70 protein-coding genes (1 of these 70 running past the window's edge) are annotated in these 53,108 nt (G+C 54.9%); 41 read left to right on the top strand and 29 right to left on the bottom strand.

Annotated elements, in window-relative coordinates:
* From JFC11_RS15715 to JFC11_RS15760, 10 genes are all read left to right on the top strand, one after another.
* Positions 1-440, top strand: a 440-nt coding sequence (locus tag JFC11_RS15715) for a defense against restriction DarA-related protein (protein ID WP_479694292.1), incomplete at its 5' end; no start/stop codon positions are given.
* 13 nt (positions 441-453) lie between these two features.
* Positions 454-2,391, top strand: coding sequence for a defense against restriction DarA-related protein (locus JFC11_RS15720; protein ID WP_198349956.1), 1,938 nt, complete (start codon positions 454-456; stop codon positions 2,389-2,391).
* Complete coding sequence (locus JFC11_RS15725; RefSeq protein WP_198349957.1) at positions 2,392-2,955, top strand: hypothetical protein; 564 nt, start codon at positions 2,392-2,394, stop codon at positions 2,953-2,955.
* Complete coding sequence (locus tag JFC11_RS15730) at positions 2,955-5,102, top strand: hypothetical protein (protein WP_198349958.1); 2,148 nt, start codon at positions 2,955-2,957, stop codon at positions 5,100-5,102. Before JFC11_RS15725 ends, JFC11_RS15730 begins: the two co-directional genes overlap by 1 nt.
* 154 nt (positions 5,103-5,256) lie before the next feature.
* Positions 5,257-5,562 (top strand): hypothetical protein, encoded by a 306-nt coding sequence (locus JFC11_RS15735; RefSeq protein WP_198349959.1) that lies wholly within the window; start codon positions 5,257-5,259, stop codon positions 5,560-5,562.
* Complete coding sequence (locus JFC11_RS15740; protein ID WP_198349960.1) at positions 5,559-5,996, top strand: hypothetical protein; 438 nt, start codon at positions 5,559-5,561, stop codon at positions 5,994-5,996. The genes JFC11_RS15735 and JFC11_RS15740 overlap by 4 nt, the downstream gene beginning before the upstream one ends.
* Positions 5,993-6,289 (top strand): DUF6283 family protein, encoded by a 297-nt coding sequence (locus JFC11_RS15745; RefSeq protein ID WP_198349961.1) that lies wholly within the window; start codon positions 5,993-5,995, stop codon positions 6,287-6,289. Before JFC11_RS15740 ends, JFC11_RS15745 begins: the two co-directional genes overlap by 4 nt.
* Before the next feature lie 8 nt (positions 6,290-6,297).
* Positions 6,298-6,759 (top strand): YehS family protein, encoded by a 462-nt coding sequence (locus tag JFC11_RS15750; protein WP_198349962.1) that lies wholly within the window; start codon positions 6,298-6,300, stop codon positions 6,757-6,759.
* A 3-nt stretch (positions 6,760-6,762) separates the two neighbouring features.
* Positions 6,763-6,999, top strand: a complete 237-nt coding sequence (locus JFC11_RS15755) for a hypothetical protein (RefSeq protein WP_198349963.1) — start codon at positions 6,763-6,765, stop codon at positions 6,997-6,999.
* Positions 7,000-7,008: 9 nt separating this feature from the next.
* Entirely contained in the window at positions 7,009-7,428 is a 420-nt protein-coding gene (locus JFC11_RS15760; protein ID WP_198349964.1) for a hypothetical protein, read from the top strand.
* A 25-nt stretch (positions 7,429-7,453) separates the two neighbouring features.
* Here the strand turns inward: JFC11_RS15760 and JFC11_RS15765 are convergent, their stop codons facing one another.
* Entirely contained in the window at positions 7,454-7,813 is a 360-nt protein-coding gene (locus tag JFC11_RS15765) for a hypothetical protein (protein WP_198349965.1), read from the bottom strand.
* A gap of 372 nt (positions 7,814-8,185) precedes the next feature.
* Here JFC11_RS15765 and JFC11_RS15770 point away from each other — a divergent pair, with 372 nt between their 5' ends.
* The 4 genes from JFC11_RS15770 to JFC11_RS15785 are packed head-to-tail and all read left to right on the top strand — an operon-like array spanning position 8,186 to position 17,565.
* Positions 8,186-14,437 (top strand): SNF2-related protein, encoded by a 6,252-nt coding sequence (locus tag JFC11_RS15770; RefSeq protein ID WP_198349966.1) that lies wholly within the window; start codon positions 8,186-8,188, stop codon positions 14,435-14,437.
* Positions 14,434-14,877, top strand: a complete 444-nt coding sequence (locus JFC11_RS15775) for a hypothetical protein (protein ID WP_198349967.1) — start codon at positions 14,434-14,436, stop codon at positions 14,875-14,877. Before JFC11_RS15770 ends, JFC11_RS15775 begins: the two co-directional genes overlap by 4 nt.
* On the top strand, positions 14,861-16,579 hold the full coding sequence (locus JFC11_RS15780; protein ID WP_198349968.1) for a portal protein: 1,719 nt from the start codon (positions 14,861-14,863) through the stop codon (positions 16,577-16,579). Before JFC11_RS15775 ends, JFC11_RS15780 begins: the two co-directional genes overlap by 17 nt.
* On the top strand, positions 16,576-17,565 hold the full coding sequence (locus JFC11_RS15785) for a hypothetical protein (RefSeq protein ID WP_198349969.1): 990 nt from the start codon (positions 16,576-16,578) through the stop codon (positions 17,563-17,565). The genes JFC11_RS15780 and JFC11_RS15785 overlap by 4 nt, the downstream gene beginning before the upstream one ends.
* 23 nt (positions 17,566-17,588) lie before the next feature.
* Here JFC11_RS15785 and JFC11_RS15790 read toward each other — a convergent pair whose 3' ends face one another.
* The 8 genes from JFC11_RS15790 to JFC11_RS15825 all read right to left on the bottom strand — a co-directional run bounded on the left by JFC11_RS15790 (position 17,589) and on the right by JFC11_RS15825 (position 22,606).
* Entirely contained in the window at positions 17,589-17,933 is a 345-nt protein-coding gene (locus JFC11_RS15790; RefSeq protein ID WP_198349970.1) for a hypothetical protein, read from the bottom strand.
* Between the two features lie 154 nt (positions 17,934-18,087).
* A complete protein-coding gene (locus JFC11_RS15795; protein ID WP_198349971.1) occupies positions 18,088-18,936 on the bottom strand; it encodes a P-loop NTPase family protein in 849 nt (282 codons plus the stop codon).
* Positions 18,933-19,415 carry a hypothetical protein gene (locus JFC11_RS15800; protein ID WP_198349972.1) on the bottom strand — a complete coding sequence of 161 codons (483 nt, stop codon included), beginning with the start codon at positions 19,413-19,415 and terminating at the stop codon, positions 18,933-18,935. The genes JFC11_RS15795 and JFC11_RS15800 overlap by 4 nt, the downstream gene beginning before the upstream one ends.
* A 361-nt stretch (positions 19,416-19,776) precedes the next feature.
* Positions 19,777-20,031, bottom strand: a complete 255-nt coding sequence (locus JFC11_RS15805; RefSeq protein WP_198349973.1) for a hypothetical protein — start codon at positions 20,029-20,031, stop codon at positions 19,777-19,779.
* Positions 20,032-20,484: 453 nt separating this feature from the next.
* Positions 20,485-20,727: a hypothetical protein gene (locus tag JFC11_RS15810; RefSeq protein ID WP_198349974.1), complete on the bottom strand. Its 243-nt coding sequence runs from the start codon at positions 20,725-20,727 to the stop codon at positions 20,485-20,487.
* Positions 20,724-21,281 carry a hypothetical protein gene (locus JFC11_RS15815; RefSeq protein ID WP_198349975.1) on the bottom strand — a complete coding sequence of 186 codons (558 nt, stop codon included), beginning with the start codon at positions 21,279-21,281 and terminating at the stop codon, positions 20,724-20,726. The genes JFC11_RS15810 and JFC11_RS15815 overlap by 4 nt, the downstream gene beginning before the upstream one ends.
* Positions 21,282-21,347: 66 nt before the next feature.
* Positions 21,348-21,881 carry a single-stranded DNA-binding protein gene (gene ssb, locus JFC11_RS15820; protein ID WP_232482942.1) on the bottom strand — a complete coding sequence of 178 codons (534 nt, stop codon included), beginning with the start codon at positions 21,879-21,881 and terminating at the stop codon, positions 21,348-21,350.
* Positions 21,881-22,606 carry a nucleoside triphosphate pyrophosphohydrolase family protein gene (locus JFC11_RS15825; RefSeq protein ID WP_198349976.1) on the bottom strand — a complete coding sequence of 242 codons (726 nt, stop codon included), beginning with the start codon at positions 22,604-22,606 and terminating at the stop codon, positions 21,881-21,883. The genes ssb and JFC11_RS15825 overlap by 1 nt, the downstream gene beginning before the upstream one ends.
* Here JFC11_RS15825 and JFC11_RS15830 point away from each other — a divergent pair.
* The gene (locus JFC11_RS15830; protein WP_198349977.1) at positions 22,596-23,006 is read left to right on the top strand and encodes a hypothetical protein; all 411 of its coding nucleotides are present in this window, start codon (positions 22,596-22,598) and stop codon (positions 23,004-23,006) included. The two genes, JFC11_RS15825 and JFC11_RS15830, sit on opposite strands and share 11 nt — an antisense overlap.
* 17 nt (positions 23,007-23,023) lie before the next feature.
* Here the strand turns inward: JFC11_RS15830 and JFC11_RS15835 are convergent, their stop codons facing one another.
* The 3 genes from JFC11_RS15835 to JFC11_RS15845 all read right to left on the bottom strand — a co-directional run bounded on the left by JFC11_RS15835 (position 23,024) and on the right by JFC11_RS15845 (position 26,284).
* On the bottom strand, positions 23,024-24,151 hold the full coding sequence (locus JFC11_RS15835; RefSeq protein WP_198349978.1) for an AAA family ATPase: 1,128 nt from the start codon (positions 24,149-24,151) through the stop codon (positions 23,024-23,026).
* 2 nt (positions 24,152-24,153) lie between these two features.
* Entirely contained in the window at positions 24,154-25,533 is a 1,380-nt protein-coding gene (locus JFC11_RS15840) for a PD-(D/E)XK nuclease-like domain-containing protein (protein ID WP_198349979.1), read from the bottom strand.
* A gap of 139 nt (positions 25,534-25,672) precedes the next feature.
* Complete coding sequence (locus JFC11_RS15845; RefSeq protein WP_198349980.1) at positions 25,673-26,284, bottom strand: XRE family transcriptional regulator; 612 nt, start codon at positions 26,282-26,284, stop codon at positions 25,673-25,675.
* Positions 26,285-26,561: 277 nt separating this feature from the next.
* Here JFC11_RS15845 and JFC11_RS15850 point away from each other — a divergent pair, with 277 nt between their 5' ends.
* The 4 genes from JFC11_RS15850 to JFC11_RS15865 all read left to right on the top strand — a co-directional run bounded on the left by JFC11_RS15850 (position 26,562) and on the right by JFC11_RS15865 (position 31,467).
* Positions 26,562-26,792 carry a helix-turn-helix domain-containing protein gene (locus tag JFC11_RS15850; RefSeq protein ID WP_198349981.1) on the top strand — a complete coding sequence of 77 codons (231 nt, stop codon included), beginning with the start codon at positions 26,562-26,564 and terminating at the stop codon, positions 26,790-26,792.
* A gap of 124 nt (positions 26,793-26,916) precedes the next feature.
* Positions 26,917-28,503, top strand: coding sequence for a DEAD/DEAH box helicase (locus JFC11_RS15855; RefSeq protein WP_198349982.1), 1,587 nt, complete (start codon positions 26,917-26,919; stop codon positions 28,501-28,503).
* Positions 28,500-28,910 (top strand): VRR-NUC domain-containing protein, encoded by a 411-nt coding sequence (locus JFC11_RS15860; protein WP_198349983.1) that lies wholly within the window; start codon positions 28,500-28,502, stop codon positions 28,908-28,910. Before JFC11_RS15855 ends, JFC11_RS15860 begins: the two co-directional genes overlap by 4 nt.
* 7 nt (positions 28,911-28,917) lie before the next feature.
* The gene (locus tag JFC11_RS15865) at positions 28,918-31,467 is read left to right on the top strand and encodes a VapE domain-containing protein (protein ID WP_198349984.1); all 2,550 of its coding nucleotides are present in this window, start codon (positions 28,918-28,920) and stop codon (positions 31,465-31,467) included.
* A gap of 1,299 nt (positions 31,468-32,766) precedes the next feature.
* Here JFC11_RS15865 and JFC11_RS15870 read toward each other — a convergent pair.
* The 17 genes from JFC11_RS15870 to JFC11_RS15950 all read right to left on the bottom strand — a co-directional run bounded on the left by JFC11_RS15870 (position 32,767) and on the right by JFC11_RS15950 (position 41,849).
* The gene (locus JFC11_RS15870; protein ID WP_198349985.1) at positions 32,767-33,462 is read right to left on the bottom strand and encodes a DUF2786 domain-containing protein; all 696 of its coding nucleotides are present in this window, start codon (positions 33,460-33,462) and stop codon (positions 32,767-32,769) included.
* Positions 33,459-34,493 (bottom strand): hypothetical protein, encoded by a 1,035-nt coding sequence (locus tag JFC11_RS15875; protein ID WP_198349986.1) that lies wholly within the window; start codon positions 34,491-34,493, stop codon positions 33,459-33,461. The genes JFC11_RS15870 and JFC11_RS15875 overlap by 4 nt, the downstream gene beginning before the upstream one ends.
* Before the next feature lie 4 nt (positions 34,494-34,497).
* Positions 34,498-34,755 carry a hypothetical protein gene (locus JFC11_RS15880; RefSeq protein ID WP_198349987.1) on the bottom strand — a complete coding sequence of 86 codons (258 nt, stop codon included), beginning with the start codon at positions 34,753-34,755 and terminating at the stop codon, positions 34,498-34,500.
* 13 nt (positions 34,756-34,768) lie between these two features.
* Complete coding sequence (locus JFC11_RS15885) at positions 34,769-35,806, bottom strand: hypothetical protein (protein WP_198349988.1); 1,038 nt, start codon at positions 35,804-35,806, stop codon at positions 34,769-34,771.
* Positions 35,793-36,218, bottom strand: a complete 426-nt coding sequence (locus JFC11_RS15890) for a hypothetical protein (RefSeq protein ID WP_198349989.1) — start codon at positions 36,216-36,218, stop codon at positions 35,793-35,795. The genes JFC11_RS15885 and JFC11_RS15890 overlap by 14 nt, the downstream gene beginning before the upstream one ends.
* Positions 36,208-36,486 carry a hypothetical protein gene (locus JFC11_RS15895; RefSeq protein ID WP_198349990.1) on the bottom strand — a complete coding sequence of 93 codons (279 nt, stop codon included), beginning with the start codon at positions 36,484-36,486 and terminating at the stop codon, positions 36,208-36,210. The genes JFC11_RS15890 and JFC11_RS15895 overlap by 11 nt, the downstream gene beginning before the upstream one ends.
* Positions 36,468-36,713: a hypothetical protein gene (locus JFC11_RS15900; protein ID WP_198349991.1), complete on the bottom strand. Its 246-nt coding sequence runs from the start codon at positions 36,711-36,713 to the stop codon at positions 36,468-36,470. The genes JFC11_RS15895 and JFC11_RS15900 overlap by 19 nt, the downstream gene beginning before the upstream one ends.
* Positions 36,710-37,450, bottom strand: a complete 741-nt coding sequence (locus JFC11_RS15905; protein WP_198349992.1) for a hypothetical protein — start codon at positions 37,448-37,450, stop codon at positions 36,710-36,712. Before JFC11_RS15905 ends, JFC11_RS15900 begins: the two co-directional genes overlap by 4 nt.
* A complete protein-coding gene (locus JFC11_RS15910; protein ID WP_198349993.1) occupies positions 37,447-37,638 on the bottom strand; it encodes a hypothetical protein in 192 nt (63 codons plus the stop codon). The genes JFC11_RS15905 and JFC11_RS15910 overlap by 4 nt, the downstream gene beginning before the upstream one ends.
* Positions 37,638-38,327, bottom strand: coding sequence for a hypothetical protein (locus tag JFC11_RS15915; RefSeq protein ID WP_198349994.1), 690 nt, complete (start codon positions 38,325-38,327; stop codon positions 37,638-37,640). Before JFC11_RS15915 ends, JFC11_RS15910 begins: the two co-directional genes overlap by 1 nt.
* Positions 38,327-38,488 carry a hypothetical protein gene (locus JFC11_RS15920; RefSeq protein WP_198349995.1) on the bottom strand — a complete coding sequence of 54 codons (162 nt, stop codon included), beginning with the start codon at positions 38,486-38,488 and terminating at the stop codon, positions 38,327-38,329. Before JFC11_RS15920 ends, JFC11_RS15915 begins: the two co-directional genes overlap by 1 nt.
* Positions 38,485-39,570 carry a hypothetical protein gene (locus JFC11_RS15925; protein WP_198349996.1) on the bottom strand — a complete coding sequence of 362 codons (1,086 nt, stop codon included), beginning with the start codon at positions 39,568-39,570 and terminating at the stop codon, positions 38,485-38,487. Before JFC11_RS15925 ends, JFC11_RS15920 begins: the two co-directional genes overlap by 4 nt.
* Before the next feature lie 20 nt (positions 39,571-39,590).
* Positions 39,591-39,884, bottom strand: a complete 294-nt coding sequence (locus JFC11_RS15930; protein ID WP_198349997.1) for a hypothetical protein — start codon at positions 39,882-39,884, stop codon at positions 39,591-39,593.
* Positions 39,881-40,174 (bottom strand): hypothetical protein, encoded by a 294-nt coding sequence (locus JFC11_RS15935; protein WP_198349998.1) that lies wholly within the window; start codon positions 40,172-40,174, stop codon positions 39,881-39,883. Before JFC11_RS15935 ends, JFC11_RS15930 begins: the two co-directional genes overlap by 4 nt.
* The gene (locus tag JFC11_RS15940) at positions 40,167-40,346 is read right to left on the bottom strand and encodes a hypothetical protein (RefSeq protein WP_198349999.1); all 180 of its coding nucleotides are present in this window, start codon (positions 40,344-40,346) and stop codon (positions 40,167-40,169) included. Before JFC11_RS15940 ends, JFC11_RS15935 begins: the two co-directional genes overlap by 8 nt.
* Positions 40,347-40,356: 10 nt before the next feature.
* Positions 40,357-41,508 carry a recombination-associated protein RdgC gene (gene rdgC / locus JFC11_RS15945; RefSeq protein WP_198350000.1) on the bottom strand — a complete coding sequence of 384 codons (1,152 nt, stop codon included), beginning with the start codon at positions 41,506-41,508 and terminating at the stop codon, positions 40,357-40,359.
* A 146-nt stretch (positions 41,509-41,654) separates the two neighbouring features.
* Positions 41,655-41,849, bottom strand: a complete 195-nt coding sequence (locus tag JFC11_RS15950) for a helix-turn-helix domain-containing protein (RefSeq protein ID WP_198350001.1) — start codon at positions 41,847-41,849, stop codon at positions 41,655-41,657.
* Positions 41,850-42,608: 759 nt separating this feature from the next.
* Here JFC11_RS15950 and JFC11_RS15955 point away from each other — a divergent pair.
* The 22 genes from JFC11_RS15955 to JFC11_RS16060 all read left to right on the top strand — a co-directional run.
* Positions 42,609-42,782 (top strand): hypothetical protein, encoded by a 174-nt coding sequence (locus JFC11_RS15955; RefSeq protein WP_198350002.1) that lies wholly within the window; start codon positions 42,609-42,611, stop codon positions 42,780-42,782.
* Between the two features lie 33 nt (positions 42,783-42,815).
* Positions 42,816-43,163 carry a phage holin family protein gene (locus JFC11_RS15960; RefSeq protein ID WP_198350003.1) on the top strand — a complete coding sequence of 116 codons (348 nt, stop codon included), beginning with the start codon at positions 42,816-42,818 and terminating at the stop codon, positions 43,161-43,163.
* Positions 43,160-43,414 carry a hypothetical protein gene (locus tag JFC11_RS15965; protein ID WP_198350004.1) on the top strand — a complete coding sequence of 85 codons (255 nt, stop codon included), beginning with the start codon at positions 43,160-43,162 and terminating at the stop codon, positions 43,412-43,414. Before JFC11_RS15960 ends, JFC11_RS15965 begins: the two co-directional genes overlap by 4 nt.
* The gene (locus JFC11_RS15970; RefSeq protein WP_198350005.1) at positions 43,407-44,258 is read left to right on the top strand and encodes an N-acetylmuramidase domain-containing protein; all 852 of its coding nucleotides are present in this window, start codon (positions 43,407-43,409) and stop codon (positions 44,256-44,258) included. The genes JFC11_RS15965 and JFC11_RS15970 overlap by 8 nt, the downstream gene beginning before the upstream one ends.
* Positions 44,255-44,788: a hypothetical protein gene (locus tag JFC11_RS15975; RefSeq protein WP_198350006.1), complete on the top strand. Its 534-nt coding sequence runs from the start codon at positions 44,255-44,257 to the stop codon at positions 44,786-44,788. The genes JFC11_RS15970 and JFC11_RS15975 overlap by 4 nt, the downstream gene beginning before the upstream one ends.
* On the top strand, positions 44,776-45,030 hold the full coding sequence (locus JFC11_RS15980; protein ID WP_198350007.1) for a hypothetical protein: 255 nt from the start codon (positions 44,776-44,778) through the stop codon (positions 45,028-45,030). The genes JFC11_RS15975 and JFC11_RS15980 overlap by 13 nt, the downstream gene beginning before the upstream one ends.
* On the top strand, positions 45,014-45,490 hold the full coding sequence (locus tag JFC11_RS15985; protein ID WP_198350008.1) for a DUF1353 domain-containing protein: 477 nt from the start codon (positions 45,014-45,016) through the stop codon (positions 45,488-45,490). The genes JFC11_RS15980 and JFC11_RS15985 overlap by 17 nt, the downstream gene beginning before the upstream one ends.
* Entirely contained in the window at positions 45,487-46,524 is a 1,038-nt protein-coding gene (locus JFC11_RS15990) for a hypothetical protein (RefSeq protein WP_198350009.1), read from the top strand. The genes JFC11_RS15985 and JFC11_RS15990 overlap by 4 nt, the downstream gene beginning before the upstream one ends.
* Before the next feature lies 1 nt (position 46,525).
* Positions 46,526-46,801, top strand: coding sequence for a hypothetical protein (locus tag JFC11_RS15995; protein WP_198350010.1), 276 nt, complete (start codon positions 46,526-46,528; stop codon positions 46,799-46,801).
* Between the two features lie 139 nt (positions 46,802-46,940).
* Entirely contained in the window at positions 46,941-47,597 is a 657-nt protein-coding gene (locus JFC11_RS16000; protein WP_198350011.1) for a recombinase family protein, read from the top strand.
* Positions 47,598-47,611: 14 nt separating this feature from the next.
* A complete protein-coding gene (locus tag JFC11_RS16005) occupies positions 47,612-47,860 on the top strand; it encodes a hypothetical protein (protein ID WP_198350012.1) in 249 nt (82 codons plus the stop codon).
* Positions 47,861-48,019: 159 nt separating this feature from the next.
* Positions 48,020-48,247 (top strand): hypothetical protein, encoded by a 228-nt coding sequence (locus tag JFC11_RS16010; RefSeq protein WP_198350013.1) that lies wholly within the window; start codon positions 48,020-48,022, stop codon positions 48,245-48,247.
* 77 nt (positions 48,248-48,324) lie between these two features.
* Entirely contained in the window at positions 48,325-48,630 is a 306-nt protein-coding gene (locus JFC11_RS16015; RefSeq protein WP_198350014.1) for a hypothetical protein, read from the top strand.
* The gene (locus JFC11_RS16020; RefSeq protein WP_198350015.1) at positions 48,627-49,166 is read left to right on the top strand and encodes a hypothetical protein; all 540 of its coding nucleotides are present in this window, start codon (positions 48,627-48,629) and stop codon (positions 49,164-49,166) included. The genes JFC11_RS16015 and JFC11_RS16020 overlap by 4 nt, the downstream gene beginning before the upstream one ends.
* Positions 49,163-49,426: a hypothetical protein gene (locus JFC11_RS16025; protein ID WP_198350016.1), complete on the top strand. Its 264-nt coding sequence runs from the start codon at positions 49,163-49,165 to the stop codon at positions 49,424-49,426. Before JFC11_RS16020 ends, JFC11_RS16025 begins: the two co-directional genes overlap by 4 nt.
* On the top strand, positions 49,423-49,839 hold the full coding sequence (locus JFC11_RS16030; RefSeq protein ID WP_198350017.1) for a hypothetical protein: 417 nt from the start codon (positions 49,423-49,425) through the stop codon (positions 49,837-49,839). Before JFC11_RS16025 ends, JFC11_RS16030 begins: the two co-directional genes overlap by 4 nt.
* Positions 49,839-50,117 (top strand): immunoglobulin domain-containing protein, encoded by a 279-nt coding sequence (locus tag JFC11_RS16035; RefSeq protein WP_198350018.1) that lies wholly within the window; start codon positions 49,839-49,841, stop codon positions 50,115-50,117. The genes JFC11_RS16030 and JFC11_RS16035 overlap by 1 nt, the downstream gene beginning before the upstream one ends.
* A 37-nt stretch (positions 50,118-50,154) precedes the next feature.
* Positions 50,155-50,505: a hypothetical protein gene (locus tag JFC11_RS16040; protein ID WP_198350019.1), complete on the top strand. Its 351-nt coding sequence runs from the start codon at positions 50,155-50,157 to the stop codon at positions 50,503-50,505.
* Between the two features lie 374 nt (positions 50,506-50,879).
* On the top strand, positions 50,880-51,314 hold the full coding sequence (locus JFC11_RS16045) for a hypothetical protein (RefSeq protein WP_198350020.1): 435 nt from the start codon (positions 50,880-50,882) through the stop codon (positions 51,312-51,314).
* Positions 51,315-51,409: 95 nt separating this feature from the next.
* A complete protein-coding gene (locus JFC11_RS16050) occupies positions 51,410-51,583 on the top strand; it encodes a hypothetical protein (protein WP_198350021.1) in 174 nt (57 codons plus the stop codon).
* 256 nt (positions 51,584-51,839) lie between these two features.
* Positions 51,840-52,139 carry a hypothetical protein gene (locus JFC11_RS16055; protein ID WP_198350022.1) on the top strand — a complete coding sequence of 100 codons (300 nt, stop codon included), beginning with the start codon at positions 51,840-51,842 and terminating at the stop codon, positions 52,137-52,139.
* Positions 52,139-53,108: the 5' portion of a hypothetical protein gene (locus JFC11_RS16060; protein WP_198350023.1), read on the top strand. It continues 533 nt past the right edge of the window; only the first 970 of its 1,503 coding nucleotides appear in the window; its start codon is at positions 52,139-52,141; its stop codon lies beyond the right edge, outside the window. The genes JFC11_RS16055 and JFC11_RS16060 overlap by 1 nt, the downstream gene beginning before the upstream one ends.

Raw genomic sequence — 53,108 nt, forward strand, 5'->3', positions numbered from 1 at the left:
ACCGCTCCCGCCGTATGTCTGGCTTTGCCACCAAAATGGCGCGCTTCTTCTTCCAAGATGGCCAGAGCATCACGCTGCGCATTAAAGGCGATGGCGATGTTTTTCAGGTGCAGCTCAATAGCCGAATCATCCCCATTCAGCAAGTGGACAACATGAAGGGCGCTATTGAAGAGATGGCCCGCATGGCAACCTCCAACGCCCCCGCCTGGAAAAAGGCTCAGCGTCGCAAACAGCAACGGGCCAAGGTCAACACCGACGACCTAAAGGCGCGCTCTTTGCCCCGTGGAAAGCAAATTGAAGCTTTGGAAAGCGAAGTGAGCGAATTGCGCGCCACGCGCGCTGAACTGGAAAGCGAAAACGCCGCGCTTAACAAAGCCATGGAAGAACGCCGCACCACTCTGCAAACCCTTGAGCAGCAAGTTCAAGCTGCTACCAGCTAAGGAGCACTCCGCCATGACACCTTTTAACCAAGGCGTGCGCATTTGCGACCGTATCATTGCCCCGGATGCTTTCAGCTCAGCTCAGCTTGCCGATGCAATGTATCGGTTAACTGCAGACGCCGACGATGCCGCGCTGATCCTTGAATCTTGCACGCCAGAAGAGGCTGATGCGCTACTAAACCCCGGCGTTGATCTAGTTGTCGAGGCGGTTACTGCCGTCAAAAATCGCCTTGATCGCACTATGAGTGCGCTGGTTCGTGTTTTTGCGCGCCACGGTAAGGGCGTGCAGCCGTATGAATACCCAAGCATTGGCCCTGACCGTAAGAACGCGCTGTTCGCCTACAAAACCGTGACGTTCACGATGGACGATGGCCAAACAGTCAGCATTCTGTTCCATAGCCCAGGCCGCGACCCTATGAAACTGGTGGCCGATGACCTGCTGATTGCTTACCGCTGGATGCTTAACCGCCGCGATATTACCGCCATCGTATCCCCGGAAGGCGGGCGGGATATCAACCTGCAAACCATGGCGCGCCGGATTATGCAGCTGGTGGAAGAGAACAGCGAGAAGTTCCAGGCGAACAATGAGAAGCGCCAGGAGCAGGCAGAAGCGTTGGCCAAACTGGAAAGCGAGCAAGCGGCAGAGAACGAAGCCGTAGACAAACTAACTCAGCAGAACGCCGACCTTAGTGGTCAGATTGACGATGCTGATGCGCGTATCGCTCGCCTGCGTGAGCGCCTAGAAGCCCACGGCGAAGCCGACCGTGAAGGGAGTGGGCCGGAGCCGGAACCAGTTGCGTCAGACAGTGATGCAGGGGACGGTGAAGGCGGTTCGCCAGCTGAGTCAGAATCTGATTCAGAGTCGACCGACAACAGCGGCCGCGTAGCTGACTACTTGAGCCGCATCGAGCAGGCTGAGACAGCTAAGGACGTGGGCGCCATTGGTGTTGAGTTGGAAGGCGACAGCAATCTCAGTGCCGAAGAGTACCAAACGGTTAGTCGCGCCATTCGCGCCGCGCGCGTTCGCTTTTCTCAGGAAGAGGAGGCAAAGCGCCAAGAGTTAAGCAGTCCGGAGCAAATCGACACCGTAGACGGCTGGCAGGTTTCCCATGGCCCGTTCGTTGACTTCACCCTGACCGCGCAAGCCGCTTTGGGCGTCGACTCTACCCGCGTAAACGTTAAGGCCCGTAATGGAAACACTATCGGCACCATTGAACGTGACGATGTGAATGCCTTTGCCGGTGGCGACACCTCTACGTTCACTCCTACCGACAACTGGAAAACCACCTACTCGGATGAGTTAAAGCAGCTGATGGGGCTTGCTAACACTGAGAGTTCGCCAGCGCAGGAGCCTGACAGCTTGGAAGCCCTTGATGGCCGCCTTTATCGCGACATTAGCCGTTCAATTACAGTGATTCGTGGTATTGATCTAGGCACTGAGCAAGGCTACAACCGCTCGCTGTTTAGCAGCTCAATTGCCAACAAACTCAAGACTCAAGCCCGCAACGGTAATGAAGAGGTGGTAGACGCTGCCCTGCTACTGATTGCACAGCAGTCGATTGACCATGGCCGTCCAGTTCTCGCTAAACGGAACGCCATTTGGAGCGCCACCGGCAACGATATGGATTATTACATGGGCATTGCGCAGCGCCAGGCGAGCGCCGACACCGCGACCGCTGCCAGCGAAGACGAGCCACCGGCCCCTGAAGAGCAAGACGATACGCCAACGCCTACCGAGCCGGAGCCTGAAAGCAGCGAGCCAACCGAGGCCGACCGTATTAGCGCCGCACTGCAAGGCTTGCTGAGCGGCACCGACAGCACCGAAGTGATGGACGCCCTAGAAACGTTAATGGATGAAGCTGAGGCGGCGGGCATCGACATTGATAACGACCCGGACATGCTGGCGGTATCCGACCATATCACCGGGCTACTGGAAAAGGAGGCCGCGTAAATGACCCTTTCAATGCGCGAGCGCCTGGCATTACAGAAAAGCGTTAAGCAAAGCCTGGCCACCCTACGGGGTGGTAGGTTAGGTATGCGTGAACGCCTGGCACTGCATAAGCAGGTAAAGGCCGATATGACTAAGCTGGGCGGTCAAGCTGAGGCACGGGCAGTCCCGGATGATTCCGCACAGTACGGCGAGTACCTAGCCTGGATTCAGGATGTCGAGCGTACCCGTGCCGAGTTAGAGGGCGATGGCTTCCGGCGTGAGATTAACGCCGATGAACGCCTGAACGATGGTGAAGCATCCCGCTTGCTGGATGCAGTTCAGTCGCGCATCGCTGCGCTGAGTGAACCAGGCCTTATTGACAGTGCCAGCGAGGAAGAAGCCCCCGCCCAAATCCAGGTCACACTAACCGCCCAAGCCGTGCGCGGTGACTTCAACGGCCTATCCCTGCCTGAGTTTATCGAGCAGCTGAAAAGCGCCTACAGTGCCGATGAAGACCTAGATGGGGCCAAAGAGGCTGCCATTGGCTACCTAGAAGCCAATCAGCAAGAGCTGGAGGCCGCCTAATGCGCACTGACGGCATGATAAGTGCCGTTCGCACCGCCACCAGCCTTGATGAGTTGGTGGTAGCGCTGAATGGCGATGAAGACCCGTTGTTGACGGTCTACAGTGAAATGGAACTGGCCGAAAAAGCCCAGCAACAACAAGCTGACCAGGAGGCAGAGCAACGCGAACGCGAGCAAGCCGAGCGCAAAGCTCAGGCTGACCGCGACCGTGACGACTTCCGGCTAAGCGGTAGCGACAGTGTTAGCGACGTGGCCACCAGTTATGGCCAGGACGATATGCTGGGCGCAAGCATGAGTAGTGCCGTCGACAGCGCCGCCGCCGACACCGAAACAGCCCTCAGCGCTGCCCAGGCCCAAGCGGGCAACTACCGCAAGGGCAAGGTGACGATTCACGGCTTAACGGTGGCAATCGAGAACCCGCGCGGCTCTACCCGCCGTGGCGTGGATGAAGACGGCAACGAGTGGGAAAGCACCCTTGCCCACCACTACGGCGATATTAAGGGCACCATCGGCGCGGACGGCGACAGCGTAGACGTGTTTATCGGCAGCGCCCCGGAAGCCGAAACGGCCTATGTGGTGGATCAGTTGAACGACAACGGCGGTTTTGATGAGCACAAGGTAATGCTGGGCTTTGAGTCAGAATCAGAGGCTAAAGCAGGCTACCTGGCCAACTACGAAGCAGGATGGCGCGGGCTGGGCAGCATTACCCCGGTGCCGGTATCCGGCCTAAAGACCTGGCTTAACCGTGGCAGCATGCAAGCGCCCTTCCGCGACTACCTAATGTCCCCGGTCAGCACCAACGGCGAGGAAGAGCCTGATAACTTCCCCGGCCCCCGTGGGCGCGAAGGCGACGTGCGCACGCCCAAAGGCACGCGCGTGGCCACGCAGTTTACCGTACTGGAGGCGGGTGACTTAATCGCCAGCCACACCCCGGATGGCCGCGAAAACGCAGCGTTCCCCCAAGAGCTGCAACCGCGAGACCGTAGCCGCGACACCAGTCGCGCTTGGATACAGAAAACCGCCAAAGACCTCGACCCCGGCTTGCTGGGGCGCACCAAAAAAGCCGACAGCGGCGCGCCCATCATTGGCAAGGATCGCATTGTCGAGTCCGGCAACGGTCGCACGCTGGCTATTATGGAGGCGTACCGGCTGGGCATGGCTGGCGAGTACAAGGCCTGGCTTGTGGAAGATGCCGCAAGCTACGGCCTCAACCCCTCGCAAATCGCTAAGATGACCGCCCCCGTGCTGGTGCGCGTGCGAACCAGCAGCATCGACCGGGCCACTTTTGCGGTAGAAGCGAACCAAGACGACAAGCTGGCCATGACAGCTACCGAAAAAGCCCGCGCCGATGCCAACCGGCTCACGCCGGAGCTAATGAGCCGGTTTGAGCCGGGGGCAGACGGTGACCTGCTAGTAGCCAGCAATCGCGGCTTCATTCAGGGCTTTTTGCAATCGCTTGGCGATGCCGAGGCAGCGCAGTACCTCACTAGCGCCGGGGAGTATACCGGCCCGCTGATCGCCCGTTTGCAAGCCGCCGTGTTTGCCAAGGCCTACGTAGACGAGCGCCTGCTGGAGCTAATGGCCGATAGCGCCAAGCCCGAAAACCGCAACGTGATTAACGCGCTTTCGGCAGCGGCCCCGGAGTTTATTCAGGCGCGCGCCGCCAGCGAACAAGGCGCGCAGGAGGTAAGCGAAAACCTAGCCGAGTCGGTAGCGCTATCGCTGGAAAACGAAGCGGTGAAGTCGCTGATCGACGCCACCAACATCGTTCGCCAAGCCAAGCGCGAAGGCATGGAAGTGGCTGAGTACGTTAGTCAAATGGGGCTGTTTGGCGATATAGAGCCAGGCGTGTCCGCCATGGCCATCTTTATTGCCCAGAACAACCGCAGTTCGCGCCGTTTGAGCACCGCTTTCAAAGCTATGGCCGAGTTTGTGCGCGGCGAATTGGAGCGTGACAACGCTGCCGGGGGTGATATGTTCGGAGGTGGCGTGGTCAACATGGCCGACGTGGTAGAGGCCGCCAATCGGGTGATGGAACGTGAGTATGGCGAAGGCCAATATCAAATCAGCGCCCCTGCCCCTGACGGGCTATTTGAATCTGCACGCCAGATACGGCAGCGAGCATTAGAGCGTTTTATCAAGCCGTAGCATTCGCACTAGCCGCTGCATCAAACAACCCGCCCTAACAAGGCGGGTTTATTATACTAAAGTATATTGCATTTAATGCAATATACTCCTATAGTGAGAATACGCACAGGCCGCCGGGTCTTTATCGAAAAGCACACATTTGAAGGATGCAGCAATGAAAGCTTCCCGTGATTTACAAATCAAAACCAACATCGTATTAGGAAAAATCCCTTTCAAAACGTTTTATGACAAGCAGGACGACTACAAAGCGTCTGGGTTGTCGCCTGATCGCTTTCGCGAAACCGTGCTATTGCCGCTGGCAGAGCGCTTCGAGCCTGCTGGTTACAAAGCCATGATGCAGCAAGCTCAAGACGAAAAGCTGAACAGTAGCCATATCGACACGCTGCTACGCGCCACAATTAAAGACGTGTTCGGTGATCGTCAGTGGGCGGCTTTTAAGCATAGCGGGGGTGTCCAATGAGTCTGGGATACTTTGCCCTAGCTCGCAGCATTAAACCGGCAGCGGCCTTTTTTGAAGTGGCCGGGGAAGTTGGCGAACGCGGCGTTGAAGTGGAACAGTGCGACGGCCATCAAAAGGTAGTCGGACTACGTGAGGGCTACCAGCCTAGTGACGAATGGCAGCAAGCCGTGTTTGCCTTCTACTGCGCTGTCAGTAGCTCCGTTCGCTATGCCCTGGAAGATACTGATCATGAAGGCTTTGATAGCGGCGAAGTTCAGGCGTGGCGTGAAGCGTTCCGGGGAGGACGGTTTGAGCCTTGGGGCTGGGTTCATCGTGTTATCCAGTTAATGAACCATGCCCGCCGCATCAACAATGCCCCTACCGACATGGGCGACCCTGAGTTTGACTTGATGGCGCGCGTCATTCAGCAAAAAATTGAAGAGCGTCTGAAATGAGTCATCGCCCACCCAGGCTTCCGCATATCAAAAAGCCCTGCCGTGACTGCCCGTTTCGTAAAGACTCTATGGAAGGCTGGCTAGGCGGGGAACGCATGACGGAGATCATCGCCGCCGACTCATTTGTCTGCCATAAAAAGCGGGATCACCAGTGCGCCGGTCACATGCTCCTAAAAGGAAGCGACAGCGCATTTGTAAGTCTAGCCAAGCGGATGGGTATACCTCTACTACTTACTGGCCGTCCGCTGGTCTTTGATAGCGAAGCCGATTGCATAAAGCACCACGAACATTAAGGGAACCCATGAACAACAACCAGCGCTTAAAGCACCTTCACGCCGCGCTAAAGCTTAATGATGCTGACATTGCTCGCGCGGCCACGCTGGGTGGCGTACCTACTAGCCGCAATCGGGCTAAGTCCTGGCTGCGGGGCAAAAGCGCTCGCCGTGAGCGCGACGGCAGCCAGCAGCGGCGATTCATTGAAATCAGCCAAGACGAGTTCGATGCCGTGCTGATAGGGCTGAGGGCCATGCTGGATGAAGCGGATCGGAAGAACGGCATATACAGCCAACAGTTATCGCCCCAGCAAAACGCAGCACTTGCTCGACTGGAGAGCCTTACTGGCACTCCCCCGTTGGGCATTGAAGAGTTTGAAAGCGGAGATATAAGCGCCAAGCAACTATGGCAACAAAACATAGAGTGGCTGGAAGGAGTGCTCGCCAGCGCCCAAAACTTGCCATTCCCCAATACTGAACAAGAGGATTGAGCCGTGACCGATCTAAAGCAGCGCTACACCGAGTACAACAACCGTTTGCGTGCGGATGGGCATAAGCTACTGGCCTTTCCCTGCCCCGCTTGTGATCAAGCAATTGAAACGCAGGCAGCGCCCGCTGGCGACGAATGGGACACCCTGGCCAACTGCCCCCACTGCGAAGCGATGTACTTCAAGATCGTTACCAGCACAGCGGCGCACGGGGTGATCCCTGGCCCAATCGAACAGCAATAGGGAAATAGCATGGACGCCAACAACATCACCTTGAACGCAGAAGAAACCAGCCTATTCGTAGAGGCCGTGAGCGCTGCCAGTGCGATTTATCACCGGGCTGCCACGCTATGCACACCGGGCATTCCTGCCTTTGGCGTAGACGACCAGCCCGCCGCTGCTAGCGCTGCCATCGATCCCCTGGCCTGCAACGCCTATCTGTTGCTGCTTGGAGAGCTGCGAGCGCTGAAAAAGGCACTGACCAGCCATTATGCGAAACACTCGCTCATAGCTGGCCTAGATTGTGACGATAGGGCGCAATGGTGTGCAACGATCCAGGGGGATAATAAGCCGGACAGCACAAACTTTTTGCTGCTATCAGCCATTTTGGCGGCTAACGTTAAAGCGCGACCAGGGCGCAAAACGCTAGCCTTGCTGGAGCGCCTTTTGTAGTCCCTTCGCGCCCCTCGCGGGCGCATTACCTGACTGTGCAAGGTAAGTCTAACAGCTTGCCACTTTCACCCCAGACCGTTAAGCGGCACTCCCCAGGTTCTACAGCTCTATCCACTTGCCGCTTATCCAGCGCGACGGCAAAGGGACTGTCGGTGCCATCTTCAAAGACAATATCCCAGCATTCCGCCGATTGGATTGACGGCTCAATGGTCACGCTCTTGCCGGTGCGCATTTCCGGCAACATCTCCCCTTCCGAGGCCGCTGGTAGTAACAAGCGCCAAATTCCCGCATTTCCCGACAGATAGAGCAGCCCCCTTTGCGCGTGAGGCATGCCCCAGTAGTTGGTGCTTGCTATATCTTCGCCGTCATTCGCTATTTTGATCATTCCTGTTCCTGGTCGAAATTTAGTCCGCATAAGCAAAAACCCGCACTTGGCGGGCCTTTGCTGCCTAACCGGCAGCCGAATAAACGATCTTTGTTGCTACTGCTTAGCCGCCTGTTCGGCGGTCAATTCCTGCGCATCCCTGCGCATGCAGGGAACAACCAACCTCATCTAACCATTCGGTTCAGCCCTGCTAGTGCAGGGAACTGTATCGCTAAGCTGCCTTTGCGGCAGCGGCAATATCTTGAGCATACATCGGCCCCGGCAGGCATTCAAGGCCAGCTGAAGCGTAACAAAGCGTTACCTTTCGTGAAAGTGTGTTACCTGTCAGGTAAAATAAACAGGTAAATTACCCACCCTACGAAAGGGCTATCTATGTCCCATATTTTTGAGCGCACCGCCACGCCTCCAGTGGCAGCGGCGGTACAGCTTATTCGGCAGTCCACTGCGTTCGGCGTTGTTGTTTCAGTGCTACAAGGCTTGGCCAGCGAAACCGGCAACGCTGATACCGCTGACAGCCTGAAAGGGCAGATGCAGTTTGGTTTGCGCAAGCGTGGCCAAAAAGCCCGTAAAGAAGTCAACGCCATGGCTCGCGCTATCGTGGCCCGCGTGGCTGGCGACCCCAGTCTACTGACCGATGAAGAGCGCAACGTGCTCATGCAGTACAGCGGGCGAGGCGGCATTCAGGGCGATAACAGTCTATCGGAATATTTCACGCCCACACCGATTGCAGAAGGCGTGTGGGACGCCTTAGCCGCTAACGGATTTGAAAACGGTAACGTGCTAGAGCCATCGACCGGGGCTGGTGTTTTTCTTGCCACCAAGCCCAAGGGCACTAAAGTGTCTGGCGCTGAAATTGACGAAACCAGCTCAAGCGTCGCTGCCCTACTCCATCCCGATGAAGACGTGACCAACCAGTCGTTTGAGCAGCTATGCGCCACGGCAAACGACAACAGCTTTGATAGCGTTATCGGCAACGTCCCGTTTGGTGACGCGCGCGGCAAGTGGGCCAAGTTCGACCCGGACTACCAAGACATTAAAGAAATGGAGCGCTACTTTGTTACGCGCGCCATCGACAAAGTGCGCCATGGCGGCTTAATCGCCCTTATCGTCCCGCCTAATATTGTTAGTAAGCGCTCCAAGGCGTTTGTGAACTGGCGTCGCGATATCAGCCGTAAAGCTGAGTTTTTGGGCGCGCACAAGCTCCCCAGCGGCACCTTTGGCGGTGCCAATGGCAACGGCACCGACACCATTGTTGACGTGCTGATCATGCGCAAGCATGGTCGTGACCTATCGCAGAAAATCCCCGACCTGCCCACCGATACCCTGGTCAGCACCAGTGTCTACTGGGATACGTTCATCGATGGCCGCTGGTTCGAACGCGAAGGCAAGCGGTTCGTGCATGGTGAGATTGTTGAAGGCTTCCGCACCCGCGTAGAAAGTGAGATCGACAACGAAGGCTTGAAGCGCTTATTGGCGCGCAAGTTTGACAGCCGTATCGACTACGCCGCCCTGGACACTGCTGAAACCATTACTCGCAACTACTTAGACGGCGACCGGCGCATCATTGGCATGCAGATGCACGAACTGGTAGCCGGTGAGTGGCAAAAGATGGATGCCCATAGCGGCATCTTTAACGATGGGCGCGTCGATACCGAGCGTTTTGGCGTGGCCACCCAGCAAGAGCTGGAAGGCATTGTAGAAGGTGGCCCCACGGCAGCACTGTCGATAAGCGCAGAGCAGGCTAAAAACGCCACACAAAGCCCGTTAGGCCGAAACGCCACCGCTAGCATCAAGAATGCCGTAACGCTCGCCTACACTACCGAGAAAGGTATGCGGGAGCGGGTATACCGTGCGGCGCTTATCGGGGCAGAGATTAGCCAGTACGCGCGCCAGGTCAGCGAGACAGGGCAAGCTGATGACGACGCCCGTGAGCGCCTGCAACGCCTAGTAACGGCTGAGGTGGAACAGTACGGCAACCCGGCCAAAGATGCCCGTCTACGCCAGGTCAGCGGCCCTGGAGCAAGCAACGTGGCCGCATTCGCGCGCTCCATGACCAAGGATGGCGGCTTTTCCGACTTACTGACCGGCAAGCGTACTGGCGAGCGTGGCCAGGCGTATGAACTAAGCGATCCCGCCGAGGCATTACGCTACGTGTCGATCATGGCCGGTAACGTTCCGATCCCTCTGGACTTGGCCCAGGCTGCGTATACCGGTGACGGCTTGCTCACCCTTGAAAAGATGGCAGCGCATGACAGCGTTGCGATCACCGCCGACGGCTTGCTACAGCCCATGGAGTATTTTGCCAGCGGCAACGTAGTGCATAAGTTGACCGCCCTTGAGCGCGCCATGGCCGCTGAAAGCAGCCCCGCCATTGCAGAAAAGATGCAGCGCCAGGTCGACGCTATCAATGCTAAGCGAAAGTTCACAGACGTGGACAATATCGTATTCAGCATGCGCGACAAGTGGTACGACCGTAAGCTGATCGAGCGCTTCCTTGACGCGCGCGGGTACGGTAGCGAGTTCTACTACGACGCCCAGCAAGGCCGCTTTGTCGCAGCGCTAGGCGCTAAATTGCAGCGATTTGAAAAGCAGCTGTTCGACTACCTGAACGGCCTCCCCATCACGTCGAGCAAGGCCGAAAAAGCAGCCGAGTACAAGCAGCAAGCCCGCGACCTTGAAGAAGAGTTCAACGTCTGGTTGCGTCAGCATGACGACATAGACGGCCTGGTCGCCCGCTACAACGATGTATTTAACGACCACGTACCCGTGGAGTATGACGGCAGCGACTTGCAGCTAGAAAACGTAGCCGACTGGATCACTCCGCACGACTACCAAGCCGCAGGCGTGCGCCGATTAAGCGATGAAGGCCGGGGTATTCTGGCGTTTGATGTAGGGCTAGGGAAAACGCTTGCCGCCCTATCGCTAGCGCAATACAACGCCCAAAAAGGCCGCGCCAAACGTACCTGCGTCGTAGTGCCCAGCGCGGTGCTGGAAAACTGGTATCACGAAACCCGCCAGTTTCATAAGTCGATGGCCCACGTCCACTTTGTCGGCTTCACCCCCAAATCCAAAGGGGGAGAGATCGAGCGGGAGCCAGTGCTGGATGAAGAGGGCAACCCCAAGATCGGTCGCAATGGCGAGGTGCAGTATCGGGACGTGCTGAGCGAAGACAGCGCCCAAGTCATTTACGACAAGATCAACGACATACCCCAGACCAGCAAGACGCTGATCGTCATTTCCCGCGACCGCTTCGGCATGATCCCGCTTCGCCCGGACACCCGCGAAGCCTACGCCGACCGCATGGTCAGCCGGAACCTGCTAAGCAATAGCTTCGCTGCCAGCCTGGCGCAAGGCGAGGACGTAAAGCTGGGCCGCAACGGCAACTACGACGCTGCCAAGAAAACCGAGCGCTATCAGCAAAAATTCAACGATGACGGCACGCGCAAGAAAGGCGAATACCCGTTTTTCGAGGATATGGGCTTTGACAGCGTAATCGTGGATGAAGGCCACGAATACAAAAACACCTATCAAGCCAACGGCGAGACGCAACGCCTGGCGTATCTACCCACGCCCGTGCCTGCTAAGCGCAGCGTGGATATGGCCGTGAAGATGGATCACCTGCGCAGCCGCAACAACGGTGCAGGCCCGGTTATGTTGACAGCCACCCCGGTGACCAACTCCCCGGTCGAAATTTACAACATGCTAAGCCATATCGTGCCGGCGGAATTTTTCGAGCGCATGGGTATTAGCAACGTTGACGATTTTGTACAGCACTTCTGCCAGATCGAAGAAGTCTCTCGCACCAAGCTATCCGGGGAAGTGGTGACCGAGGAAGGCGTAGCAGGCTTCCAGAACCTAGACGCCCTGCGCAATCTGTTCCACCGCTTTACCAACATGAAGTCAGCGGAAGACGTAAACGATGCTGACAACAGCCTCAAAATGCCCGAGAGCACCGAGGTTCACGCCACCGTTGATATGACGCCAGCGCAAGCCGCGATTTATGAAGAGCTGCGCCAAGAAGCCGACGCGATCAATCAGAAAATCGAAACCCTGAACGCAGACGGCACTATATCGGTAGAAGAGGCGCGCCCGGTATTCGCCATCATCCGTGATATGGATCGCATTACCACGGATATGGATTTATACCTGCGCACGATGACCTTCACCCTCCCCGACCGTTACCGGGATGAGGTGAAAAAGCTGGTAGCCGACCTGCCTGAGAGCGTGACCCGGCGCTTGCGTGACGAAGAGACCGGCGAAATGGAGAACGTGCCGGTAGAGCTTTCCAGCGCCTACCGTTTGGATGACAGCGACAGCACCTTGCTGCTGGTGGTGCCCGAATTCTACGAGCAGGAAGTAGTGAAGCGCCTTAGCAAGTTTGGCATCACTGAAAAAGACGTGGCCCACCCGGTCATGCCCAAGTACGCCAAACTGCTGGACAACCTGCGCCAGGAGTACGAACGCGGCGGCAAGCAGATCGTATTTACTGAAGAAAAATCCCAGCACGACAAAATCAAACGGATCATCACCCACCACCTGCCAATCACGTCTGAGGAAATCGGCATCATTAACGCCGATACCGCCAAGGGCGACAAGCTGGAAAAAATCAGCAACAGCTACAACACCGGCAAGGCGCGCATCATCATCGCCAATAAAAAAGCCGAGGTGGGCGTCAACCTGCAAAAAGGCACCACAGCGATCCACCACCTCACCCTACCCTGGACGCCTGCCAGCATCCAGCAGCGCAACGGTCGCGGCGTTCGCCAGGGCAACACGTCTGCCAACGTCGACGTGATTTACTACATGGGCAAGGGCAGTTTTGATGGCTACCGACTGGAATCACTGAAACGTAAGTCGAGCTGGATTAAAGACTTGTTCTACGGCGACGCCGCCACCGCAGAGAACGCCAACGCAGGCAGCGACGACGACATGGCCATCATGCTAGCCGCGAACCCGGAAGAGGCCCGCGAACGCATCGCAGCACAGCGTAAACGCCAGGCAGATGAAACCCGCGCCCGTGCCAACCGTCGCGCCAGTATCGACTTGGCCAACCTGCAAAAGCACAAGGCGTTTCTGGCCAACTATGAGAGCGCTGAGAACCGTGCCGCGTTTAATGCTCGCGAGCGGGGGCGGGATGAAGATGAAGCCCGCACCCGCATGCAAGCCAAACGCGAGAAAACCCAGGCAGAGGTGCGCCAACTTGAGAGCCGCTTGGTCACAGAGCAGGAGAAGGGCCGCATCGACTTGGACGCCAAGCGCCTAATTAGCGATGGCGAGTACCTGGCTACCCTGAGTGGCGAAATAGTCGAGCAAGGCCAGGTCTATGAAGACCATGAAAGCAGGCAGAAAGACCTCTACCGGGTCGACAGCATTAACCTCGCCAAGGGCAGCGTGACGCTAAAAAGTGTTGTCAGCGCCAGGATTCACGACCGGGGCACCACCCTTTCCGTCAACCGCATGGGCGGCTATCGCCTAACCACCCTGACAGCCGAGCAGATCGACCAGCGCGTGCTCACGGGCGCGCAGCAGATCAGCTATACCTCGCTGCAAGCGATGGCTGTCGATGATGCTTTCCTGCGCGAACGCGGCGAAGACCTGCTTAACCGCATGACCTGGGGCCACCTGGTCGTTGCCGACGCCAACGGCGAGCTGGTTTTCGCTGACCGACACCAGGCGCGTGAGATTGTCGAAACAGGCGGCCACGTCGCGAAACCTCGCCCTGCTGAGAAAGGCTGGCGTGGGCGTGCCATGGCTGCAGCTATCAAAGGTCGCCGCGACCCCCGGCAAGCCCCGGCAGTAGACGGGCTGGCCAAGGTACTGTTTGGTGAACACTGGCTTGCTGAGGCAATGCAGGCCTACGGCAACCCGGCACCGCAAAACATCATCGTTGAAGCTGTTGGTGAGCTACTTGAAAAGAGCTACCAGGCAGCACAAGACTTCTTCACCAACCACTCACTAGGCCCGATAGCCATTCGTATCACGCGCGGCGAGCACGTTAACGCTGCAGAGATAAACATGACTATTGACCGATTGATTCGCACGCGCGCCGACACACATGCACTAGGCACCAACGTGGCGAGTGACGTAAGCAAATCCCTGGCCGCCGCTGACTACGACGCCGACCTCGATGCCCTCAAGGAGGTTGTGCGCCGCCAGGCCATCCCGCTGTCAGAGCGCTTGATTGCCAGCCTGGAAGAGAGCCGTCAACGGCTTATCAATATGCTGGCCGCTAAAAAACAGGAGCGTGAGGCAGAGGCTGAGGCAGAGCGACAGGCCGCAACCGCGCGCATAGAGCAGTTGAGCGAAGCCCTGCCGGAAGGTGTCAGAGGCTTTTTCAGCAGCCACGGTATCGAGGTGAAACTGAATAGCGACACAACCACCTGGCAGCCCAAGGGCGGCGGTCGACGCAAGCCACGCGCCCCAGCCACTACCAGCCAGCCGGGGGAGCGATTCATGCTTTTTGACCCAAGAGGTAAAAGCGGGCACCTCGCAAATATCCTAGCAGGTAACAAATCGTTACAATCGCGGTACAATGCCACTTGGACAATTTTTGATGAAAATTTGTGGTGGCACATGCCCGCTGACGGTATCGACTACGACGCGCTAATGGAGGCTTTTGCATGACCCTAGCACGCTACAGCACCGACGAATTAGAGCGGCTGATTAGCGAAGAGGCAGGCGGCGGCGAGTTTGTCGCCGCTTACCTAAAAGGCGTCGCACAAACGCTTTCTCGCCATCCGGCGCAATACCGGGGCTTCGGCCCCTATTGGTGGCCCCTAAAAGCACTGCTAGTTGAGGCAGGTTACTCGCAATTCGGCACCGAGATTGACGACGATGACGCGCTAACCGCACTTACCTACGAAACGCCCGCGCTGACCGTGGCCGCCGCTTACGCCTTTGCTGAGCATGCCTTTAGCACGGGGCTGCTGACCAGCCCTTCCCATACTGTGACTTTCACCAACGGTGAAACTGGCACTTATCACGTTGGTGACGAGGAAATTGAAGGCATTTTGATGGCCCGCACAGTATTAACTCGCGGGGGCCGCCATGGCGAAGCCACGTAGGAAATCCGGCAGCGTTTGGACGGAGCTGTTTAGCGCCAGCCATCCTGACGACCTAGATACATCGCCGCTCAGCGTGCAATCGGGGGGTGTGGCCAGCTCTACGCCAGGCTCCGGTTCTAGCTCCATGCTGGATGGCGAATCTGGCGGTATGGTCGATGCAAAAGAAGGCGTGAAGTGCTCCCCGGATGGCAATCTTCTCATCCGTCGAATGCCGGTGAATCGGCTGGAAAAGTACGCCACACTCCGCGCTATGGGGAAAGACCCTACGATAGATAGCGCGCTAAAAATGCACCTCTCCCATGCTCTGGCATCAAATCCTGAGACCGGAGAAATAATTAACATCGATACCAAGGACGGCAACGATCACGAGCACATTGTTGAAGACCTACGTAGCACGTTCAAGCCAATTCTCAACGCCAACCTAGAAAAATGGGCGTATGGCGCTTGCTTGATGGGCTGGCAGCCGCTGCGCGTATACGGCGAAAAGGGTGTAGGTATTACGCAGGTGCGCCACGATTATTACACCCTGCCCGACTTCACCAGCCGCTTCGAGCGAGTAGGCAATCTAGCGGGCTTCGCGAGCAGTTGGCAGCAGCTTACTGGCCATGAGCGCTCCAAGGGACTTTTGCGATTAATGCCCCCTTGGTCGTTTGTCGAGATTAAGTTGCCAAACTGGCAGCTTGACCACTTCAACAAAGAGCCACATCGCCATAACGGTGATGTGTTCAGCATTGATAGTGAAGACTGGCAAAGCGAAAGCTATATCGAGTCGCAAGACTACGGCACCAGCTTGATCGAAACCGCATTCGAGCCATGGGTGGATCTTCAAGAGGCTATTTTGTCGCTCAATATGAGCCGCAAGAATGCCGCCAATGTCGAGCGATTGATAGGCGTTCAGACCGGAAAACTGAACCCCCAGAAGGCCGCTGAATACCTCAACACCATTGGCAATCAGATGCGCAAAGCAAGCCAGGCGCAAGCCCAGCAGTCGCTAAGAAAAGGCTACGTACAGACTGTCTGGAACCACATTATCCCGATTTTTAGCGCTGGCCAGGGACAACTGGACATTTCTACGGTTGAGGGTCGCCCTGACATTGCCGAGATTGAAGACATTAAGTTCCACGTCAACCGATTAGGCGGCGCGGTAGGCGTTGAGCCTGCCCTATTAGGCTTCGGTGAACAAATGAGCGGCGGCTTAGGTGACGGCGGCTTTTTTCGCATGAGCGTTATGGCAGCAATGAAGGCCAACATGGTGCGTACCGCTGTCGAGGCAATGATTCAGCGACTGTTTGATATTCATGTTGCTTACAAATACGGGAAGGTATTTACCGAAGCTGAGCGCCCCTGGCAGGTGCGTTTCCACTCGCTAAACACAGCTATTGCCCGTGAACAATCAGAAGAAGCTGAGCGCCAGGTTCAGTTTGCTACTAGCGTGACCGGCTTGATGCAGATGATCGATCCGATGCTCGGAAACGTGAAGATCAATGAGTTCCAAAACTGGCTGATGACAGACCTGATGAAGGTCGATGAAGAAAAAGCAAAACGCATTCTAGCCGACGTGAGAAAAGTAACGCCTGGTGAAGGGGAGGACGAAGGCGAAATTATCGGGGAGAGCGTCAGCCCAGCCGAGCAGGACAAACTTAATAGCCTGGTTAAAACACTGATTTATGAAGCGCTAGCCGATATGGAGATAGCTGCATGAAGAACCAAGAAGTAACGCTACAGTTCAATATTTTCGACTATGGTCGTAAGGTCACCGGCAATTTTCGCCGGTACGAAGTGGACAACGTGCGCCAGGTGCTTGAGAGCGCTGCTACCCGTGAGCGCATCAAGCTACGCGAAGCTACCGGGTACTTCGGCCATGGTCGCCGCCAAATCACCGGCAAGCTCGACCTAAGCGAAGTCGAGACGGTACAAACGCCTAGCGGCCCTATTGTTATTGAGAATATCCCCGCTTGCGTCACCAAGGCCATTAGTATTGACGATGACGGCAACGTATCCCACACCCAAGATATTCTCACAACCGACCCCGGAAAAGCGGTGCAGGCCTTGATGCAGTCGCAAGTTGGGGGCTTCTCTTGGGCTACGGGCGGGCGCGATGGCCAGCGCAACAGCCCTACCCGGCTTAATTCCTACCACGGCATGGACTACGTAATGACGCCGGGGTATTCCAGCAACCGGAGCTACCAAATTTTAGAAAGCGCCCAACAGATTGATGACGAGCGTGACCAAATTTTTGAAGCGATGCGCTCCTGCGGTCTCAGCGAAGAGAAGGCCCGACTCTATACCGACACGTTCACCAGCCCCTACCTAGCGGCTGCCGCTGCAAGCGAGCGTGAAAGCGAGCTAATGGAAACCACGCAGATTTTAGAGTCGCGCCTGGTTGAGCTTGAGGGCGAGCTAGAGGCTGCGCGCCAAGCGGGCAGTGACCGCAAGTCACGTCTCATGGAATGGGCAAAGGGATACCATGTAGTGGTGCCGGATCACGTCTTAGAAGCGGTTGAGCAAGGCGATGTGAACAAGGAAATTGCGTTCTTTGAGGACGTGGCCCGCGTCAACCGTGACAAGGCTGGTACTCTCCCCCTGAGCGGCGGTAAGTTCATAGGAGAAAGCGTGCCGAAGCCTAAGTTCGGCAAGTCTGAGGTGCCAGGCTACGGCAGTGTAGAGAGTGCGCCTACGTTCGACTAAACCCGACACTGCCCGACACCACCCTACACAGCCCCGGCACCCCGCTGGGGCTGTGCGTTGGTAAGCACCACTACCGCCACCTCCCCCTCGCTGCCAGCGCTATCGCACACCAGTAGCAACGGCCCTGTTATCAACATCGGCATTTGTACGTCCCGCTCCTCAAGCATCATGCCACCGCCCTGCACTACCACCTCAAGCACCGATCCTGGCTCAACAGGGGGTACAAAGAGACGCTCTGGCACTGGCACCCCATCGACTTCAAGAAGGCCCAGCGCGCGCAGGTGGAGCGTTACAGACCTGTCAGGCCTTCCCTGCTTGCTTTGAGCGTCTACATCTCCCCAATTGATATGTATCGGCGCGGATGGCATGGTTTAATCCCGGTAGTCTGCACGACCTGAGACTAGCCCGCCCGGCGCACAAACAAAAGCGGCGACCATATATGCTATGATCGCCGCTATCACGTTTTGCGAGTTACTGCGTGGTACTGCCCTTGTCTGGTGCCCGCCAGATAAGGGCTTTTCGTTATGCGGTTTTAGCTGCTTTTGCTTTAGTTTCCTTCTCTGCTGGCGCATCCTCCTGAATATCGCCACGCATTGCCGCGCGTAAATCCAGCACTTTATCCAACTCAGCAAACTGCGCTTCTAAGTGTTCGTGCATTACCAGTGAGTCGGATACCACAGAGTTCAGCATTGCCAGCTCTTCACGCTGCTGAGGGTTGTTGCGAGCACCCTTCATGGCATTGCGCAGTTGACCCTTTAGCTCTTCGCCCTGCTGACCAATTTCCCACACCGACATTTTTAGCATACGGCTCATGGGAAAGCTGTTGTCAGTCGGCAGAATAATCGGCCCGGCGAGCTTTTCACGATCCAGCAGATTGAACGCATCCGGCATGCGACGGCGAACGCTGCGCACATCTGTGGTCGTGGTGCGCGTCATCACCATTAGCACCTTTCCGTCATAGTCAGGCATGAGCGTGCGCACATGGTCGAGGGTTTTCTTGGCGTTCAATACGTCCTGGCCAGGGCCGGATACGGGGATAACGATTAGATCGATGAACGCATCATAGCCGCGTGCGCCAATGTGCTGCAGGGCCATCGCGCTGGTGCGGTTACCGCCAATGTCAGCAATCACAAAGCTGTCATCGGTGCGGTTAATTAGCTCATCAATGGCGTACTCCGCATCCACTTCCTTGCCGACTTTGACGCGCTCTGAGTGAATCGCGCTATCGGTGAAATCAGCGCTGTCGTGGTTTTCGTCGTCCAGCTCCACAAGCGCTGCCTTGCCTGTACGACTCAATACCCACGGGGCCAAAAGCTGCATGGATGCCGTTGACTTGCCGCTGCCGCCTTTAGTGTTGATGACCAGGATCATTCGCTTTCTCCTTGCTTATCGAAGTGCTTGCCAGACGTAAATTCGCTGGCGCTATTTAGCATGCCTTCCACGCTTAACCGCTTAGTGCCTTGAGCCGGTTTAACGGCTGACTTAGGCGGCTCTGCTTTGTCAGTAAGTGCGCTTGGCGTGCTTTGTGTTGGTGTTTTTTGCTGTACTGTTTTGGGTATCGGTTTTTGCTCCGATACCTGGCCGCGTATCCGCTTTGCTGTTTCACTTTTTGCGTAGTATCGGGCGTAGTGCTCGGGAAACTCATCAAGCAAAAACTGCCGGACTGTTTCGCGACGCTGGGTAATATCCAGCGGTGCCAGCAGACGCATAATATGCTTTACCGGCATGCCGCGCTCTACAAAAGGCTTTAACTCATCACGGATATAACGCAGCTGTACAGACGCCCAACCGGATACCCCATGTATCTCTTTTTTACGGGGGATCAAGTGGTCTAGGTTTTCGTCGTGCATAACCGCCCCTGTGCAACGTTATGAGCAAAGATTAGACCGCTGTCTACGCACAAGCAATAGTAAACCGCGCAAAACTCGAAAAAAAGCCGCGTAAAAGCCGCGCAACACTTCAAAGTAGAGCAAAAGCCGTGCAAAAGGTGAGCAAAAGCCGCGCAAATGAAAAGGATAGGGCGCGTAAAACCCGCGCTAAAAGCGCGCACAGATGAAGCTTGCCGAGCAAAATGCGAGGTAAAAGCGAGCGATTATGAAGTTGCTGGCGCGCAAAACCTGAGCAAATAGCGGAGCGCCGTCATGCAAAACCTGTGGTAACTGCCCACAAAAAAGCCCCCAATCAAGGGGGCTTCTAGCTCATCAGATTGCCTTACGGTGCTGGTCTAAGGCCTGGGCAATACTCTTCTGCAATGCCGCGCCAATCGTCATGACCGGTGCGCTCAAACTCAGGTATCGCCCGTGCTGCTTCCGCTTGCCATACCGCTACACCTTCGCAGTAACGCAGATGAACAGCATCTACGTCCGCTTGATTACTTTTGTCAAAATGACCCGCGACTGCCAGGCCAACAAATCCCATAACGCCGACAAAAACACCGATTAATTTATTGCGTTCTGACTTCAACATAAGGGTTACTCCGTGTGCGTTTTCGATACACACAGATTAACCCTTTATATAACATTTTGTGAAATATACTTTAGTCTAATATGCAGAAACGCGCACTATCTCCCGTACCCATAAAACCGCTTTTTACTTGCCTGGTCAGGACGATGCTTTTTAGGCGTTCTTGGCGGTGTTTGGGCGGCTTCTCGCAAGCTCATATCTTCGTTAGCCATGCGACTTGAGATCGTCGATTTCGTAACAGTAACGCCCACCAGCCCAACCACCTCACTCAACGGCATGGCGTTCAACTCCTCGTCACACAAGTCTCTAATGTGAGTGGGTGGAGTTCCTGTCGATGCCTTCCCGCGTTGCCTTACCTTCTCCTTAACCTTATTCGCATGACGTACATCATTGAGCGTCATTCGCATCCCGTTTTCTCCTCAAAAAAAAGCCGCCTCATGAGCGGCCTTTAGCTACTTACTTGCCGTTACGTGACGGCTCCATCGTTCTGCGAAACTCATTGATAGTCATCGCTTCGATGCAGTCTGGGCGAGGTAAGGCGCTGTAAAAAACAATGGGCGCTCCATCCAACATGCCTCGTCCCTTCGCCACAGCTTCTACTCTGTATTGACTCCCACCAATCACTTCCTTGGCTTGCCAGGGGGTGCTGGTCAATCCCTCAATTTCAATATCTGACGGAAACTCGGCTGGGTTATTCATGCAACGTCCTCATCAAAACCTTCAATGCGGCGGTGACGCTTCGCCTCAGCTTCCCCAGCAAGCCCTACAAGGCTTGCCATCGTTGAGTAGGTCTTGGCAGTAAACGGCCCGCCTTGACGGCTAGCTACTAGCTGGTTGACGAGCAAGAAAGCCCATCCCTCGGCCTCACTCAGATCGCAACCTGTAATGGCATTGAACGCCTGAACCGCATCTGCCATTCCCTGGCCGCCATTGTCAGAGCTAGATTCAACCGTCCTCTTTCCAACCCCCTGAATAGCCTCTGTTAAAAGGTCGCGAGCACTTAGCTGATCAGGATCAACGGGCACCTTAGCCGCCATTACCGTTTCGCGGTCGGCTACGCCACCAGCGATCAATACTACGACCTCATTCGCACCACACACTGCGGCTTGAAGCTGGCCACAGGTAAGGTCGAGCTGCTTGCGCAGCTCTTCGGTTTTGTTCAAAACCTCCTCTATCGACCATTCGCCTATTTCTGCCGCTAGCAACTTTAGTATCCCCGCTTGGAATGCACTTGTTTCAATTGTCGCTGACATAAACTTCCCTTAAATTAAGTGAGTATTTTCACAATACGTGCGGTATTTGAACGCCCCGCTGAGGCCTCAGTTAAAAGGTATTTCGTCGTCAAAATCGTCAAAGTTGCCGGGGTCAGGCGCGCCGTAGTTGGCGTTAGGGTCTGGGGCTTTCCCTTGCTGCGGTGGAGGCGAGGAGGGCGCGCTTTGCTGGTGTGAGCGCTGCTGGTTTTGCTGGGGAGGCTGACCACCGTGACCGCCTTGCTGGCCACCCTGGAAATCGCCGCCACGGCTATCCAGCATCTGCATATCGTTAGCAACAATTTCCGTGCTGTAACGATCTTGGCCGTTTTGGTCTTGCCATTTACGGGTCTGTAGGCGGCCTTCAATGTAGACTTTTGCGCCTTTTTTTAGATATTGCTGGGCAATTTCAGCCGTTTTATTGAACAGCACTACACGATGCCATTCAGTACGCTCTTGTCGCTCACCGCTTTGGCGATCAGTCCATGAGTCAGAGGTGGCAATGTTCAAATTGGCCACAGCAGCCCCAGAAGGCGTAAATCGAACTTCTGGGTCTTGGCCCAAGTTGCCGATCAGAATTACTTTATTGATACCGCGTGCCATTATTTGCGCGCCTTTTTGGGAGAGGGGAGGGCATAAGCCAGCCAGTAGCCGGGGCGGTTAACGTTCGTTGGCTTGAGAAATTTCGTATCAGCTTGGCCAGCGTGGTGAGCGCCCAAGTAAGCCTTGGCGTCGTTAAGATCACTTTCTTGGCACAAAAACCAGACGGATGATTTACGTATGATCGGCAGCACAGTTTGCCAGTGCTCAAATAGCGCCAGCTCATGCGCTGCGTTGCGTGAAATGGCCGCTGCACAGTTAAAGCGATCAGGGAAGCGCATCTTCAACTTGAGAAGGTTTAACTCCATAACCTCAGCGAGTGTCATGTTCAAACGATCCGCTAGCGTCTCTACCGCAGCCACGATCACCAATAGCTCATGGGTAATCTTGGTGAGCGGTAGCGATTTGCCGTATGCGTAGGGCTTTTTAATCAGGCCCGACAACGTAAGCGCGGCCGCTGCAATATCAAACGGTGTTGTGCCTTCGGTTTGCTCTACCGCGTGTCGCTCGAAAAGCTGCAGCTTTAACGTGCTGTCGGCTAAGGCGCAGAACCACAACAAGTCGCCCAGCTCCTCTATGACGTTTTCTGCGGTTTTAGCGTCTAGCAGCTCTTTGGCTTCATCACATAAACCCAGCACGGCATGTACTAAATCGCTACTAACACCATGGTCTCCAGCGCTAGGACTGGCGGTGGTCATCGCTAAGGGGGTGTACTCTATGGCTTTCATCGTCCATTCCTTCTCAATCGCTCTTGCTCATGATTCCATTTGCGAGCACAAACTGAGTCGCAAAAAATACGCTCCCCCGTTACGTCATCACCGCAGTAATGACACTCGCCGCACGCGGGTAAGCGCACAGTGGGTTTTCGATGGGCCAATCCCGCTTGCAAAATTGTTTCGCACCGCTCAGCGGCTAAGTCGGCTACGTCAGCCATATTCGTTCGTCTCTCAATTCCACAACGGCTATAGTCGTTTTTGGCTGCCGCCATACTTCGCAGCGCGTTTGATGGCAGCCAATTACGTAGTCTTCACCGTCGCTGTACAGGTGGTGGTGTGGTGGCACTTCAAACGTGTGCCGCTCACCGCTCAGCCAGACGGCGTAGGCACGGCGCTGATTCCAGCGCCGTAGAGCGGTGATTGATCGCATTAAATTTCAGGGGTCTCTGCTTGCCGCTGGGCGTCAGCTTGAGCGTCCATATCCGCATCGCTGTTCACGCCCTCAGCTCCCTGATAGGCCGCGTCTGCGTGGTCATCCGGGTAGTCTTGGTGATGAGGTGTATCTTCTTCTGGTACAGCGTCGTCTCCGGCGTTAGCATCGCTGTCGTCATCGCCTAGCATGTTGTTCAGGTCGTCTACATCGCCGCTGCCTGTTTTGGCGATTTGCTCATCACGATGTTGCTGATCAAACGCCTTGGCGCTGGCAGTGATAGTCGCGTAGAAATCATTACCCAGCGCTTCGCGTACCTTAGCGGGCGTCTTGCTCCATGCGTCGTTGACGTATTTCGCACCCTTTTCAGTGATCGACTGCAAGCGGTTACGCCATTTATCTAGCGTTTGGTTACTACTGGCACCTTCCACCCACTGGCGCAGTGCGTAGCCATCCTGAGCCGTCAAGTAACCCTGACCACGACCTAAGATGGGCTTTAGCTCTTCCGGGCACTTGAGCACTTGTTGCGCGGTGCCTTCGTTCCACATCATTAAGCTGGCCGTCATTTCGAACATGAAGTTCTTTTCTTGAATCGGTTGAACGCCTAGCGACTTCGGCTTTTTCGGATCAGTAAAGTCCATTTTTTCCCGCGCCCGGATGCACGGAATGATGTGCATATCGGTTTGCAGTAGCGCGTTCATAAAGCGCTTGTGCGCGGCCTTGGCTTTTTTCCAATCGGCCATTTTGGAACTTGTATTGTGGGCAATTTCCTCACAGCCGCCGCTGCCTTCCCATTCGTGCGTTGTGGAGTCGACCACTAGCACCTCGACGCCCGCTTTTTGGAAGGCGTGAATGGCTTCCGCATAGCGGTCAGGGCTGAAAGGAGGGTAGAGGTCGCCAATCATGAATTGGTGAACATGGCCATCCGCGTCTTTGAGCGCGTCGGCGTACAGCGAGCCACGGCGGTTCTCGGCGTCCAGCAGGCCGACTTTGCTAGAATCAAAGCCTGCTAGCCCCCACGCAACTTGCAGGGCGGTATAGGTTTTGCCTGAACCGCTAATACCGGCAAGGCCGATCACTAACCGCGCACCGCTGCGTTCTGATTTACGAATCTGAATCACAGACATAGTTAAGCCTCCAATTGACCGGCTTCTAAGCGCTCGCGAATGCGGCGCATGTACCAGTCGTTAAGGGAAATGGTTTCGATAGAGTCGCTGTAACCGGGCCAGTCACCACTGGCTAAGCATTCGGCGTAGGTGTTGAGGTTGTCGCGGTATTCGTCACGCCCTACCTGAATGGATTCGTCACCCAGCACGTAAACGCCCACATTGAACGGAGGCTTTTTCTCGACCGCGATAAACACGAAGTAGCGCTGCTCAGGGAGGGTAAGTCCCGCTTGGCGGATCGCTTCATTGGCGCCGTCAAGGTAGAAAGGGTGCTGGACGTGGTAACGCCATTTACTGATCGACCTGGCAAAACCCTCTTTGCTAGCGTCGTCGGTGGTTTTTACGTCCGCCATCAAGCCTCTGGTAGGCACCCACCAGTCCGGGCGTATCCGGCAAAGCTCGCCGGTTACCGGGTCACGCCAGTAGACACTCTGCTCGGCCTTGCCTTTCATGCGCATAATGCGAGCAGCGGCGGGGTGGGCCATGACCGCGTCGCGCATGGCAATGACAAGGGTGTATTCGGCGTCGCTCAGAATCGTGCGGTGACCGTTGTTCGCGGCCCACTCATCCACCACGTCCGACCACAGCGTCACTTTCACGCCGTTGGCATTCAGCCACGCGGCCATATCGTGACGGCTAGCGCTGGTGCCTAGCGTGTAGGTGACGCCGTGCTCGGCCTCAAACGCTTCACAAATATCTGACCATAGTTCGACTTCTACGCCGTTCTCACTCAGCCGCTTAGCCAGCGTCTTACGGTCGCCGCCAGGGGAGAGCAAACCATCACGTTTCTCGTTTTCGGCTTGAATGATGGCTTTTAGATCACCAGCCTTCATGCCTTCAAGTTCGGTTGCCGCTTCGCCATCGCCGCCATGAATCTCTTCAACGATGCGATTCATCAGGTCACCGGCCTTGCCGCTAACCGGCAGCTTTGGCTTGCGCGTCTTGTTCAGCTCATGAATCTTGGCAACCAGCTCATCCGTTCCCCGGATAGCGTGGGGGTGGGCGTCGATGCGCTCTTGATTGAGCTTTTCGACCATGGCCACCAGCTCTTCACGGTCGTCAACGGCCTCTGGAGCATCCTGACGGCGCAATCCACGGCAATACTCCGTCACAAACAGCTCAGGCTCTAACACGGCGGCATGTAAGGCGCTGCCGATGCGCATGTCCGGCGTTTCGGTGCGCTCTTCCGGGGTGTCTTTTACATAGCGGTACGTCGCGGGGTTTTTGTCTACTAAGTCGAGGCCCGACTTTGAGACGCCTGGCCCGGCGTGGTACTCGGCATTCGTGAGGCCTTCATAGATGCCCGGCTCTTTGGGCGTTGTTGCGTCTTGTGCGCTGTCCAAAACATTACCCCTAACGTAACAGTTACCCATGAGGTAACAGTATAAGCCAAAAAAGGGGCAGCCTGTGGCCGCCCTCTTATTACTTGTGGAGTAATGCTAGAGCATTTATTACCTGAGAGTCAACGTTACAGAATGTGCGTTATGCGGGCGCTCCAAATGAGCGGCCAATCCAGATCACTCTCCCAGTGACTGGAAACCGGCTTGCTTCTACATCTTCAAAATCAGGGTAGCTGTCATTGTCAGTCATCACGCTAATGCTTCCCTGATCCAACCCCTCCATAATCCGGCGCACCATCAACTTGCCGTCTCGCATTGAGGCGTATATTCCGGGTTGTTCTACTCTCTCGCACGGCTCGATCAATAATGCATCTCCGATCCTTAATGTAGGAAACATAGCGTCATCTACGACTATGCCTGATGCTAGCTCTGTATGCGGACGATTGGTGATTGTAAGCAGATAGTTCCGGTCAAAAGGAAAGTCTGGCTTACCCTCTTGCAGGCTCTTTACAGTGACCACTAACGTTTTTGTCGCGCCACTGACCTGACCCACTGGGACTTGGCTACCTTTTGAAATTAGACTTTCGGGCGGGACACTAAGCGCAGCAGCAATTTTCTCTAACGTCACTAAATTTACACGTTGCGGCTCCCGCTCCCAGCGACTCATATTGGCCACGCTTGTGCCTAATCGCGCTGCAAGATCACCCACCTTCAACCCCGCCGCTACCCGTGTTTCTCTGATACTTAATTCCATGCTACCTCTTCTCCTTTAAGTCTATGTCGTCGCCGCTTGGGCGGTTTGCAGATTTTTATTGTTTTCGTATACCAATTGCTAATCGACTCCTCTCAATCGAGGGCCGCGCCTCTATTTCAACAATATCGTATTACTTTTCAAGTTATACAAGCCTAACTTAGTAACTTATTAGGTTTATTTAGTTCCATTGGTAATAAAAAACCTTTCCAAGCCTTCTTTCTTGCCTTAATTGTTACTTTTCAGGTAATGTTCTCGTTTAGGGTAACAGGAGGCCGTTGTGCAACTTAGTCAATTCCGTACACAAATTGCTGGCATGAGCGGACATGAAGCCGCTCGTTGGCTGGGTATCCCACCAGCGATGTACTGGCGCTGGGAGCAGGGGCAAGAACCAAATGCCGCTAACCGGCGCGCTATTTATCGCTTCTCCAACGCCGCTGTAACGCCTAACGATCTTGCGGGGATTGGCCCGCGCGCCACGCATCCTTTAGACGTAACCGGAAAAAAATGAAGCGCACTTCATGGCCACATGCCGCCGCTACTATCGCATTCGCCCTAGCAGTGCATGCGGGATTATCACTTGTCAGTGACCCCTTATGGCAGTGGTGTGACGTGTTGTGCCTGGAGGTGTGCCGATGAGCCACTTCTATGCGATGACGATACCCGTCGAAACCGACGACGAAAGCCCTAACTGGGCACACTTGCGCGGGTATCAGCAAAGCACCGTCAATGGTGTGCGCGCGGCATTCCGTCAGAAATTTAAAGCACCGCTTCTAGTGCTGCCTGCTGGGGGCGGTAAGACGTTTACCAGCTGCTACATGATTGACCAGGCAGTGGCCAAAAAGCGCAACGTGCTGATCTTAGTGCATCGCTCAGAGCTAGCCGACCAGTTCTCAGCGGCTTTGACCACTTACGGCGTTAAGCACGGCTTGATTGCCGCAGGCGTGCGTCCTGACTTTGCACATCGCGTGCAAGTGGCCAGCGTGCAGACCTACGCAAAACGTATGCACACCATGATCTGGCAGCCACACTTGATTATCTCCGACGAAGCCCACCACGTTACCGAGGGTAGCCAGTGGGGGAGAGTCATAGAGCACCACCCTGGCTCGCTCAAGATGGGCTTGACCGCCACGCCTATCCGCCTGGACGGCAAGGGACTAGGCATTGGCCACGGTGGTTACTTCGACGCCATTGTGGAAGGCCCAAGCCCTGCCGACCTAATGGAGTGGGGCAATCTGTGCGACTACAGAATGTTCGCGCCTACTGGCGGCAAAAAGGTCGATATGACCGGCGTGGGTAAGGTCGGCGGCGACTACAACAAAAAAGAAGCCAGCGAACGCATCAACAAGCCGACGATTACCGGCAATGCGATTGAGCACTATCGCGAACATGCACACCAACGGCCCGCCGTGGTCTTCTGCATGAACCGCCGTCACGCCGAAGACGTGTGCGCGCGCTTCTGCGATGCGGGTTACAAGTTCGCGGTACTTGATGGCACGTTGCGCGGCAAAGGAAAAGACGCCGATGGACGCGACCTAGTTGCCCAGCGAGTTGCTGCGCTTTCTAGCGGCGATCTGCATGGGCTGGTAACCGTCGATCTTGTTAGCGAAGGATTCGACCTCCCAGCTATTGAAGTTGCCATTTCACTACGCGCTACCCAGTCGGAAGCCCTCTGGATTCAGCAGATAGCTCGCGCGCTACGCCCTGCCAAGGGCAAAGAGTACGCAGTAATCCTTGACCATGTAGGCAATAGCGAGCGCCACGGGCTTCCTGACGATGAACGCGAATGGAGCCTGGAGGGAAAAAAGAAAGGGAAGAAAGGGGGCGGTGCTACTGTCTCGCCTATCAAGCAGTGCGAGGCGTGTGGCCATGTTCACCGCCCCGGCCCGCCCCAGTGCCCAGAGTGCCTGGAACCTTACGAAACAAAGCAGCGTGAGGTGGAAGAAACGGAAGGCAAGCTACAAGAAGTCGAGCGCAAACGTAGTGAGAAGCGACAGAAGGAAGCGGACATCAAAGCCGCTAAGTCCTTACCCGAACTGCAATTCGTCGCTCAAAAGTATGGCTATGACCCCAAGTGGGCGCACGTCAAATGGAAGCAAAAGCTAGCCGCTGACCAGGGGAAATATCGCAGCGGCAGGCCTAGCTCCTGGCAGCGTATGCCAGCGCTCCCTCCCGCACCCCCGGTAGAAGTTTACGATCAAGACATAGGAGCCAAGCGTTGACCGTTATTAGCGAGCACCAAATACAGAACGATACACGCCTGGCACTCAGCAAGCATAAGCGAGGCGTTTACTGGCGCGCCAACGTTGGCCAAGCATGGACAGGCAACAGGATTGAGCGCAATCCAGACGGCAGCATTACGATTTATGAGCCGCGCCCTTTTCAAACCGGCTTGCCACCCGGCTTTACCGATTTGTTTGGCATGACGTTCCAGTTGATTCGCCCGGCCCATGTGGGCCAAACCCTGCCGATTTATACCGGCATCGAAATCAAGCGCCCAGGCAAAAAGCCGAGCGACAAGCAGCGCCGACACCTCGAATTGCTCACAAAACGCGGCGCTATCGCAGGCGTAGCGACCAGCCCCGAAGAAGCGCTGGCGCTAACGCTGTACCACGACGACAAGGCATAAACGCACCATGGCTGGCAGAAAATCGACGTTTGCGCACTATGTCGCGGCGCTACCGCATCACGAACCGCTCGATATGCTTGGGCACTTTTGGCCGGAGCTGCAAGCCGCCGCTGCCGGAGTAGAAGCCAGCATTGATGGCGTAGACCTCGTGCTTGACGGCAAGCGCCACTACCTAAAAAACCTCACAGGTGAAAGCGACCAACGCCAGTATTACATTGCCAACTTGACGACCGACAAGGACGAAACCGTCTGGCCGGAAGTCACGTTCGGCAGTTTCAAGCAGCGACTCGATAACGTCTATTTCAAGCCTCGCAACTTGTGCTGGAAGTCGTTTGAAAACCATAAAGACAACGTGGTGGTCGATCTTGACCGCCACGCCGCGTATCGTGAAAAAATCCAGGAGGCGCGCAAAGAGGCTCAACGCCAGGCGATTGAGAATGAACAGCTAAAGCGCGATGCCAATCTAGCCGCTGCCCAGGCGGCAGACCTCGCTTGGCAAGCGGCGAGCGATATTGACCCGGAAGAGTCGCACAGCTATTTGCTGAACAAGCAGGGGCTAAGGCCGCTAGGACGCGTGCGCGTTGCCACCCGTGAGCTAAGAGGGCGGTTATACAGCTTCAACCGCCATGAATGGTTAGACCGCGCGATTATTGTTTCTGCAGGCGACCTACTATTACCCGTTTACTCCGTCGACCCGCTACAACGCGGCCTTATCAACTTGCAACGCATTGATGCAACAGGCGGTAAACGTTTTTTGATAGGTGGCCAAAAGCAGCTTGGCTACATGCCACTGATGCCGGAAAACTGGCAAAAAGGCCAAGCGCTAGATGCCATAGTGGTCACTGAGGGCTATGCAACCGGCGCGACCCTGCTGCAGTGCCAGGCGTTTGGGGATGATAGCGTAGCGGTGGCCATCGCTTTTGATGCGGGCAACTTAGGCGAGATTGCAAGCGCCATGGGGGAGAAGTACCCCAACGTACCCATCATTAATGCTGCTGATAACGACCAAGGAACGCCGGGTAATCCCGGTCTGGCAAAAGCTGAAAGTCTGAAAAAAGACTTTCGTATCCCTTATTTGCTGCCGACCAGCGACGATGATAAGAAGCTCGACTTTGACGATCTACGCCAACGCCAAGGCGAGGAAGAAGTTAAACGCCAGGTAGAGGAACAGTACGGCAAAGCTGTTCACTATTGGCGACTGCACCACGATCCTGAATACGCCCAGGAGGTTAGCGAGCAGGGCAGTGACGGCGAGCAGTACGCGCTCGACGTTAACGAAGCGGGCGATATCGTCAACGAGTTTAATTGGCCGATGCAGAAGCGTACCAGCCCTGGCAAGCCATTGGCCACGCCGGAAAATCTGCACTGGATGCTAAACCAGTACGGCGTCAAAGTGCGCTATAACAAAATCAGCAAAGACGTGATTGTTAAGGTGCCAGGCCAAGACTTTAGCGTAGACAACCAAGGCAACGCATCGCTGGCACTTATCAAGGGGCTTTGCGCCCGCAACGAGCTACCATCTGCCGATGTAGACTCTTACGTTAAGTTGGTAGCCGATCAAGACCGCTACAACCCGGTTATGGACTGGATCGACTCAGTTCCTTATGACCAATCCCGCGATCCCATTGGAGAGCTATTTCAGACCATTCAGCTAGCCCCAGGGCAAAACCAATTGCTGGCGCAAATACTGCTGACTAAATGGCTTGTAGGGGCGGCGGCGTTAGCTGGCAATGAGGGTAGCGTGTGGTCTAAGTCAGTGCTCGTATTCGCAGGCAACCAAGACTTGGGAAAAACCAGCTGGTTTCGCTCGCTAGTGCCGGAGTCGTCAGGCCTTCACGATTGCGTGGCCGACGGCTTACACCTCGACCCTGCAGACAAGGATTCTGTCACTACGGTGCTAGGGCACTGGCTTGTCGAGCTTGGTGAATTAGACGCGACGTTTCGCAAATCGGACATAGCGCGGCTAAAGGCGTTTATCACTCGCAAGAACGATCAGTTGCGCCGCCCCTACGACCGTAAAGATAGTATTTACCCGCGCCGTACTGCGCTGTTTGCTTCGGTCAACGAAACAAACTTCTTGCAAGACTCTACGGGCAACAGCCGTTGGTGGACGCTCGAAGTGGTAGCGCTGAACAGCAAACACAACGTCGACATGCAGCAAGTATGGGCGCAGGCCATGCACCTCTACCGCAACGGTTACAAACACTACCTGGATGATAGCGAGCAAGCCATGCTCAACGGCAGCAATACCCGTTATGAGCAGGTCAATCCGCTGGAAGAAATGATAGTGAATGCATTTGATGTGAACGTCACTTATGACGACAGCGGCATGCCTCGTTACCAATATGACCGCTCGAAGGGTAGTGATATGACTGCCACTCAAGTGCTCATACATGCAGGGATTGAGAAACCGAGTCACAGCCAGGCAACCGTGGCTAGCACCTTTCTGCAAAAGCTCACAGGCACCAAAGCGCGCCGGAGCGGGAAAGGGAACGTTTACCCTATGCCGCCCCCTCTGTTTCGCTACAAAAGCGCCCCACAACCCCCAATGGATTAACAGCACCTTTTCTGCCAAGCCTTTCCCCACTTCGGTGGGGCTTTTTTTTGGGCACAGAAAATCAGAACGCTTTCCAATATAGCGGCGCAGCCTTTGAATCGAAAAAGGGCCAGAGTCATAGACTCCAGCCCTTTTAAGTAGCTAAGGGCGTTGCAGCGCCCTTTAAGTGGCATAGGACGTTGGCGCGCCCTATGCCTGATAGGTCATTACCTGATGGGTTATCACCTAACATGGAAATTAACACAATCTGTGTATTCTTCAACTGTAAGCTGAAGAATTTTTAAGCAGTGATAGAGCACCCCATTTCTCTCGCAGTGCCAACGTTGAAAGAAAGGGGGGCGGGGCGCTCATCGGTGAAATGTTTTGTTTGGCTAGTGGGCTTCGATATTTCAGCGGGCCTAGTGGTCACTACCGTGGTATTCGCACGAACGGCCTCGATCACTTCCTAGCATTGCTGTTGAAACTCCCAACCCAATATCGTTGGATACACGCAAAACACTTCCCGATGCCCACCCATTAGAATAGGCTTGGGCCATGCTTTCATGGCAGTCAGCGGCGTTGCATCCGCTCCACTCGTTCACCCATGAGCTTACGCTGGGTAGTTTGATGCGATGGCCGGTACCGCGTTCTTCCGGCATAGGTTGATTACTACGTACCCTTTCGGGACACTCCCTCACGTTTTAGCGCATCGGCCTACGCACTCATCGCATCGGCAAAGATTCCGGCACCGTGCCCTTAATCAGCGGCCTTCCGCCTTTAGACCACACAATTTCAGTGACGCGAAACCTTTGCCGATGCCCACCGTGGCCTCGGTGGGATCGGTACTGCTCTGACGATTCAACAAGGAGTCGATACAGCATGGCAACCGTATCGAAAAGAGGGCGGTGGGTGCTCCTGGCTCGCCTTTCGGCTGGTGTTCCCTGACTAGCCACCCTCTTTTCGATACCTGCTAAGCCGCTAGCAGGTGCCTTGCATTAAGTCTGACAGATTCCGCTGTCAGCACCGGCCCTGCAATGTCGCCACCAGCACAGGAAGACTGGCACTTGGGGAGAAAGACCACTCCCAACCACCCAAAGGAGCGTAAAAAACCCTGGCTTGCTCGATTGTGCTAACCCTCTCCTACGCGGACAAGAATCACGATTATGGGTACAAGGGGGCACTTAAACGCACTCGGCCAACACGCTTAAATAATTACCTTGAAAGTAAATTTACCCTAAATGAAATATGCGCGCTATGTTTCACGCAAAAAAAAACCCGCACTCGGCGGGCTTTCCTATTATAGGATCATCATGCAGCTGCTCAGGGGGAGGTAAGTTGCGCTCGCTCAGAAGCATTTACGCCTTGGTAGAATTGAACTTTCTTGCCGTCACCTATCCCGGTAAGCAATGCGCCGTGGTCGTTGCGCTGGAGCTTGGAAGCCCGGTTGATAACCTTGGCGTCGTTCAATGGCGTTGGCCAACGCTCTTTCTCATAGGCTGCCATCACGCTGGACTCTTTCTCACTACGCTCTCGGGGCTTGATTTGCTCGCCAGCCGTCAGCACCCAGCCCACGGCATAAACGTCGCCCCGGCGAGTTTTGGTGGAGCGCTTGAGTCGCTTGTCGAGTGACGCCAGGTAGGCGTCACGGTCGCGCTTTAGTTGACGGCGCAACACATCAAATGCGTACCCGCTCACCTCGGCCACTTCGCCTATGCCGTAAAACTCAATATGCCCAACCCAGCGACCACTTTTGTACAGATTGCGGCATATCATCTTTGCCCCAAACGCTTCGGCCACCATCGTTCCTAACACGCCTATATAGGCAGGCATTTTCTTACCGGCTCCAGTGGCTTTCAGCTCCGTTCTCACCTCGCTAAGGGTTATATCCATATCCGTAAGGCCATGCTTGGCCATAAGGTTTTGCGCCTGGCGTAACGCAGTGGCTCGCTCATGGGGATTGCTGTTATTGGCGTGCGCCAGGCACTTCTTGATGCGCTCTATGATTCGGTTGCTCATAATCCCGACTCCACAACGCCCATGCAGTCCGGGCAGCCACGGCACATCATGCCCAGCAGTTGGCAGGGCTGGCGCTTACCGTCTGCAATGGCGGTTAGGCGCTCAATCATAGGGGGCAGGTCTTGGTGGCTTAGGCCTTTGTCAGCTACCCACTGCAAGGCTGCGGCGCGCTCGCGGGGGTAAAGATTGGCCTCGCTAAGATCATCGCCTGGGATGCCTGCTCCACAAGAACACTCACCCTTGCTCTTTAGCTGAACGATGAAGCACTCAGGACAAATAGCAATCTCAGGCTTGTCTAGTTCAATTGGCTCCCAGTCGTTCTCTTCAAACCAGTTGTCTAGCCGCTCAAGCTCGCCGTTTAGGTGGTAATTGGCCACTTCAAAGCCTTTCCCATAAAGCTCATCATGCACGCATTGCAGCTTGGCGTTTAGGCTTGCCGCGCGCGCGTTCAACTCTCCCGCCCGTTCAATGATATGGATGCAAAAGCCCTGGTGCGGCTCTTTGGGGGTGCCTAACGCTGCAGCAATCAATTCCAGCCCGGAACGGTAATCATCAGCCATATCCCGCAAAGCATCGCGCTCAGCCTGCAAATACTCTGCATCACGCCAGCGCTCGACCAGGCTAAGCACTGCGCCGGGGTCAAGTGCTTCCAAGTAGTGGGCGATGGCAAGCGCCTCGGTGTCGTCGTCATCGTGCTCCACAAGCGCTATCTGCGTATCAGTAGGCTTGGCCTCAATGTCGGTACCGCCGTTTGTCACCTTTGCGACGTATGGCCCGCGCGGGACACTAGCCGCACGGCGCCCTAGCTCGTCCAGACTGACTTTGTAGCCTTCTCCTGCCCAGCGTGCGTCCATGCGCGCCTTCATGGCGTCGCGCTCTTCCATCGCCTGGCACAGATCGGCCATTTGGCTGGCGCTCATCACCAAGTCGCTAACGTTATTCATGGCATGGTCAATGCGCTGGCGCAGCCAAGCGGTGTCTACTTCACCCTGATAGGCGGTGTAATCATTTGGTGCGTCTAGGTCGATCATGGCGTTATCCGGCAACTGAATGAATTTGAAAGGGGAAAGGCACATGAGCCAGCGTTGCATCGGCAGCCTCGACGGCATTACCAAACTCTTCACTGGGGTTAGCGTCTTGGATAGCCAGTATTTGCGCCTGATTTGAACCGTCATAAAGCGTTATTCGAGCATCGCCTACTGTGAACGCTGCCAAGCGTTTACTGGGGCATTCATCAATCACCGCCTGCAACTTCTTCAACCAGGCGGCTTCTGCTTTGGTAAGTTTGGCCATGTGCTTTCTCCCTTTATGCCGCCTTGCTTAGCGGTACTGGCTTGGTTAATTCGTTTTCTGTGGCGTAGCGGCCTAGCTCTGCGCGCGTGTACTTGCCTGCGTCGTTAATGCTATTGCTGTAGCCGCTAAAATCGGAGCCGTACCACGATGAATGGCCCTTGTGCCATATCAGATAAAGCTCTTCATCGACCGGAAAAAGGATCTCTTTCAGCACTTGGGCGCGCTTAAAATTCATGGACTTGATGGCGCTACTCAGCTCTTTCTCCAAGCGTTGACGGCGACACCTGGCATTGCGCTTGCGCCTGATATCGCCAGGAGAGGAAAGGTAAATCGCACCACTGTGAACGTTGATCAGGCCGTACTTGCCGGTGACTACCCACCACATATTGTTAAGGTTGTAGTAAGCCGTGCCGACCACGACCCGGTAGCGGTAGTCGATGGCGTAGACGCGGGCACCGTGGGTGATTTCACCGCCGTCAGCTGACTTGGCATTGATGGTCATCCCGATAGGGGCATGACCAAGCGCTTCACTGTAATGGCCGCTGTTACGATTGGCATTCTCTACCCATTCAATAGCCGTCATCTTGCCGGGGCCACGCTTGGCCAATCGCCCCTTTTCTTCATCCGTAAACTCATAATCCGTAAACACACCACACAGATAGTCACGCAGACGGTTGCGCGTGCGCTGCATTTCAAGGCGCAACAGATAGGGCATGCACTGCTCTTTATCCCGCTCGTAGCGACCTTCGTCGTCGGGCCGAGTAGGGCAGTTGATCGACTGAAAGAACAGAATTTCAATATGCCGCCCACACAAGCGAAGATCGGCTTTAAGGTCGCCTTTACGGCAAAAACGGGAGTTGTTGCCAGTAAAAATGTGCTCTTGAGGGCCGACCTCCCAGCCCAAGCGGTTAAATTGCTGAACGATGCGCTTAAATACGTCCTTCTTGAAACGCTGCTCCCAAGCACCCATCACTCTCTCACCTGGTTCTTCCCATACATCAAAACGGGCGTCGCCAAAGGTAACGCGGCCCGCGCGTTCAATCTGTGCCATGGTTACGCTTCCTTTTTGATTCATACAGGGCGGTCAGGTTGTGCTCTGCATACCAGCGGCGCAGGCCGTCAACGTGCTTCACCCACCAGTCGCGACTCCCGGCGACATTGGAGTGCAGGCCTTCCACTTCACCTATACCGTGGGGCGTTTTTACCGGAACACCAGGTGCGATAACGTCGGGCGCTGGCTCAAAAACACCCATATAAAGCGCTTGAAAATCCTTATGGCTGGTGCCGATCGGAATGGCGTTGACCACCTCTTTTAGTGGCCAGCAAGTGCCGTACTTGTTGGTGCCGGTGTAAGTGGCCAGATTCCACGTTGCCCGCTGATAACCGAGGCGACCGACACGCTCGCTGCCATCTTGATGAATCAGTAGGCAGTCTTGGTAGCTGGGAATATGATCAAGGTTCATTGCGCGCCTCTTCTTTCTTGATGGTCTGGACTATCGCGCACTGCCAAACTGCATGGGCAGCAAAAGCGATAAAGCAGATGGAAAAGATGGGGTCTAGCCAGTGATCGAAGCGCTCTCCCCATATCAGTTCTTCAATGCCTGCTTCGACAAAAATGAACATGGCCCAATAGAGCATTACCGCAATAGTGGCGCGCACCGGGTTGCCCTTGGATGCAACTGCCAGGGCATAGGCGAAGATCGTTATGGGCTTTAGGATTCGCTGGAACATTGCTGCTCTCCTTCAATGGGTCGTATCAGCTCCCAGCACTGCTCGCATAGCGGGCCAGCTTCATCGCCACCTTCGGCGTAAATACTGTCTTCCTCGCAGCGCCCGGTAGGCTCTTCACACCTACTGCATAGCTGCAAAGTTCCGGGGTAGTTGTTGGCGTTCCATGCGGAATGAGCGCTTTGATCCATCGCGTGGCGCTGGCCGCCTGGCCAGGTGTTTGCGGTCATTGGGCATCACCTTCGGCCTGGCTAGCTTTCGCGCGGCGCTCCAGCTTCTCTGCTTCTGAGTACAGCACGTCGGCAGCATCTCTCATGCCTTCGGCGGTGCTTAGATAGCCGTTTTCTTGAGCGACACTGCTGTTGTCTAGCAACTGGTCTGCCCACTTTTTCAGCACGCTCGCTTCATAACGGCCATAGCTGGCCACGGGTTCCTCTGCCAGACAGTCACGCATGCGGGCGTTCCAGTCTTCCCAGTTGTAATCGCCATCCTTACCGCCCTCGAACGCCTCTTTATTGAGGGATGAAAAACGCTCAATATGCGCGGTAAGCACTTTTTCACGAAGCTCAAGCGTCTCGATGTGCTGGCCACGCTTAAAGTAAAGTGACTTCAATTCGTCTAGCTGCTGCTGAATCTCAAGGTAGTCAGCCTTGGCAACGTCATCGCCATCCAGGGCCGTAGAGTCAGGGTCGAGGCCGATGCTCGCCTGAAAGTCTCGAATGAAGTTTCCGGGGCTTGAGCCAATGACACCGATAGCCGTTTGTTCATCGACCCTTTCAATGGCTTGCTCTGCTTGCCACCAACCGGCATCGGTGTCTTCAAAGGCCAAGGCTATAGAGCACTCGCCCAGCCCTGGCGGGTAAAAGAAGAACCGCACTTCCGGGCCGTCTTCGTCATGCGAGGTGCCCAGCTTGACCAATATTTGACCGTGAGGCGTGTCGTTGAATAGCTTGGCGAATTGCTTCATTGTTTAGCCTTCTTAGCCTGATTGCGGTATGAGGCAATCAGGGTCTTGATAAGGGTATGGGTGTGAGAATCGCGCTCACTTTTCGGCGCAGCATCCAGCACCAACTTCATTTCTTGAAGAGCCGTTTCGGGCACTATCCATGGGGCGATTTTTAGCGCCAGCGCGGTGCGTAATTTTTCAAAGTGCATCACGCACCTCCTTCGGCTTGGCGACGCTTCTCTAACGCCTGCTCATTCAGCCACTGCTGCACTTCGCCACCACTCCACATTTTTCGGAGCATGGTGGGGAAGGTGAGAGAGGCAATAGTGTCTGCATCGCGGTGGGCGAGGGAGGTTTTGGGGCTATCCCACAAGGCATAGACCACCTTGGTAACATACTCACCGGCACCGGCTAAGTTGTCTCCGGCTAACGGCTTAAGTAGCTCGCTAAGCCGCTCCACATGCGCTGCCAGCGCCTGCTCGCGTTCCTCAAGCTCGGCAATGCGGGCGAGATTAGCATCAGGGTTAATGCCAAGCGCTTTGCCTAAATTAAAGTGGAGCGCTTCGGCTTCGTTCTGGTAAAGCTGGTATGTGTGACTTGCGCCCATTTTCGTCATGAAAAGGGTAAAGCCAGGCGTCCCTCCCGCGTTATCCACTCGCTCGCATGTGAAATGATTTAGCATTTTTGGATCAAGTTCTGATTGTTCTCGACCTTCCACCATCCGCTGCACCATGTCCCACACCTGCTCGTAGATAGGCCAGTCGTGCTCGACGACGACGCATTCGCGGGTGGGGACGCCAAAAATGTTCAGTCGATCACGTATAGTTTGCTCTTGCTCGGGGTGGAAATCGCTGATCTTGACGACGATGTAACGTTCTTCACGCTTAAAATCACTCATTAGGCTTCTTCTCCTTCCGCTTTTTCACGCTCAGCTTTCCTGACTGCTCGCAGTACCGCAGCTGCCTCGCCATACTGCCCCGGATAGCGGCATGCAAAAGCGGATACGGATTCGTTGGGGCTGCGCTGCTGAAAGGCGAGGGCGTCGGTTTCTAGGCTCATGACGTTGCCTCCGCAAAACCACGCAGCGCTCGTACTTCTTCCCACTCGTTGAGAATGTTGTGTTCGTCAGGTCGCATCCGGGCGCGCTCAAAGCCATGCCAGAAGCCCTTGCGAAAGTTCTCTTCATCACGGCTGGCTAGGAGTGTTATTAAAGGCGGGCTATCCAGCGCTGACTCCATGGCGTGTACACGGTCGTCGTTATTCCAGTAGGCGTCGTAGTGGACGTTGCGAGCCGTTAGCAGCTGAGCTGTTAGCTGCTCAATCTGCGCTTGGCGCTGGCGGTTGGCCTCGCGCAGCTGAGTGATAAAGCGATCTTGGACTTGTTTGTGCCGATAAAAATCAGGGTGATCGGATAGCGGAAGGGAAGCGCTAGCGTCGACAACCACATTATCAGCCCAATCACGGCTATAGCCCGGCATCGTTGGCAACTCAACGCTGTCGGGCACCGCGTCAATCCACTCCTGCTGAGCTTTGGCAAGCTCCGCCACGCGCCTCATGTTGCGCCCTACAATACTCACGCGACTCTGTAGGGCGGCAATCTCGCGTTCGGCATCCTTCACACCATCCACGCCTAATAGGCGCATCATGGTTTGCTCCCAGGTCATCTCTGCTTGTTTGTAACGGTTGAGCTGTTTTTCCAGCGCTTCGGCGTGATCCCTGCCGGTGGCACCGGATGCCAAGCGTGACATTTCCCGCCAAAATTCATCGCCGTTAAAGTTGCCTACGTCGCGCAATAAGGTGGCGAGTTTCTTCTTGGCATAGTCGTGATCCATGCCTTTGCTGGCGGGCTTGGCGGCAGGCGCGGCTTTGCTGGCGCTTATAAGCACTGCTTTATCCAGCAGCCCTAGCGCCTCAGAAATAGCCGCGTTTAAGTTGGCCAAGTCTTCTGGGTCGGGATTTTCGAGGTCGGGTTCTTCGGCCATTTGCAGAACGCTACGCGCCATTTGAATTGCTTCGTCTTTCTCAACCAGCTCTAACGCCAAAAAGCCGCGACTATTTAAATGCTCGACGGCCATAGCAAAGGCTGCCCGTGCGGCCTGCTCGCTATCTTGGTAGCTAGTGCGCCACTGTTCGTAAGTCATGAGGGTTCCTTCTGAGGTGGTCAGGCAATCTCTTGCATTATCTTGGCGACTTGGTACTCAATCGTTTCACGCATAAAGCGCCGCGCTGCGCCAACTGTGGGTAGCGGCTTCCTAGTCATGGCCACAATGGTGGAGGCAGACGAGCGCCATGCCGGGTAAAAACCGGCTTCATCGCTGCCGGTGTCGCTCGCTGCCACAGCGACCGCTTCGCCTCCTACGCCGCATGCGGCCTGCCCTAGTGCTTGCTGTACCGCTAACATCGGCGGGCAAAGCGATAGAGTGCGCCCAGTAGCGGGGCACGCCTGAGTGCTCATGCCATTTGTTCCTTCAATCGGCCCAAGTCACCTAAGCTTGGCGCGCTGGCAAGACGTTGCGAGTAAGACGCTAGGCGTGTGCCTTTCTGGCGCTTAGCCTTACGAACTTCATTGTTCTTTTTCAGCGTTTTACTGCGCTGAGACATTGGAGCTATTAAGTCAGCACCACGCTTGCCTTTGTTGTAGCGCCGCGTGACGGTTACCGGCACAAGGCCTGCTGATTCTGCTAGTTGCTTCAAACTGACTTCTTTGCCCGTGACTGGATGGGTAACGATGATAGGTTTAGGCATGAGTCTTCTCCCGTATGGCTTTACTTAGGTTGTCTGCACGGTTTGCTACTAGCTGCGCTGCAAAGGTCTGCTCGTTTCGCTGCAATACCTGAGTCACCCGGCGCAACTCATCAACAACAGCAACGTTCTTCATGCGATCCAGCGATTGCTTAACATCACTTGGTAGTTCCACGGGGAGGCTCCTATGCGGCTGGCTGCAGGAGGTGACGGCGACCGTTTTCATCAATCGGCCCAACAATGCCGTTGCGTTCTAGCTGCAACATGATTTCGCTGGCGCGGGTATAAGCGATCTTGAATTGGCGCTGTAGGGCGCTAATGCTGGGGTGCTTGGTCTCCCGGATGTGGGCGACAGCATCTTCATAGAGGTGGTCGGCGGCAGCTTCTTGGGTGTCTTTCGTGCTGCATTCGCCTTCAATAGAGAGGTTGTATTCAGCCTCGCCACCTAGCGCGCTTACCAGGAGGTTGTAGGCAGCGCTAACGGCTGTGAGCGTCATGATGAACTCAGCAGTGAATAGCTGGCGGGCGTCTTCAATATCGTCAACGTGACTTGATTCGATGCGGGCATCGGCTATCGTGATTGTCTTCAACGCCAAGTCGCTTGTCAGAGTGGCTGACAGCTCGCCATCTACCTTGATAGCCAACTTTTCAGCCATGCGCCCGCTTTCTAATGCTGCTTGGATATCCGAGCTATGAAGGTCGACTTTACGCCCAGTGATAGTGCCGTCGTCGCCTTTTGACTCCAGTTCGATGTAGTTGCCAAGGCCTAAACCTTTTGGCAACTCAGTGCCTTCGGTAGCCCAATCGGTCATTGCTCGATGAGGCAGAGTGCGCACGTTAAGTGGCGTGACTTTTAGGCTGCCAATCGTCTCCCGCAACAGGTCTAATAAGTCTTCGGCGCGAGGGCGGCTAGATGCGTCAACAAAGATGCGCTGAGCAGCGGCATCGATCCATGCGTAAAAGCACTGGCTACGAACAAAGGCGCGCGGCAGTAACGCCTCAGTCACTTGCTCTTTGAGGGCAGTCTTCTCTTTCCGCGTTACCTTGCGCTCTTCACGGGCCTCAATCGCCGCGACTTTTTCTTCAACCTCTTCTTTTACCACCGATGCGGGGAGCAGACGCTCACGCCGGAGCATGGCCACTAAGTAATAGGCTTTGTTGTCCAAAATCACGCTCAACAGCAGATCATTATCGACAACGTTGCACCAGCCGACTGAGCGCGCTGAGCTGCCACTTAGTGGAGCGTTTGTGCGACGACCCTCCATGGCCTCGCGCAAGACTGGCTCGCTTGGAACAGGGGTATGCATAACGTAAGGAATAATGTTCTTTGAAAGCATCTTATTACCCAGAGTGAGTGAAGGTCGGGCTAATTTATTACTTTAAAAGTAATATATCAACCCATGAAATACCTCACGGGTAACATTTTGCGCACAAAAAAGCCGCCTCAGTGGGCGGCTTCTCGTATATTTAGCGGGTTACAGCGTTATTTCTGGTCAATAAAGTCATTGGCCGTCACCTTGCCTCCGCTCCATTCCATGATTTTCTTTAGAGCGCTAAGTGTTGGCATTGTCTTGCCTTTTTCCCAGCGCCAGTAGCGTACATAAGAAACGCCCAATTCCTTGGCGGCCTCGGTCGGGCCAATCTTCTTCACCGTAGTACGGTAAGTTTCCAAATCCATTAGTACGCCTTATTCATAATATCTTAACTAATCTTGGCGTTATCGTATTGCATTACAGGTAAATCGGCAATGTAACAGGAACTTAGGGTGACTTAGATCAATATGGCGCGTTTTTTGCGCCGGGCATCAATCGGGGCGCACACGCACCCTGGTGGGTATTCCCCTTTTAAGGGTGTTTTATTTCCACACCCTAAACCCGGCACAAAAAGCGCACTGCGAGGATAGCACGACCCATTAGGTTTTAGAATCAAGGCCGCCCGGTGGCTGAGCGCCGAGCCATGTAACCTGCGTAACCTATGTAACCTCATATATCAAAAATCGGGAGGTTACATACCCTAAAAAGCCACTTAAAAACAGCCACTTATATAGCTCTATGTAACCTATGTAACCTAAAAAGGGTTTTAACTTTGTTCTAATAATAAATAATACAATAGGCCTTAAAAACAGGGGGTATTATTTAGAGGTAAGCAGCCTCCTAAGAAACAGGTTACACAGGTTGCATGAGTAGCCCCTTCGTCGTGATATAACCTCCCGTATTTAATGGCTTTTTTCGGCCATGTAACCTTGCCATGTAACCTTGCCCAAGGTTACACACTTTATCCTGCCCCATTCCTTCTTACCTCCAACGTAAACCTAAAATCCCCGCAAAGGTTTACTTGCGAATTTATTTTGTAAAAAAATACCTCAGACGGTTACTTTTTATCTTATTAGGTAAAAAAGCGTTACAATCTGCCCTGTATTTACCTGTGAGGTTAAGTCATGTGGCAGAAAATCCCGACGATGATCCTTTCCCTGCTTATGTTCACGGCTGTTTTCTATGGCATCGCGGCTTTTTACACCTGGGAATGGCATCCGGCCCTTTGGACTGACTGGCTTCGGGCAGTTGTGGCCACCGCTGTATTGGGTGGCTGGGTTTGGGATGGACGCCGCTAAGGCTTGGCAGCACCACTAACTCTTGAGGCGGCCATGTCCAGTCAAGACCCCAATAACTACACGACCTTGTTTCAGTTGGCGGGCTTTTCCGGCCTGGCGCTCTGGGGCGGGTTTGTCAGTTATTACCAGCGCTTTTTAAGAGCCGGGCGAAAGTTCCGCTTAATCATCTTTACCGGCGAAATGAGCACCAGTGTTCTCGCCGGGATCGTCATGTTCTACCTTTGCCGCGCTTATGCAGTAAATGAACCGTTGTCTGCGGCGCTTGTGGCGTTGTCTGGACTGGCGGGCGGAAAAATGCTCGAACGCGCTGAACAGATCATGAACAACCGGGTATCGCAGATATTGGGCGGCCCCGGTGACAACGATAAGGGGGCTAAATGAGCAACCTTACCTACCTAGCGGGCTGCGGCGGTGTCGCATTAGCGGCATTCATGCTGGCCAACGCTTTCCTTAATGGCCCTTCTCAATCCCGTGCTTCGCTGCTGCTTCCTGCGGCGGTGTTGCTGATCCTTGCCTGGAGCTTGGGATTGGGGCCAGACACTCACCTTCTGATTGACCTTATCCGCGCCGCTAGTTCGGCGTGGGTGGTGCATTTCAGTACCCATCATTTGGAGGATGGGCACCATGCCTGAGCTGAATTGGTACGACCGAGTATTAGTACGACCGAAAGTATTAAAGCTCGGTGATAACAACCCGGCAGTCCTGTCATTGCAGCGTTTGCTAAGAGCTGTTGACCCTTCATTGAAGCCGGATGGCGACTTTGGGCCTGCTACTGAGCGAGCCGTCCGTAAGTTTCAGAAGGCCCATGACATTGTGGCCGATGGGATCGTCGGGCCTAAAACCTTATCAGCACTCGAAGGCTTGGATGTCACCAAGCTGCTAGGGCAAAGCGATATTGAGCGGGCGGCTAAGACACTGGGAACGGGCGTTGCTGAGGTAATGGCAGTGCAGGAAGTGGAGTCGAACGGTAGCGGCTTCTTACCCGATGGACGCCCGGTAATTCTGTTCGAGCGTCACTGGATGCGTCGCCTGCTGATTCAAGTGGGCATTAATCCTGACCCGTGGCGTGCGAAATACCCCAACTTAGTCAATCCCAATCGCGGTGGCTATCAGGGCTACGAGGCTGAGCATGATCGCTTAAAGGCCGCGAAATTCATTCATTCAGGTTCGGCTATCCAGTCGTGCTCCTGGGGCTTGTTTCAAATCATGGGCTTTCACTATGAGCGCTTGGGCTTTGATTCCCCCGAAGCCATGGAAGCGGCAGCCAATGAGTCTGAGGGTGCGCAGCTCGATATGTTCGTCGCTTTCATCCAGGGCGATACCGAACTGCACCAGGCGTTGATTGCTCGCGACTGGGATGCCTTCGCAGAGATTTACAACGGTTCGGCTTATGCCGAGCACAACTATCACGGTCGTATGGCAGATGCCTTCGACCGTCATCAGCACGTCAATAAAGTGGAAGGAATGACAGCATGAGCATTAAGCGATGCGTAGTAGTTGTGGGTGCAGGCGTGGCGCTTGCAGCGTCAGCATTGTCGATGAGCGCCGTGGCAGATAGCTCTATCACGCTAACTGGGGCGGCGGGGGAATTTGAGAACCGGGTGGATACGTCGCGTTATACCGCAGAAGTACGTGTCGGCGTGATCGGGGATGCTTATGCCGTGGTACATGCTGGCGCTTATGACCATCCGCGTCCTGAAATTGAAGACCGGGTGATGGTGGGTGCCGGTTACACCTGGCGTAACTGGTCGGCTGAATTTGTTGGAGATGATGACCGTTTTCTGACTAGCGTGATGTTCACCGCCCCTACTGATGTTTGGGAAATTAAGGGTGGGGTGCTGCATGGGAATAAGTGGCAGGAAGGCTTTAAGCAGACAGGCTTGAAGGTTTCTGTCGGTTATCCGGTGTTGGCGGCGGTGACGGTGGGCGGGTTCTATGAGATTGGCAACACCACCATGACCTCAGTTGATGACCTCTATGGGGGATATGTTGCATGGGCTTTTTGAAAGGCTTGGTGATGGCTGTCCCGCTAGCGATGCTAGCGGGTTGTGCTCATGTTGGGGAGACCCCTTTAGATGATGGCTATCAGTTGGGGGACGGTATCGCTCATTACTGTATCGCTACGGATGAGGCGGTGCGAGCAGCGGGGCGACTTTTGGCGCGACGAGCAGGGCTTACGCTCCCTGACCTGTGTGCAGCGCATGCTTTGGTGAGTGGTGAGGTGCTTGCGTATGAAGACGAACTTTAAGCAGGCGAGCGTGTTGAAGATGCCTGCTGTAGTGCCGTACTACGGCCCCCGGCCAGCGTGGATTACTTCGGCTAACCCGATGTTTATCACTGTGGGTACTGGTCAGTTTCGTGCCCGTGATGGTCGCACGATTGAAGTGCCGGAAGGGTACGTGACCGACTTTGCGAGTACGCCGCGCATTCTATGGACAGTCATGCCTCCTCATGGAGGCTTGATGCTGGCTAGCCTGCCCCATGATTGGGGCTATAGCCATGGAGGTAAGAGCGGGTTCTTGCCCAAAGCATGGTGGGATTCACTGTTTTATGACCTATTAAAAATTACGCCAGGCGTGCCCAGCTGGAAGAGACCGATAGCTTACTGGTCAGTCCGAATGGCTGGTGAAGGTGGATGGAAAAACGGCTGGTACTGCTTTGAGCCAGGCGTCGTCTCTGATTGGTCAGCGCTGGGGGGTTCCCAATGAGTGCGAAGCGTGGCCGTGAGTTTTGGGTCGACTTCTTTAAGCGCTTTGAGCGTTCCAGTATATCCCTGGCTGACTTTGCTGAGAGCGAGGGCGTCGCCTATAAGACGGCGCGCAATTGGTCATCAAAGCTAAACAAGGACAAGGATCAGGGACAGGGACATAAAAAGCAGGGACAGGGACAAGGGGCAGGACAAGCGAAGGGGGAAAGCAAAGCCAAGCCCGCTAAGGACGGCGACTGGATTGAAAAAGAATCGCCCCCGGCCCCTGGTAAGCCAGCCTCCCCGGCAGGGGGTGAGGAACAAGGCGAAAAACAATGGAATAAGGGGTGGGCCAACCTGATTCCCGCCGAGAAGGGCAACCAGCGCGCTCTAAAGCACGGTGCCTATGCAGGAGCATTACCTCCTGACATTGAGCAGGAGCTAAACACCTATGGCCGGGAAGACATTCGTAGCCTTGAGGATGAGATACGCCTAACCAAGGGGCGCTTGATGATGGTCACTCGCAAGAGCGCCGAATGGGACGCTCGAAACGAGTACAACGAGATCACGTCAGACGACTACGACCTGACTGAGGTGACCGAAAAGACTAGCCCCATGGGGCGTGAGACTTCGGAAAAGCGGGTGAAGCCTGACTTTGAGGCCCAAGAGGATCGCTTAACGCGCCGACTGGCCTGGTTGCAGCAGGTACACGACCAACTGAGCCGCCGAATCGGGCTGACTGCCGATGAAGCGGTGAAGCTGCGCGGTCGCATCCTGCAGCAATCGGAAGATGAGGGGTGGAGTTCGATAGACACCGGCTGGGAAATTGAGAAACACGGGTTAGAGCTGCCGTTCACGCTGCAACAGAAGATACGCGCCGAACTTGCGCTGATTGAGCCACCGGAGCCGGAAGGCGGCATGACAGACGAAGAGCTGGATGCTCTTTCCGAAGAGTACGAGAAAGAGGTAGCAGGAGAGGACGCCTGGTTAGAAGAGCGCCATTCAGAAGTGGCTGATATTCACGCGGCTAAAGAGGCCGAGAAGAAAGGGGTATAGCATGCAGGTGAATTTACTGGCCAAGCTGGCGCTAAAGCTGCTGAACATCGTAAGAGAAGCGCTGATTCCGAGTTATACAACTGAGTACGTAGCTTTTTACGATAACGGCGACGGCGTGCTGGTGCCTACGCTGCCAGCTAGGCGCGTGGTAGTTGAAGAGGATGGTGAGCCGGAAGGAGTAGAGTTACTGCGTTCTCTGTCATGGCTGGGAAAAAGCTGGCAGGTGAGGGAGGCGGGTTCGATGATGAGTTGGCAGGAGTATCAGAGGCTCCCTTAGCTATTAGTCTATAATAAATAGGGTATACCGTAAGCCGCACACTCTAGCCAGTCGCTAAAGTGTGCGGTTTTTTAGTTTGACAGACTTATAACCACACAGGCACTATTCAGTACATCAAAACCACACACTAGGATAATCTATGTTCATTCGCGCTTACCTTCGCGCCTCGACCACTGACCAGGACTCCATGCGGGCGGCAAAGATGCTGGATAGCTTCGCCGCTCAGCATAGTCAAAAGATTGCCTGCCGCTATGTCGAGAACGATAGCGGTGCCAACGCCAACCGCGTCGAGCTTCGTCGCCTACTGAGTGATGCCCAGCCGGGAGACGTTATCCTAGTGGAAAGTATCGACCGACTATCACGCATGCCCGTGGCTGACTGGGAACGCCTACGCCGGGAAATTGACGACAAGGGACTAAGGATCGTGGCCACCGACCTGCCGACCAGTCATGCAGCGCTTAGCGAATCCCACAACGATGAATTTACTGCCCGGATGCTGGATGCGGTCAATTCGATGATGCTGGACATGATGGCGGCCATCGCGCGCAAGGATTATGAGCAGCGCCGCGAACGTCAGCAGCAAGGCATTGAAAAGGCGAAAGCGGAAGGCAAGTTCAAGGGTCGCACCAAGGACACCGCTAAACGCCAGAAAATACGCGATCTACTGGGAGCTGGCTTCTCAATCCGCAAGACAGCCTCGCTAGCCGACGCCAGCCCCAGCACCGTACAATCCGTTAAAGCGGAAATGAAAGCCGAAGAAGAGTCACAGCTTACGCGGCTGGCAGAAATTCACTAAAAGGGAAACCCAGCATGAAACTTGAAAAAACTATCCTAGATGTGACTGCTCAACGGTTGCGCGAGCTTAAATGCGCTGCAGAAAAAAGAGAGTCAGGAGAAATGGCTGATAGTATGCGCGATTTTTTTACTTTGATTGAGTTATCCAAGATACAGGATAGCGGGCTGTCAGACGATGCAGTCTTAACCATGCGTAATATGGAAGGCGAAGCCCTGAAAGCCACGAATGAAGCCCTTGAGGCTATGCGAGTGTCTACCTTTTAGGCGGCTCGCCAAGTTCACATAATAAGGATTATGTTAAATAAATCAATGACTTACGAAAAGCCGCCCAAAAGGAGCGGTTTTTTTGTGCCCGCAGACATTGCATTACGTGCAATACATTCCTATTATAGGAATCATCGAAAGCACACAAAGGAAAGCGACATGACCTCAGCTAGCATTGCCGACCGCCGCCGCGCCTCCATTAAACGTATCGCGGCACAGCGCAAGGGACAGCCGTTGCGAGCGCACGTATTGAAACGCCACATCTTTATCGAAACGGGCATAAAAACCACTGACGCCACCGTTAAGAGAGATATGCGCATTCTGATTGATGCCAAGCCGAGTATGTATTACTTGCATCGCTGCGGCGCACTGGTTCGCTATGAGTAACGAACTCACAGCCCTGCGGAACAGCCCCAAGGCTTCTGGCCTGGAAGTTTTGTTTTAACCTCCAAAGGAATCACGGCATGACCAATACACAAGAATTTGCTCGCCGCATGAAGCGTGAGCTAGACGCTTTCAACGACAAACGTTCCCCCGGCCAGCGCCCTCGCCGCCCGGTTAAGCGCCACAAGCCTGAGTCGGCAAGGCACTTGCTGGTAGTTAAGCTAGCGGTGCGCAAAAAGCACATCGCCCAGGATGAGCCTTATTACCACTTTTCAGAACGACTCTCCCAGCTTGAGGCAGAGATTGACGCGAAGCGTGAAGCCGTTGCGGCTGGCTATATCGTCGGTCACGTTGTCTTCATTAAGAAAGCCATGGACAAGAAATGAACTTATCAGCTAACCAAATGGCGGCTATTGGCGCTAGCGTCAATAAGCCCCGCTCCACCCTTTACCGCTGGCGCAATGATAACCCTGAGTTGTTTCAGGCGGCCTATGAATACGCATCTAAGCGCGGCTTGGTGCCGCCTTCGGACAACCAAGTCGAGCGCGCTTATCAGGAGGGCGTAAACGCTGCCGGTCGTGCTGGCATATCTGACTGCCCCTACGTCACGTCTGGCATGGATGAGCTGGGACACCAGCTTAGCGACGCCTGGATTGCCGGTCTACGCGATGGCGACGCAGCACTGCATAGCGCATACGTTGATCGTGCAAAAACGATTGTTGATAACCAAGCGTATCAGTTTGGAAAGCAGCCCCAGGCGTTTTTTGATGGCATGGTGTCAGCGATTACTACCCGGTTGAAAATAATGGATGGAGTGAGCGCGGTACTGGAGAGCTACCCCGCCACCATTGGCCAGGATGGTTGGCAAGAGGGTTTACGGGTGGGTAACGGTATCAAGCTGAATGAAGGCGGCAATAAATGAGCCAAGATTACCAAGCGTTGTGCCAAGACTGTTTGCGCGCCCCAGTATTCTCTAGCGAGCTAGATCAGAAAAAGGCCCACCAAGGTGAAATTCTGTGCCAGTGTGGCGGTGATCTGTGCGCTTGTAGTGATTGCCTGCACATCATCCAAGAGCTGGTAGCAGGTAAGCGCGGCTATGTAGGTAGCGTCACATCGCCGGTTGCTGAGTGGTCAGCCCATGGCGGTGCTAGCGAATCTTGCCAAAAGGATAGTGGACAATGAATCTTCACGCGGTTTTAACAGGCTGCACCGTAGACGACGCCGCGTTGCTCGCAGCTATTGAAGCTTCTGGCGTTGAAGCCCAGGCGAAGCACTTGCAGCGGGCAGCCACAGTAGCCGCTGGCATCATTGCAGAGCGCCCTATGAAAGAGCGCTTCCATGCGCGTAAGACGTTCAATCGCTGGATGGATAAAGCGCTAGCTGAGGCCTTAGCGCAGCGCTACCGAAGCGATAACCCCGGTCACGATGATGGTGTGGTGCTGGTCTGGCAAGATGAAGCCTATGGCTGGAAAGATAAGCTGCGCGACCCGCAGAGTGAGCGCCCTGGTGTTTATGCCGTAGACGCAAAAGGTAACGCTTGGGAGGCTGTGGACGGCAATGAATATGATGGTGCTGAACGTTGGGAGCCTATGTAATGCCTAAAGTCAAAATTACTCACGACAATGAGTGGTTCGACGCCACAATAAGTGCTTGGTTGGAGAAAGGAGACCTTACTGGCGCGATGGACGTTATTACTCGCGATGGGCAGCCGGAGACTTTACTGGCTGTCGTTCGATCCTACACAGATTTTAACGTGTGGTACTCCAACGGCAGAACCTACACAAAATACCAGACGGCCTTTTCAGCGCTGGGGGCTGCCATCGACCGGATGAACCCGGAGCACCGGCCCCTTAACGACCAGTGGATAGAGTAGATAGCAAGCAAGACAACCCAACGCAAGGTATTGATCCATGGAAATTAAAAAAGCTACACCGCTATCGGAAGCCGAGAAAGACCGACTCACCAGCCCACCTGAAATGAAGGTTGTGTATAGCGTTGAGCGCCCCAGCGGCGAGGCTGGCCGTATTGAAGTCTACGGCGATCCGGCACGTAACTGGTACGACTGGCGAGTGATAGACGCCAATGGCGAGGTGGTAATTGACACTGCTGTGGAAGGATCAAATTGGGGCCAATACAGCGACGATGCACGCGCGCTATCTAGTGCGCTTACCAAAGAGTCAGGAACCCGCTTTATGCAGACGCGGCAAAAGAGAAAGGAAATTCACCGCGCCGCTACAGCTGGTAGAGGTGGTCTGCAATGACTTATGCACACTATCGAGAGGAGGCACTAGACGTGCTGGCCATTGCTTGAAAGCAGCCTGCGAGGCGGCCCTATACCGCGCGATTACACCCTGAGAGCCTTTGACGTTATCGCCGCCAACTCTAAGGCAGGAAACCGCAGCCAGATACTTGAATGTCCCGCCGATAACGACGCCATAAACGGCTTAGTGGTCGGCGTAGCATGGGCGCTGTTCGGCTCTCCAGGCAAGGGCAAGCACTCAGTCCTTCCCCGGCAGGCAGCCCGGAACACGCCGCGTGGATGAAAGGCTTTGAGGCCAGTAAGGAAATAGACCTAACATTGCAGAAATAAGCTACCCTACACTTAGTCCACCAACAAAACCCGGCAGCGCCCTACATGGCAGAATTAACCATTGGCCGTATGGCCACGCTCTATGGATTGCACCGTTCCACCCTTTACGAAGCGGTGGACAAAGGGCGCGTTACTGCTGGGTTTAATGGCAAGGGCCAGCGGGTCATAGACCTGTCTGAAATGCTTCGCGTGTACGGTGAGCCGCCAAGCAGCCACACCCCCGCCCTACAGAACCCGACACCCAACAACAGCCCATCGCCCGACGCCTCCCAGGCACCCGACACCTATGCACTGTTAGCTGAGCTGGTGGAGATAAACCGCCAGCAAGCAAATCGCTTAGAAGGGCTGGAAAGTGAAGTACGTCAGCTACGCGAAGAAATGCGTCGCTTACCTGCCCCACCGCCTCCTGATAAGCCCGCCCCACCGCTTCGCGACTTTGGCGACGTTCTAAAGCGCTTTGAAGACCGTACTCGCCAGTAGCTATCCTTCACTTAATTAGCAAAGCTAGGTATTCTTATTTCTGCCGAACCTCGCTATCCCATGTGACTGTTTAAACTCACATAAGGACGGCTGGCATGGAGTCATACATTGACGCTATAGAGGTTCACCACGCGACGCTAGAGCAGCTGCAAGCGCTGTTTGAGTGCATTATGAAGGAATCCCAGGCTGGGAGCCGTTCAAGCCACTTAGCAGCCATTGGGGCGGAGCTAGCAGCGCGCGGCGCTGAGGATTTAGATTTATCAGCGTAAGGTGGGCCAAGCCACACTTTTTTTGATACCTGTCGATCCGGCAGAGGGGCGTAGCGGTTTTGCGCCCCACAAAAAAATGACTAAACCGCTTAGCGGAAGTTACCCGCAATTCCGGGGATTGGTCGCGACAGAATGGCCCCTTCAAGGGGAATTAAGCGACCCAAGGTCATGGTGTGTAGCGAGGTTCGGCTTTCTTGTGCCCTTATAGTTACCTGTGAGGTACAATCTAGGCTCATTTTTACTTTAAGGGTAAATGATGCGCCGCCAGTCTCAATCCTCTCAGCTGCGCGCCTATCTTGAGCGCCACGGCATGGAGCCGCTTAACGACGACCTGCGGTTTCTAGTGGCTGTTTTGCGCATGATCCCAACAGATGCTCATGACTGGCTAACGAGTCACTACGCAGGTAGGTGGCTAACCACGATGGAGCGCACTGATACCGACCATTTGCGCCAAAACTTAGGCCGGAGAGCGGCCAATCAGTGGGTAATTGGCATATTGAAGCGCCGAAAAATAGCGATACCTGATAGCCGGATATTGAAGGAAATCAGGGTCTAATGGCTAGCCGCAAACGCTCAATCATTCATGACTATCGTTGGCAAAAGCTGGCTCTGCGTTACCGGAATAACCGGGTAAAGTTTGCCGTTGAGGTGATGGGCGTTAAGCCCTCGCACCAGCAGCGACGAATCCTGGCAGCGATGGATCGCAAAGGTGCGCGGGTATCCGTATCGTCTGGCCACGGCACGGGCAAGAGCTTCATCGCTGGCACGCTGGCCATGCACACGATGCTTTGCCACGTTAAGCCGGAAATGATCATTACTGCGAACAATATAGATCAGGTTCGCCGCGTCATCTTCAAATACGTGACCGATAGTTGGTCGCAAGTCTGCAAGCGCTTCCCCTGGTTAGCCCGTTACTTCACTGTCACCAGCGAGCTTTTTTACTGCAACGAGTTCAAAAAGAGCTGGTATGTGGCAGGCAAGACCGTGCCCAAAGATAAGCCGGAGGGTATAGCCGGTGCGCACAACAAGAACCTGATTTTCCTAGTCGATGAAGCGTCCGGCGTAGACGATAAAGTGCTGTCGGTTATACGCGGGGCGTTATCTGAGGAAAACAACAAGCTGCTGATGTTCAGCCAGCCAACGCGCAACAGTGGCCACTTCTACGAATCCCACCACAGCCTTAAAAAGCGTGACTTTAACGACATTAACGAGCCTGGTTACGTGTCGTTCATCCTCAATAGCGAGGAAAGCCCGTTCGTAAGCCCGCAAGCGCTTCGCGAGTACGTTAAAAGCTACGGTGGCGTAGATTCCCCTGAATACCAAATCAAGGTTCTAGGGCAGTTCTCAGACCAGCTCGAAGGCTTCCTTATTACGCGCCTGGCTGCCACTCGCGCTCAAGCTGCGCGGGTTGAGCACAAAGGCCCGTGGGGCTATGTCATCGTTGCCGACGTGGGCGGCGGTGTCGAGCGTGACAGCTCGGTTGTTGGGGTGTTTAAGGTTTCTGGCATTACCCAAGAAGAGCGCT

This window comes from Vreelandella alkaliphila (assembly GCF_016107625.1).
Taxonomy (GTDB): domain Bacteria; phylum Pseudomonadota; class Gammaproteobacteria; order Pseudomonadales; family Halomonadaceae; genus Vreelandella; species Vreelandella alkaliphila.

Bases quoted from the DNA above. Each gene is read 5' to 3' on its own strand.
- JFC11_RS15995 (WP_198350010.1), top strand. From the start codon at position 46,526: ATGCAGGTGAATTTACTGGCCAAGCTGGCGCTAAAGCTGCTGAACATC.
- JFC11_RS16025 (WP_198350016.1), top strand. From the start codon at position 49,163: ATGAGCCAAGATTACCAAGCGTTGTGCCAAGACTGTTTGCGCGCCCCA.
- JFC11_RS16040 (WP_198350019.1), top strand. From the start codon at position 50,155: ATGGAAATTAAAAAAGCTACACCGCTATCGGAAGCCGAGAAAGACCGA.
- JFC11_RS15875 (WP_198349986.1), bottom strand. From the start codon at position 34,493: ATGATCGACCTAGACGCACCAAATGATTACACCGCCTATCAGGGTGAA.
- JFC11_RS15865 (WP_198349984.1), top strand. From the start codon at position 28,918: ATGGCTGGCAGAAAATCGACGTTTGCGCACTATGTCGCGGCGCTACCG.
- JFC11_RS15890 (WP_198349989.1), bottom strand. From the start codon at position 36,218: ATGAACCTTGATCATATTCCCAGCTACCAAGACTGCCTACTGATTCAT.
- JFC11_RS16045 (WP_198350020.1), top strand. From the start codon at position 50,880: ATGGCAGAATTAACCATTGGCCGTATGGCCACGCTCTATGGATTGCAC.
- JFC11_RS15785 (WP_198349969.1), top strand. From the start codon at position 16,576: ATGAAGAACCAAGAAGTAACGCTACAGTTCAATATTTTCGACTATGGT.
- JFC11_RS15955 (WP_198350002.1), top strand. From the start codon at position 42,609: ATGTGGCAGAAAATCCCGACGATGATCCTTTCCCTGCTTATGTTCACG.
- rdgC (WP_198350000.1), bottom strand. From the start codon at position 41,508: ATGCTTTCAAAGAACATTATTCCTTACGTTATGCATACCCCTGTTCCA.
- JFC11_RS15900 (WP_198349991.1), bottom strand. From the start codon at position 36,713: ATGACCGCAAACACCTGGCCAGGCGGCCAGCGCCACGCGATGGATCAA.
- JFC11_RS15970 (WP_198350005.1), top strand. From the start codon at position 43,407: ATGCCTGAGCTGAATTGGTACGACCGAGTATTAGTACGACCGAAAGTA.
- JFC11_RS15920 (WP_198349995.1), bottom strand. From the start codon at position 38,488: ATGAGCCTAGAAACCGACGCCCTCGCCTTTCAGCAGCGCAGCCCCAAC.
- JFC11_RS15770 (WP_198349966.1), top strand. From the start codon at position 8,186: ATGTCCCATATTTTTGAGCGCACCGCCACGCCTCCAGTGGCAGCGGCG.
- JFC11_RS15975 (WP_198350006.1), top strand. From the start codon at position 44,255: ATGAGCATTAAGCGATGCGTAGTAGTTGTGGGTGCAGGCGTGGCGCTT.
- JFC11_RS15745 (WP_198349961.1), top strand. From the start codon at position 5,993: ATGAGTCATCGCCCACCCAGGCTTCCGCATATCAAAAAGCCCTGCCGT.
- JFC11_RS15780 (WP_198349968.1), top strand. From the start codon at position 14,861: ATGGCGAAGCCACGTAGGAAATCCGGCAGCGTTTGGACGGAGCTGTTT.
- JFC11_RS15910 (WP_198349993.1), bottom strand. From the start codon at position 37,638: ATGCACTTTGAAAAATTACGCACCGCGCTGGCGCTAAAAATCGCCCCA.
- JFC11_RS15830 (WP_198349977.1), top strand. From the start codon at position 22,596: ATGGCTTTCATCGTCCATTCCTTCTCAATCGCTCTTGCTCATGATTCC.
- JFC11_RS15965 (WP_198350004.1), top strand. From the start codon at position 43,160: ATGAGCAACCTTACCTACCTAGCGGGCTGCGGCGGTGTCGCATTAGCG.
- JFC11_RS16030 (WP_198350017.1), top strand. From the start codon at position 49,423: ATGAATCTTCACGCGGTTTTAACAGGCTGCACCGTAGACGACGCCGCG.
- JFC11_RS16050 (WP_198350021.1), top strand. From the start codon at position 51,410: ATGGAGTCATACATTGACGCTATAGAGGTTCACCACGCGACGCTAGAG.
- JFC11_RS15775 (WP_198349967.1), top strand. From the start codon at position 14,434: ATGACCCTAGCACGCTACAGCACCGACGAATTAGAGCGGCTGATTAGC.
- JFC11_RS16000 (WP_198350011.1), top strand. From the start codon at position 46,941: ATGTTCATTCGCGCTTACCTTCGCGCCTCGACCACTGACCAGGACTCC.
- JFC11_RS15935 (WP_198349998.1), bottom strand. From the start codon at position 40,174: ATGCCTAAACCTATCATCGTTACCCATCCAGTCACGGGCAAAGAAGTC.
- JFC11_RS15740 (WP_198349960.1), top strand. From the start codon at position 5,559: ATGAGTCTGGGATACTTTGCCCTAGCTCGCAGCATTAAACCGGCAGCG.
- JFC11_RS15805 (WP_198349973.1), bottom strand. From the start codon at position 20,031: ATGTTGAAGTCAGAACGCAATAAATTAATCGGTGTTTTTGTCGGCGTT.
- JFC11_RS16005 (WP_198350012.1), top strand. From the start codon at position 47,612: ATGAAACTTGAAAAAACTATCCTAGATGTGACTGCTCAACGGTTGCGC.
- JFC11_RS15930 (WP_198349997.1), bottom strand. From the start codon at position 39,884: ATGAGCACTCAGGCGTGCCCCGCTACTGGGCGCACTCTATCGCTTTGC.
- JFC11_RS15925 (WP_198349996.1), bottom strand. From the start codon at position 39,570: ATGACTTACGAACAGTGGCGCACTAGCTACCAAGATAGCGAGCAGGCC.
- JFC11_RS15795 (WP_198349971.1), bottom strand. From the start codon at position 18,936: ATGATCCTGGTCATCAACACTAAAGGCGGCAGCGGCAAGTCAACGGCA.
- JFC11_RS16010 (WP_198350013.1), top strand. From the start codon at position 48,020: ATGACCTCAGCTAGCATTGCCGACCGCCGCCGCGCCTCCATTAAACGT.
- JFC11_RS15725 (WP_198349957.1), top strand. From the start codon at position 2,392: ATGACCCTTTCAATGCGCGAGCGCCTGGCATTACAGAAAAGCGTTAAG.
- JFC11_RS15870 (WP_198349985.1), bottom strand. From the start codon at position 33,462: ATGAGCAACCGAATCATAGAGCGCATCAAGAAGTGCCTGGCGCACGCC.
- JFC11_RS15810 (WP_198349974.1), bottom strand. From the start codon at position 20,727: ATGAATAACCCAGCCGAGTTTCCGTCAGATATTGAAATTGAGGGATTG.
- JFC11_RS15720 (WP_198349956.1), top strand. From the start codon at position 454: ATGACACCTTTTAACCAAGGCGTGCGCATTTGCGACCGTATCATTGCC.
- JFC11_RS15835 (WP_198349978.1), bottom strand. From the start codon at position 24,151: ATGTCTGTGATTCAGATTCGTAAATCAGAACGCAGCGGTGCGCGGTTA.
- JFC11_RS15880 (WP_198349987.1), bottom strand. From the start codon at position 34,755: ATGGCCAAACTTACCAAAGCAGAAGCCGCCTGGTTGAAGAAGTTGCAG.
- JFC11_RS15730 (WP_198349958.1), top strand. From the start codon at position 2,955: ATGCGCACTGACGGCATGATAAGTGCCGTTCGCACCGCCACCAGCCTT.
- JFC11_RS15800 (WP_198349972.1), bottom strand. From the start codon at position 19,415: ATGCACGACGAAAACCTAGACCACTTGATCCCCCGTAAAAAAGAGATA.
- JFC11_RS15825 (WP_198349976.1), bottom strand. From the start codon at position 22,606: ATGAAAGCCATAGAGTACACCCCCTTAGCGATGACCACCGCCAGTCCT.
- JFC11_RS16055 (WP_198350022.1), top strand. From the start codon at position 51,840: ATGCGCCGCCAGTCTCAATCCTCTCAGCTGCGCGCCTATCTTGAGCGC.
- ssb (WP_232482942.1), bottom strand. From the start codon at position 21,881: ATGGCACGCGGTATCAATAAAGTAATTCTGATCGGCAACTTGGGCCAA.
- JFC11_RS15960 (WP_198350003.1), top strand. From the start codon at position 42,816: ATGTCCAGTCAAGACCCCAATAACTACACGACCTTGTTTCAGTTGGCG.
- JFC11_RS15790 (WP_198349970.1), bottom strand. From the start codon at position 17,933: ATGCCATCCGCGCCGATACATATCAATTGGGGAGATGTAGACGCTCAA.
- JFC11_RS16035 (WP_198350018.1), top strand. From the start codon at position 49,839: ATGCCTAAAGTCAAAATTACTCACGACAATGAGTGGTTCGACGCCACA.
- JFC11_RS15990 (WP_198350009.1), top strand. From the start codon at position 45,487: ATGAGTGCGAAGCGTGGCCGTGAGTTTTGGGTCGACTTCTTTAAGCGC.
- JFC11_RS15855 (WP_198349982.1), top strand. From the start codon at position 26,917: ATGAGCCACTTCTATGCGATGACGATACCCGTCGAAACCGACGACGAA.
- JFC11_RS15750 (WP_198349962.1), top strand. From the start codon at position 6,298: ATGAACAACAACCAGCGCTTAAAGCACCTTCACGCCGCGCTAAAGCTT.
- JFC11_RS15735 (WP_198349959.1), top strand. From the start codon at position 5,257: ATGAAAGCTTCCCGTGATTTACAAATCAAAACCAACATCGTATTAGGA.
- JFC11_RS15905 (WP_198349992.1), bottom strand. From the start codon at position 37,450: ATGAAGCAATTCGCCAAGCTATTCAACGACACGCCTCACGGTCAAATA.
- JFC11_RS15985 (WP_198350008.1), top strand. From the start codon at position 45,014: ATGAAGACGAACTTTAAGCAGGCGAGCGTGTTGAAGATGCCTGCTGTA.
- JFC11_RS15950 (WP_198350001.1), bottom strand. From the start codon at position 41,849: ATGGATTTGGAAACTTACCGTACTACGGTGAAGAAGATTGGCCCGACC.
- JFC11_RS15980 (WP_198350007.1), top strand. From the start codon at position 44,776: ATGGGCTTTTTGAAAGGCTTGGTGATGGCTGTCCCGCTAGCGATGCTA.
- JFC11_RS16015 (WP_198350014.1), top strand. From the start codon at position 48,325: ATGACCAATACACAAGAATTTGCTCGCCGCATGAAGCGTGAGCTAGAC.
- JFC11_RS15845 (WP_198349980.1), bottom strand. From the start codon at position 26,284: ATGGAATTAAGTATCAGAGAAACACGGGTAGCGGCGGGGTTGAAGGTG.
- JFC11_RS15895 (WP_198349990.1), bottom strand. From the start codon at position 36,486: ATGTTCCAGCGAATCCTAAAGCCCATAACGATCTTCGCCTATGCCCTG.
- JFC11_RS15915 (WP_198349994.1), bottom strand. From the start codon at position 38,327: ATGAGTGATTTTAAGCGTGAAGAACGTTACATCGTCGTCAAGATCAGC.
- JFC11_RS15760 (WP_198349964.1), top strand. From the start codon at position 7,009: ATGGACGCCAACAACATCACCTTGAACGCAGAAGAAACCAGCCTATTC.
- JFC11_RS15885 (WP_198349988.1), bottom strand. From the start codon at position 35,806: ATGGCACAGATTGAACGCGCGGGCCGCGTTACCTTTGGCGACGCCCGT.
- JFC11_RS15765 (WP_198349965.1), bottom strand. From the start codon at position 7,813: ATGATCAAAATAGCGAATGACGGCGAAGATATAGCAAGCACCAACTAC.
- JFC11_RS15815 (WP_198349975.1), bottom strand. From the start codon at position 21,281: ATGTCAGCGACAATTGAAACAAGTGCATTCCAAGCGGGGATACTAAAG.
- JFC11_RS16020 (WP_198350015.1), top strand. From the start codon at position 48,627: ATGAACTTATCAGCTAACCAAATGGCGGCTATTGGCGCTAGCGTCAAT.